Here is a 56,797-nt window from a genome sequence, read left to right as displayed (position 1 = left end):
TGGAAAAACAATAAAAACATTTAATTTGAAAGATACAAGTGTAGAAGAAAGTTGAAATGACTATCAACTTGTTCAAAAAATTCTAGAAAAGATCCAAAAATAAAAAATAATATCCGGCAAAACGGATATTTTCCTTTTTAATGCTACTAAGTGGGAAACGCAGGAAAATATGGAATTTTTCATATACTATAATGTATTAGCAATTATTAAAAATGCTTTTTTCTTTCTTGTTCTAAAATTATTATTTGATGAATATAAAAATGAAATCCCAACAGAAACAGGATTTCATTTTTAATTTATTTTTTTCTATTTGCTAAAGTTGCAATAATTCCAATTAAACTAATTAATCCAAGACTTAAGAATAAGTATCAAATTCAATTTAGATTTTCTTTAATTGCTAAATCTTGCATTGCTTTTTTGTTTAAAATGTCTTTGTCAATTACATCTAATTTTGCATTATTTTTAATAATATTTCTTCAAGTTTGAGCAACTTTTTCATAATTATTTTTATCATTAATTGCTTCTAATTGATTTAAGTTTTTAACTAAATTAATGTATCTGTAATCATTTAATTTATTTAAATTAAGTGCTAAATCAGCAAGTAATTCTAAATCATAATTAGTGATTGCATCTGTAATTTTAACTTTGATAGAACTATAAGTTACAAAATCAGATTTAACTTTATAAATTTGATTAATTAATTCATGTAATAAAGTATTTTCTTCAGTATTCACAAAGTTTTGTAAATCATTTTCCACTTCAGCTAAATGATTAATTAAATCTTCTTTTGCTTTTTGAGTATTAGTATTACTAATATCTTTACTATTTTGATATTGTTCTAATAATCATTGTAATTTTGAAGTTTTTTCAATTAATTTAACAATGTTTTGTATTGACTCAGTGTCTACAGCATATTCTTTTAATTCATCAAGAATTTCTTGAATTGCTTTTTTAGTTTGAGGTTTTAAGTCTTTATCGTATTTGTTAATTAGATCATGTAATTTAACTTGATTATCGGCAATAAGTTTATTTTTATTACCTTCTAATTTGCTTTCAATTTCACGTAATTTATTGATTAATTCAACAACTTCATTTTGATTTAAATTGCTTGAAGCATAATCATTTGGTTTTTGATTATTAAGCACTTGATTTGCATTTTCTAAGGCATTATCATAGTTATTTTTTTGTTCATCAGTTGCATTTTGATATGCAGTTGATTGATGAACTTCATCACTATGTTTAACTTCTTTTTGTAAGTCTGCCATTGCTTTATCAAGTTCTTTTGCTTTATTAACAACATTATCTTTATCTTCTGCACTTGAAGATTTAATTTCATTAATTAAACTATCTTTTTGACTTTGGTTAAGATGCTCTAAATTATTAATTTGTTCAATTGCGTCTTGTTTTGCTTGTTCTTTATCTGCAATTACTTTTGTAATTTTAGCAATCTGTTCATCTTCATTATTTAATTTATCAACTTTATTGATTTGTTCATTTAATGAGGTTTTTTCTTCAGTTGAAAGTAAATCTGAATTATTAACTTTTTCTTTTAATATATTTTCTTTACCATTCAAAATATCATAAGCATAATCTAATGATTGATCATTTTGATTATTAGCGGCTAAATTATCTAAATTATCATTATCTCTATCTAAACCAGTTTGAGTAGGAGAGTTTAATAATTCATTAGCGATTTTTAATTTATTTTGAATCAATTCTTGATTATCTGCATTTTGATATTTAGTATTGTTTGAATCATTAATTAATTCAGTGTATTTAGCAATTTTTTCTTTTAAGTTAGCCATTTTATCAGCGACTTCAAGAGCTGAAGTAAGGGCTGACTGTGCTTCTTTTAAGTTAGTTGCATTATTAATTTCATTTTTAAAGTATTCAAGTTGTTTTGGATTAAGAATTCGAGCAGTTTCATCATTATTAATTGATTTTTCTAACTCTTTAATCAATGAATCTTTTTGTGCTTTTAGAATAATTGCTTCAAAATCTGCTACATTTTCAACCACATTATCTGGGCTAAGATTTAAATTCGTATTTTTGATTTCATTAATATAAATTTGTTGTTCATTATCAAATAAATTAGGAATTGTTTGAATTTGATCAATATAAGGTTGTTTTTGATTATTTCTAACTTTTTCAACTGCCACAATTGCATTAACTTTTTCTTTAGAATCAGCATCAATAATTAAATCAATTGCTTTATCTTTTTCATCTTGATTTAAGTTTTCTAAATTATTAATTGCTCTTTTCGCTGCATCTTTTTCAATCTGCAATTCAATTCAATTTAAATCATTAATTAATCTAGTTACTTTATCTTTATTTGCATTGTAAGGGAAATTATCTGATTCATTAGCATCAGCTGGACGACCATTAATTACTTTATTAACAGCTGTTATAGTATTATCATAAGTATTTTTAATTGCATCATAGGCTTGTAAATATTTATCGCTCGCCTTAATTTCATCTTGATCGCTAGCAGCTTCTTTTAATTTGGCCATTTCATTATCTAATAATCTAGCTTCTTCATTAATTGTTTCTAAGTCCGCAGAATTAGCAGCTTTAATTTTGGCAATATAATCATCTTTTTGTTGTTGATTCAAGTTTTCAAAGCTATTAATTGCGTTTATATATCTTTGTTTTTCTTGTTCTTTATCTAAAATATCAGCTTTAATTTGGTCTAAAGTTTTTACTTTATTATCTTCAGTATAACTTAAGTCTTTTGGACTAACTTTATTTAATTCTTCTTTAAAACTGGTTTTTTGATCATTAGATAATAAGTCGCTTGCTTCAACTTGTTTAATTACTTTTTGGATTTCACCATCTAATGCTTCATATTTTTGATTAATTGAACCATCTGAATGGTCTTCTTTAGTGCCTAAAAATTCATCGATGTTGGTGCCTAAATCTGTTGCATTAGTTTTATCTAATAATTCTTCTGCTTTAGCAATTACGTCATCAAAAGCATCTTTGGTAGTTTTTGAAGCTTGAGTATATTTATCTTCAGCTTTTTTCTTCTTATATTCAGTTACTAAATCTGCTAATTCACCCATTTTATCATTTAAATCTGAGTATTTTTCTTTGATTTTTTGAGCTTCATTAATATCTGAACTGTTTGTAATTTCTTCAACCAATTTATCTTTTTGAGCTCGATTTAAATTTGTGAAATTGTTTAAAGCATCATTAATAATCACTTGTTTATCAGCTTTAGTTTTTACTTCAGTAATTTCATCATTATTAGTTGCATTATCAATTTCAGTTTTTAATTCTTCGGTTTGATCAGTGGTTAATTTGTTATCGGTCACTAATTGATCTATATAAGCTTTTGCTTTATTTTTAGCATCTTGTAAGTTAGTTAAGAATCCACCAATTGTTAAAGTTGGACTTACACTTGATCTTTGATCTGTTAATCCGTCTTTTAAAGAAGCTAAATGATAAGTTACTGTTAAGTTTCCAGTTTCATCATTTGCGCTAATATCATCAATTACAATTTGCGCTTTATTAACTTCATTATTTGCCACTGAGGTAACAAAGTAACTATTATTTAAGTTTTTAATTACTTCTGCTTTATTTGCAACTAAAGCACTGGCTTTAGTTGTACTTTGATCATTTTTATTGTAAGTAATTGATTTGGCAATATTTTGATTAGCAATTACTCGATCTAATCTTTGACTTTCAGTTTGTAATCCATTAATTGTGAAAGTAAGATTATCAATATGAATAGTGTCTAAATTTGGACGTTTTGAATAAATACTATAAGTACCTGAAATAACTCCAGTTTTATCATTTCTTGAAGTGATTTGAATATTAGTTGCTTGATCTAACTTATTATCAATTGCAGTAATATTTGTTTCTTGTAAATCACTTGGGCTAATTGAGTTTTTATTAGTAATTTGATTTTCTCAAACATAATTTAAAGCTTGCAATCTTTGTAATTCTGTTTTGAAACCTGTAAGTTGTTTTGCGTCCTCTTGCGCAGTAGCGTTTACAACTCTTTCAATGCTATTTCTTGTGGTAGAAACAAGTGTATATTGCACTTGAATTAAACCTTTTTCATCATCACGTTTAACAATTGTTAATGAATTTGGTTTTAATGCAACTTGTTCTCCTGATAAAGCACGACCATCTTTAAATTTAACTTCCACATTTTGGCTAAGCACTTCATCTTCATTTAATAATGGTAAGTAATTTGCTTTATTTGGATAGTCTAATTTAAGTAATGGTAATAATTTTTCAATTCTATTAACTTCTTCATCATCATTAGTTACATAGCCACTAAATTCTTGAGCTCTTGATTTTTCTGACTTAATTAATGGTTTTTCAGATGGTTTATTTTCTCAATTTTCAGACACTAAACCATTTTCACCAGTTAAGTTTCTAGTAGATTCTAATTGGTAGCCAACTAAAATTGTTCCGTGTTCATTATCTGCATTTTTAGTATCTAATTCAAGATAAACTTTAATATTTTGATTTTCACCTGCTGAAGTTAAAGTAGTTGTAAAATCAGAAGTTTCTAAATCAGAAGCTTTTTTAGCATTTGCGCCATCTTTTAAAGTATTTGCATTTTGACTAATAGTTACAGGTTGATTTTGAGTATTATTTACTAAATCATCCAATCTTTGTTTTTCAGTTTTAAAACCAGAAATAATTGCATATTTAGTTTCAGATTGTACTGTTTCAAAATCAGATTTTTTAGATTGTAATTTGTAACTTACTTTTAATTCACCAGTTATATCATTGTAGGCAACAATTTGTTGATCAACAAATTCATGATCACTATCTGGGTTAACTTTTCAATTTCAATTTTGTCCTGTTGCTTGAGTTAATGATGAAGCTAATTGTAAGTTTTTAGCTGCATAATCAATTGTATGACTAAATTGATCGTCAGTATTATTTACATCAATTGCGTTTAATCTTTCTTTTTCAGCTTCTACTAAAGTTTTGAAACCACCTAATTTACCGTTTTTAGTAGTTGTACTTGTAACAGTATTTAGATTTTGACCATTCACTAATCCTCTAGTTGAAACTAAACGATAAACATAATCAATAGCTGCATCAGCACTATTTGTATTTTTATTAACAATTTCAATTTGTGCACTAGTTAAATTGTTTGCGCTTAAAATTAATTGATCTAAAACATCAGTTGGTAAATGATTTTTATATTCACTTACATTAACATTTTGAATAGCTGCTTGTGCTTCAATTTTTGATAGTAAATCATTTAATCTTTGACTTTCAGTTTTAAAGCCTGTAATTGTAAATTCTTTCTCTTCAGATTCTAAATTGCTGTAAATACCTTTTTTGTTTGAAACAAAGACATATTTACCAGTAATTTGACCATTAATTTCATCTTTAGTACTAATTTGAATAATTTTGACTGTTGCTTGATTATCAGATTGGTCAATTTGACTTGTAACTGCATCTTTAACAGAATTAGAAGGTAATACATTAGTTTTATCTGTGTAATCAAATGTTGCACTTAAATCATTTAATCTTGCTCTTTCGGTGGCTTGATCTAAATTATTTTGCTCATTTTGTGTTCTAAAACCAGTTAAAGTCAATTCTTTATTTTTAGAAGTAATGGTTGAGTATTGATAGTCATTATATTTAAGATTATCTTCAGCTCAAATTAAATCACTTTTTAATTTATCACTTCTTAAAGTAATTTGACTTGTTGATGAACCAGTTTCATCATTTGGACTGAATGTAATTGCATTTAATGATGCTTGATCATTAGCACTATTAGCATAAGCATAATTATTTTGAGTAGTTGCAGTTGTACTTGAAGGTAAATAATTTACTCTAGTACTGTTATCATTGTTGAAAATCAATGAACTATTACTCAAGCTATCTACTATTTGATCTAATCTTTGTTGTTCATTTTTGAAGCCATTTAAAGTTACAGTTTTAGTTTCTGAAGTGAAATCAGTACCATTTTTAGTACTTTTTGCAACATATTCAAGAACTAATTCACCAGTAATATCATTATAAGCAATTACTTTTGCACTTTCTGCTGTAGTATCTGCACGATTACTTTGAATGCTAATTCCACTTGGATTAGTTTTGAATTCTGAAGCTAATTTAGTTCTATCATATGTGAAAGTAAAATCAGTATTTTCTAAAGCATTTAATTCTTGTTGCTCACGTTCATTAGCGGTTTGGAAACCAGCTAAAGTGTATTGTTTATTAGCTGTTTTAACCACTTGATTATTTAAGTTTGTTTTAGTAGATTCTAAATGTCAATTTAAAACAATTTCACCGGTTGCACTATTTGTGCTTGCAATTGAATCAATTACTAATTTAGCTTGATTTTGACTCAAAATATTAGTTTTTTGATTGTCAATTTCTTGAGCTAAATAACCAGATAATTGAGCTAAGGTTACTTCATCAACTGTGGTTAAGTTTTGTGCCTTATTACCAGCAAAATTAAAGACTTCTTCACTTGCAGTCACTAAATTTTTTAATCTTTGTATCTCAGTTAAAGTATTTAAAGTTGCATTTTTAAGACTTGATTTCACATCAGTTAAATTAGCCCGTTGTGAAGTTGCTAAATAAGTAATCTCCACTTCCCCGGTTACTTCATTAACTGCAATAATTTCAATATCTGAAACTAAAACAGTAGCATTATCAACAATTGCAAATTCAATATCTTTTGCTTTAATTTCTGAAGCTGTTTTAGTTGTTCTAATTGTTTCACTTAGAGTAGGATTATATGCTAAAAGATCTAATCTTTCTTTTTCAGTGAAGTATTGATCATTATTTGTTTTGCTAAATGTGTAAGATTTTTTAGCAGAAGTTAAAGTATTTAAATTAGTTTTAGTTGATTGCAATTGATATGAAATAGTTAATGAACCATCTTTATCATTTTGGCTTTCAATTACTAAATTAATCACTTCTGCTTCAGCATCTTGAGGTAAATTAATGCTAAATGCACTATTACTATTATTAGTAGTAATTTGGCTTGGTAATAATTTATTATTTAAATTACTATAAGTTAGATTAATTGCATCTAAACGATTAATTTCTTCTTGGCTAGTAGTTAAATAATTATTAAATGTTACTTTAGGTGCATTATCTGAAACTACATTTTGATCAACATTATCATAGCCAGAAACTAAATTAACTCTTGTAGTATTTAATTGATAACTTGCTTTAATTGTTCCAGTTTCGTCATCACGATCTTGATCATCAATTACTAAAACAATATTCACATTTTCATTATCTCATGCTTGTGGCTTAGTAATTGTAAAGTCACCATTGGTTAATTGTGAAGGTTTTTTAACTAAAGCATCTTGGTCATTTGTAATCACGCTTGCAGTTTGAACAGTTTGAATTAAATTATCTAATCTTTGTTTTTCAGTTAAGAAACCTGTTAATTCAACTACTTTTTTGTTGCTAATTACTTCTTTGCCTAAATTATTTTTAGTTGATTTTAATTTAAATTCAACTTTAATTTTGCCATTCACATCATCATAAGCAATAACTTTTCGTTCAATGAATTCATAATCAGCATCGTTTGGTTTATTTCAAGTTCAATTGGTAATTGCATCATCTTTTAATGATGAAGCTAAAGTTGTTGCTTTATCTGCATAATCAACGCTGTAGGTTTGTGTGCTATTTAATCTTTCACTTTCAACATCAGCATTAGTTTTAAAGCCGCCTAAAGTTCCAGAAGCACTCTCTGAATTTTGGCCTGATAAGTCTTGATTATTATTTAAAGTTTTAGTTGAAACTAAATTATAAGTATAAGAAATTCGGCCACTTACATCATCTGCTACTTTAGTAAAAATATTAATTGTTGCATTATCTAATGAATTATTTTTGTCTGTTATTACAAAATTATCAATTACATTTGAAGCTAAATTATCTTTATATGCATTAGTTGTTAAATTATTAATTTGAGCTTCTAATTGATCTTTATTTGTTCTTAATAATTCATCAAGACGCATTTTTTCAGTTTTAAAGCCAGTTAAAGTGGCAGTTTTTTCTGTTGATTCAACCCCGCTATAAATACCATCTTTTGCTGAAGCAAAAGCATATTTAAAGGTAATTGCGCCTGTAATTTCATCATAAGCACTAATATTTTTAATTACAATAGTTGCTTCTGGATTTTGACTGGTAAATGTAGAAGTAATTTGATTTTTGTTAGCTTCAGAAGGTAAAGTTGTAGCTTTATCAGTGTAATCAAAGCTTGCGCTTAAATTGTTTAATCTTTCTACTTCAGCTTGTTTATCAAGTTCATCTTGTTCTGTTTGTGTTCTGAAGCCAGTAATTTCTAAACTCTTTGTAATTGAAGTTTCTGGAGTAGTAATTGCTGGTAAATTACTATTTTCAGCATCATAAACTAATTCATTTTTAGCTTTTGTTGAAACTAATTTAGCTGTAAAAGTTACTTTTCCTAATTCATTATTAGGGCTAATAGCATCAACAATATTTAAAGTTGCTTTTTCAGTTCCACTCAAACTATAAGTGTAATCAGTTGTTGTAGTTGCATCAGAAGGTAAAGTAGTTGCTTTATCTTTGCCAACATTAATATTATTTTGACTTAAATTATTTAATAAATCATCTAATCTTTGGCTTTCAGTTTTATAGCCACTAATAGTTGCTACTTTTGTATTTGAAGTTAATAAAGTGCCATTTTTATTACTTTTAGTTACAAATTCAACTTTTAAAGTTCCATCAACGTCATTGTAAGCCACAACTCTTTGAATTTCAATTGTTTCAGTTTCACGGTTATTTGTATTTTTAGCACTAATTTGAATTTCACTAGCATGATCTTTAAAGTATGAAGCTAATTTAGTGTTATCGGCTGTAAAAGTATAATCACTTTCTGTATAAGCATTAATTGTTTTTTGTTCACGTTCAACATCACTTTGGAAATCATCTAAAGTGATAGTTTTAGTTTTAGAAATTGCATTTACACCATTTTTAGTTGAAACTAAATGATAAGTAATATCAATTGCTTTTGGATTATTTGGATTGTTGCTAAAACTATCAATCACAATTTTAGCTTGTGTTTCTTGTGCGATTTAAGTAACAAAATTATCTTTATTAATTTCAGATCTAATTACATTTTGGCTATCTGGATAAGTAATAGTTTTAGCCACTTGCTCATTATCAATTAATTGGTCTAATCTTTGATTTTCACTTAAAGTATTTACAGTCGCACTTTTATCTACAGTTAATGATTCTAAGTTTTCTTTAGTAGATCTAAGTTGATAACTTAAAGCAACTGCACCAGTTTCTTCATTTGTATTGGTAATACTTGAAACAGTTGCGTTAGCATCTGTAAGTGTTTTAAATTCAATATCACTTGTTAAAACTTGTGAAGCAGTTTTACTTTGATTTACACCATTTTTTAAACTTGGTTGTGAATCAAGAGCAGTTAATCTCGCTAATTCATCTTCTTTTCTTTGACTTCCATTCAATTGTACATTAGATAAATTAGTGGTTTTGGTATCTATATCAGATTTATTGAATAAATTAGTTTCATCTTGTGAAGTTTCCAAAGTGTTTAATAAATCTTTTGCAGCACTTAATGCATTATCATATGAATTTTGATTGCTATTAGTTTCATAAATATAATCTTCAGATTGTTTAACAGCATTCTCCTTAGCAATTTCAGCTCTTAATGCTTTCATTGAATTATTGAGCGCACTATTAACTTGATCTTGACTTTCGATTGCACTTACTGAATTAAGCGCATCGATTTTCTTAATTGCTAAATCTTTTTGATTTTGAGCTAATGAAGTGTAGTTAGTGTTAATGTTATTTTTGGCTTTGGTTTTAGCCGCTTCAACTCTTTCAACACCATCTAAGGCATTTACTGCATTATTAATAGCGGTAATTGCATTATTAACTTCTTCTAAAGATAAATTATTTCCTTGTTCATAATTATTTGCATTATCTCTTTGCGTAATTAAGTTATCCAAAGTACTTTGATTGCTTGCTTCAGTATAATCAATTCCTTGTTTAATTTCTGATAAATTGCTTGGAGTTTTTTTGTATGTTGCCATTGCTGTATCTAAATTGGTTGCATTAGTCACAACTTCATCTAAATTGTTTAAATCAGCAGCATCAATTTTAGCTAATCAAGTATCTTTTTGAGCTTTGTTTAAATTAGTTAAAGCTTGAATTTTCTTTTTAGCTTCTAACTTTTGTTGATTATTTTGGTCTAATTCTTTTAAAATCTCCACTAATTTTCAATCATAACTTTTACTTGGAGTATTGGTGTCAATTTGAGCATTATTAATTTTGGTTAATAAAGTATTTTTATCATCTTGACTTAAAGTTGAATTATTAACTTTATCTCTAGCATTTTCTTGCATTTTAGTAAATGCATTGTTTAAAATTTCAGCTTTTTTAGTTGATTGGGTAGTTAAGAAATCTTTTGGTAATTCATTAACTTTCTGAATAAAATCATCTTTTTGATTATCTTTTCATAAGTCAAAATTATTTAAATTACGTTTAAATTCTTTTCTATCTCCATCTAATGCATCTTTAGTTTGATTTAAGGAAGAAGTTAATGTACTAATTTGAGTTATTTTGTCATTAATTTGTTCTGTAATATCAGTGTCAGCAAAGTTTTGTTTTAAGCTGTCATTAATTTCATTTTTAGCGCTTATAATTGCTTGATCATATTTAGATTTTTCAGTTGCATCTTCATTAATATAACGACTATTAGTTGTTTTTTCAGCTTCTAAAGTACTAATTAAATTATTTAAATCAGTAAGTTTACTATTTAAGTTTTCCACATTAGCAACTAATTTTTTAGCTTCAGTTAAATTAGCTGTTTTAGCAACTTTATCTTTTAAAGTATTGCGTTGTTCTTGAGTTAAAGAAGTGAAAGTATTAATTTTATCTTTTAAAGTTTGTAATTGTTGTTCACCATCCAAATCATTAACTGCTTGTTTAAAGTTATTTAATTTAGTTTGCAATTCTTCTAAATTAATATTTGTTGCATTTTCATTAATTAAAGGACTAAAACTATCTAACGCATTATCTAAAGCTGTTTTTAAATTATCTTGAGCAAAAATGTATTTAGGTTGATTTTTATTGAAAGTTTGATTAAAGCCTTTTGCTTGTTTGTCTAAAGTATCATATGCTTTAGCATTAGTTACAACTTTTTCATTTTCACTGTCAGATTTATTGGTGCTTAATTGATCTTTAAAGGCTTGATTTTGTTGGTTGTTAATTGAAGTTAATTTATTAATTTGATTGCTTCAATTTTGTTTTTTAGCTTCTTTTAAGACAGAATTTTGTGTATTACTTTGATCTGTAGTTTCACCATTATTATTAATAATTGCATTATTAATAATTTGGTCTTTAAAGTTAGTTTTTTCTGTTTCTGATAAATCACTTAAGTCTTGAATTGCCTCAATATAAGGTTTTTTAGCTTTATTAGCATTTGTTGCTTGTTCAACAATTGCATTAATTAAGTTTTCTTTAGTATCACTATTATTTGGAACTTGCTTAATTTTATCAATTAAAGCTGTTTTTTCATTTGGATTTAAATATGGTAAGCCATTAATTTGGTTAATTGCATTATTTTGTAAACCGTCTAAAGCATCATATAAGTTATCTAATGAATTAGGTACATTTCTATTTGCAATATATTGATCTAATTTGCTTGTACCATCATCAGTTGTTGAAGTTAATAAAGTTTTAGCTGCTTCATAAGTGGTTTTAAAATTATTTTTTGCACTTTCTGTGGCATTGGTGTATTTTGCATCAGAAGTAGTAGTATTTGCATATTTAGTAACTAAACCTGATAACTGCTTCATCTTATTATTTAAATCACTGTATGAATTAAATTTAGTTTGCGCATCTTCTTTTGAAGTTGCACTATTAATTAAAGTTTTTAAATTCTCTTTTTGTTTTGGATTTAAATATGTGTAAGTTTGAGCAATTTGGTTTATTAATTCTTGTTTTTGAGTTTCTAATAATTTACCGTTTACATCATTAACATTATTTTGTTGGTCAATTAAATCCTTAAATTTAGTTTTTTCCTCATTACTTAAATGTTGTGAATTGTTAATGTATTCTTTAGCCTCGCGTTTTGCTTTATCTAAAGTAGTTAAGAATCCGTCAATTGTAATTGAACCAGTTCTTAAAGATTTTTGATCCTTTAAATTATCTCTAGTTGATTCTAATTTATAGTTAATTACTAATTGTCCTGTTGCATCATTAGGACTTAATTCAATATCAGTAAAACTTGCTTTTTGATTTTCATCTAAATTGTTGAAAATAACATTTTGAATACTTGATGGTAAAACATTTTCTTTATTTTGAATTTCTTGAATAGTTTTAGCAATATTGGAATCATTAATAATTGCATTTAATCTATCCGCTTCAGTCATTAAATTATTTAAATGATATGTTCTGTTGCTTGAAATATCATTTACTCTACTTGAAATAACTTTATATTTAAGAGTCAATTCACCAGTTTTATCATTTGCAACTATAGCTGCTCCATTTGCTTCATCAAGCGCTAAAGTAGCGTCTTGTAATTGTGGATTTACAGGTAAATAAGTTTGTCAATTGTTTTTATTAGCCAATAAATCTGAAGCCATTTTTAAGGTTTTTGAAGGCACAAAATTAACTGCTAAATTATTAATTCTAGTTTGTTCAGTTTCAAAACCACTTAAGGTATATTTATTAACAATTTTTTGTTCTTCTGCACTTAGAGTTTTTTTAGTTAATAAACTTGCTAAATCATAAGTATATGAAATATCATCTAAACCATCTTTAGTTGAATTTAAAGTTACTTTAACACTTCTAGTTCCGTTTCTATAGTTGTCACTAGTTAAATTTAATAATTCATATTGTGAACTTATTTTATAGTTATTGGCATTGGCAATTGAAAGATATTTAGTTTGTAATTCACTTGGATTAATAGTTGAATTTGCTTTATTTGGCTCACTATAATTAAGTGAAATTACATTTTTAAATAAGTCTTCTAATCTTTCTTGTTCTGTCAAGAAGCCTGAAGCTGTAAAGCTTGAACTTTTAGCTGAAACAACTTCATTTGCTTGAGCAGCTTCTTCTTGAATAGTAATTAAATCTTGTCTATCAGATTTTAAAGTATAGTCATAGGTAATTTGACCATTTCTATCATCTTTATTAGTGATATTTGGAATTTCTTTAAAGCTTGCTTTTTGCACGTTACTGTCTTTAAAGCTAATATTAAAGTCAGTGCCATAAGTTACTTCAGTTGGCACTTTTTTGTTAGTAATAGTTAAAATTGCATTGGCTTGAGTTAATAATAAATCTAATCTTTGTTTTTCAGTTTGGAAACCTTCAATTTCTGCATATTTAACATCTGAATAAATATTTGTTGAAGTTTTTGATTTTAGTCTATAAGAAACTTTTAATTTACCAGTGATATCATTGTAACCAACAATAGTTTTATCAACTATTTCAGCATTTTGACTACTTTGAATATCTCATTGTAGATTTTCGGCATTAGTTAATTTTGAAGCTTGATTTTGTTTTTGCTCTGCAGTTGCTTTAACTGTTACAGAATTAATTCCATCTAATCTTTCTTTTTCTGCTTGATCACCAGTTTTAAAGCCTCTAATTATTGCTTCTTTAGTATCAGAAGTTAAAGATTGATCATTTGCATCTTTTATAACATATTTAACTGTTGCGGTTCCATCAGCATCATTTTTAACAATTTGCTTAATTTCAATTTGATCAGTTGTAATTTTTGGACTACCTAAAGAATTATTATAAACAATGGTTTTATTTACATTGCTTTTAACAATTTGACTTGGAGTAATTTTTGATTTATTATCATAATCAAAGGTTGCATTATATTGATTTAATTTAGCTTTAGTTAGGATTTTATCAACAGCTGCTTGCTTAGTTTCACTTGTTTGTAAATCAGAAACACCATCAATTTCTGATTTATATTGTTGTTTTTGTGCATCTGTTAAATAGCTTAATCCTTGAATATCATTTTTTGCTTTAGTTTTAATTCCATCAAGTAAAGCAAAACTATTATTTAATGAACCACTTTGGTTAATACCACCAATTAAAGTATTTAATGAAGGATTAGTAGATCCATTATTTGTAGCTGAAGTAATTAAATCATCAGCTGAATTTAAAATAGTATCAAATTGACTTTGATTAGTTGCACTTGTGTAATCAACACTAGATTTTTTGCTTGTGTATTCATTAACTAAATCTTTCAATTTTTTCATTGAATTATTTAAGTCAACATTTTCTTTTTTGGCAAAAATAGTTTGTGCTTCTTGACTGCTTGTAGCATTTTGAATTTTTTCAAATAATTCCTGATTTTGTTTTGGATTGAAATGTTGATAAGTAGCAGTTAATTTGAAAATTTCGTTATCTTTTGCTTCTTGTTTGTTTAATTCATCAAGATTTGTAGCATTATTGACTGCATCTATTAAGGTTTGTTTTTGACTATCAGTAATTTTATTTTGATCTTTAGCTTGATTAATTTTTTCAATTAACTCTGCCTTTTTATCATTAATTGCTTTTTGTGCACTAGTTAAAAATCCATTAATTGTTGCTGATTTAGAATCTGATTTAATTTTTTCATCTGCTGGTAAATAACTAAATTTTGAATCAGTTGAAACTAATTGATAGTTAAAACCAACAGTTCCATCAGTGTCATTTTTGTTAATATCATTCTTGATAACATCAACATTGTTTTGAGATAAATTATTGGTTATTGAAGATTCTGTAATTTTTGAAGGTAATGTTGTTTTTTTGCTTGGATAATCAAAAGTTAAATTAATTGCATTTAATCTTTGTTTTTCTGTAGTAATTTCATCGCCATCAAGATTATCATAAGCGCTTGTAGCAGCAGATTTTAATTGATTGTATTGACTAATATAATTTTCAATAAAGTTTGTGTAATCTGTAGGTGCTGTTGTTGGTTGTTCTAATTTGTTTTTATTGGTATTTAATTTAGCATTAAGATTAGTTAAAGCAGAATCAAAAGCAGATTTTCTTCCTTTTGATCCATTAGTATAGTCAGTGGTTGAATTTGCAGAATTATAAGTAGTAATTAGAGATAAATCATTTGCACCGAAATTATCATTTAAAGTTTTAGATTTTTCATAAATTTCTTGTCTTTTACTTGCATCTGCTGCTTTAATTTGATTAATTACAAGATTTTGTAAATCAGTAGTGAAATACTCTAATTGTTTTACTTTATTAATTAAGATATCACCATCTAAAGCATTATAAGCATTAGTTAAATTTTCTTGTAATTTAGCAATTTGTGTTGGATTTATATTTGATCCTTTATTATTTAATAATGAATCAGCAGCTGTTTTATAAACATCAAAATTACGTTTTTTATCTGGAGAAGCAAAATTATATTTATCTGTATTAGTTTTTAAATTAGTTACATAAGTTTTTAAATTTTGTGTTGCATCATTTACACTGTTAATAGATTCTTTATATTCATTAACTGCGTTTTCATCAGCAAAATTTTTAGAAAGAATGTCCTTTTTAAATGCTTCTTTTTGTTTTTGAGTTAAAACATTATTTTCATTATTATTTAATGTTGGAGAATTTAAATAATCAATCAATTGTTTATGATAATTATTTTGTTTTTCTAACTCATCCACAATAGTTTTTAAATTTTTGTCATTACCAAAATATACTCAATCATCTTGAGCATTATCAGTTTGATTTCTATAGAGTTCAGCATTATCAATATTACTTGAAGCAGCATTTTTTAATGCTTGTGAAACATATGAAAAACTTTTTATTTTTTCTTTTGCTTTAGTTTTAGCTTGTCCAAATGCTTCATTAATTAAAGATGTTAATTGATTATTAATAGTAGTTCTATTATCACTTAATTGATAGCTGGCTTCATTATAAGTAAAGTTTTTATCATTTGGAATTTTTTGAAGGAATGAATTTTTTGCACTTTCATCTAAATAATTAAATGAATTAATGTCTGAAGTAAATTGTGTTTTATTTCCATTTAATTCTAGAATTTTATCAATTCAATTGTTTTTTAAATTACTTGCATTTTGTGTTTTAAAAGTATCCAAATTGCCTTGTGAATAAAAAGCATAAGATGAATCATTTGATACATTATTGTTGTTCTGCAATTTTGTAACAAAATTGTTATATCAAACATTATCAATGGTTGGTTTACTACTTGTTTTACCATACACCAATTTATCATTTTTAATATTTTCAATAATTGGTTGAATCTTTTGAATTTCATCATATAAAGTAGATAAAGCTTTTATTTTGTTTAAAATTGTGTTTTTATTACTTTGATATTGTGTATTATTAGCCGGAACAAAAGTGGTTATATCATAAGGAGTATTATATCTTGAAAGCACAGAATTAATTGCATCAATTATAAATTTAGTACCTTGTATGTAATTATAATTACTTCAATTCTTATTAGTAATACTTTGACTATTTAAAGTATTAATGAATTCATTTTCTAAATTATTTTTACCTGTTTGTTTTATTTTAGTAATAACATCATTTACATCTGATATATATTTTGTAACTTCATCCGCAGTTTGTAAAGCAACTTTTGAATCAATGTTTCTGTCTACTGCTTCACGATTTAAGTTTAATTCTGATTGTAAATCATATTTTTTTGCTGCAGAAGTGTTGCTGCTTCATCCTTCAATTTCTAATAATTTTAAAGCTTGTCCTTTAGCTTCTCTTTGATCTGCAAAAGCAAAAAGAACTTTATTGCTAATTTCACTATTTCAATCCGTTTTATCTGTTGTGCTTACAACTAAATTTCTTAATTCAGCTCTTTTTGCTTCTGCTTGCCCTTGTAAATTATTTAAATTAGAAATTTGCTCCTTGAAATATTCAAATCATTTAGGATCATTGAAAGAATATGTGGTTTTATTAAAGTTTTCATTTTGCTCAATTTGTGATAATAAATAATTAATTTGTTTAATAGTTAATCATTTATTTTTCTTTCTATCATTTGCAAATCTTTTTAGTTTTTCATAATCTGTTAAATCATAGCTAATTTCATTAAAATTAAGGTATCCATCATCATCTGTTGTATTAAAAGAAAAAATATTTGGATTTTGAGTTGAATAAGAATTTTCAGAAACAATTTTTCATTTTTTATAATCTTCAGAATTTACAAAACTAGTTTTAAGTCTTAAATTATTTATATTTGAATATTGAGTCAAGGAATCAACATTATTTTTGGTTTTATACTCTGAAAGAATTTTATCTTGATTTATTGCTTCATTATACTTTGATTTATTCACTGAATGAATTAGTCTTTCAGTTCCATTATTATCTTGAATTAAAGATAAAGTGGTATTAGGTAATTTATCATTATCTAAAAGGTATTCGCTTTTAACCAATTTTTCAGTGGTATTGAATTTAATATTTTGATATGCTTGACGATCTGCCATTTTCATAAATGAACCAAATTGTCTATCAGCTCAACCACTTGATTCGTATTTAAATTGTCCAAATCCAATATATGTTTTTTTAGCGGAAGCATCTCTTGAAAGAGGATTAGAATTATTTCCACTACGTACTTCATTCTTATCAATTGTGTTTGGATTTCTTTTTACTGTAAATTCTAATTGTAATGATGGTGTAAAACCAGCAGTAGATTCATACTCTGATTTTATTTCCAAAATCAATAATGAACCTGCATTATTATTAAGAGAATTATAGATATAGTTATTATTATCTTTATATTGTTTTTGATATAAACCTAATTTATATTCATCTCCATTATATGCAACTGGCGCATATTTTCAATCACCTGACAATGATGGCTCATCATGAATAATCATGTTAGCAATGGTTCTTTTTCTGAAATAATCGTTATTAACCCCACCTCATAATTTTCCATATTGATCAGTAATATTTTGATTTATTTCTTTTGGAAAGGTTTTATAAAAAGAACCATAATGCATTGAATTTAATCAAGTTTTACCTGTTGTATATCTTTTTTTGTCAGAAACATAATATCTTGTGAATTGTGCATATTCATTATTTGGATTAGAACTATAGAATTTAAAGCCTGAACGATTATCGCCTTGTCTAAATACACCTGTATAGTCATATGATTTAGAAATTCAAGGATTTATTCGATATTTATTTTCTTCTTTTCCGTATCATGTGGCGCTGCCTCTATCGTCCCTAATGTCATTCACATCATATTTTTCATCAATTGAAATATTATAAGTTTTAACATTTTGTGGATTTGCAATTGCTTCTTGAAATTGTCCATTTGAATTTCTTGTGGAAAGAATAGCTTTAATATTTCCAGTTAGAATTAAATCTTCAGAAATTCAAAGTCCTACAAAAAACTTTCTATCATCAGATCTTAATTTGTCAACATTAAAACCAATTCTGAAAGATTTTGTATCATTTACAGAATCTCACCCATCGCCGTTAAAAAATGAAGAATCTTGATTATTGTTTCTTTGTCAGTTATATCTTGTATCAATTAAGTTGCTACTTAAAACTAAAGAAGGATTCAATAAATCTCATGCAGGATTATAACTATTTTCACCATATCTATCTCTTTTTGCCTTATTTGCATTATAGTCGTACAATCTATATCAATTATTTCTATTATTGATATAGTATGCAGATTTATCATAGCCAGATTCATTTTTACTGTAATTTGGATTTGTACCAACATAAATAGGCGCTTTTTTCTGTCCTGCAGCTCATCCTTCAAAAAACACACCTTCAACGGTATTGAAATTAGTATAAATACCATCATCTTGCACTTTGTTATATTGGCTATAACTTAGATATTTACTATCTACTACCTCTGAAGTTCCTGTTGTATTAGTTTGAGAAATAGGCAAAAAGACAAGAGGTAAAGATCCACTTGTTGCACTAATTCCCAACACAATTTTTTTAATCTTTTTTGCATTTTTCATAACACACCACCTATATATATATATATATATACTATTGCATAGTGTCAAAATTTTACTATATAAATGAAATTTAAAAATTTTATAAATAAATTAAAAAATACAAAAATATGGAATTTTTGCGTTGTTTTTTCACTTTTTAATTGTTTAATTAAGAATTCTAAATTTACCTAAATTTAAATGTTATCTATTTATTTTTAAAAAAGATAAAAAGTTATATATATATATATATATATATAAACTTATGTAAGAGTGATTTTATATGTGTTTTGAAATCATTAATAGTAACTCGCATTGGATTGAGTTATTTTTATGTTTATCTTAATGTGTTTATATTTATTTAAAAAAATAATAGGAGACTTCATTTATGAAGAAAAAAAATATATTTAGGCTTTTAGGCGCTACTCTTTCTTCATCCGTATTTTTAATTCCTTTTTCTGGGTTAGTTCCTATCTATATGGGTAAAGATACTACTGATACTAAATATGACAGTTTCTTTTATGAAGATACTGACATTTATTCTAATTCAAGATATAGTCCATATGGTTCATGAGATGGTAGTGTAGATTATAGATTTGAAGGTTATATTGGAACTCAAAATTTTGTCACTGTCGGTGATCCAACCATCACAAACAATAGAGATCCTCGTTTTTTAGACACAAAATATATTGATAGATTTAGCAAAGAAGCTAATTGAGTTGATCCTAAATCATTAGATGGTAAAAAGAGAAAATGAAAATTAATTTATCATAAACAACAACCATCTAGTTTTAGAGAAAACAGATATTTAGGTGGTTTCTATTTTTCTGAAGATATGATTTTAGCAAATGATTCAGTTGTCAAATTTTCATTTTATCCAGCTGATATTAATCAAATTGATTATGCAAATGTTTCTACAAAAGAAATTCCTGTTTCTTGAACCAAATTACCTACAAATAAGGATAATTACACTTTTATTAACCCTCTTTATTCTCAAAACCCTTATTTTGAAGATAAATGACAAAATATTGTTAACTGAGTAAATCCTGAAAATACAAGCACCACTGGTGCAGCTGGTTATAACAATAATAGTGAAATTAGATTAAGAGGATTATGAACCAATTCCGCTTATCCTTGAACTGCAGAAGAATTAGCAGTTGCCGAAAGAAATGGTTTAACTCGTGATAATCGTGAAGTAATTGCTAATAGATTAATTAACGATCCAGTTACATCACTTGGAAGGGGAAAGCCAGGTTTTTATCACAAATCTACTAAAAAAATTAATGACTTTGATGGTGGAAAGGTTGCAGCCAGATTAAAACAAGATGGTTTATATGATGAAGAATTATTAAATAATAAAGGTGCTGGTTTTTGAAATTTATTAAACCAAAATGCTGGATATATGTTCACTTTCTTCATTGATGCACCGAATGCTAGAAATAGAGGATGATTAAACAACGTCGTAGTTGTTGAATTTGAAACAGTTGATAATCCTAATTTTCAATGAAATGGCAAAACTTCTGTGCCAACCTTTTTAGGTGGGGCTTATACTCTTTTTGATGTTGGATTTAACTCTGGTTTTGAAGGTGAATCTGGATTTATCATAAGAAGTAAAAGAGCTAATTCAACTCAATACAAATTTAGAATTAAAGAAATTCTTAATTCTCAAGAATCAAATCTTTATTTACCAAAATCATTTAGACGTAGAGAAGATGATGAAATTGATAATAAATTGTACGAAGTAGGTGTTTATTACACTAATCAAGCTGGTACAGAACTTAAATTATTTGATTTAGATAGAAATCAATATAACAAAGCTAATAATCTAAAAGAATACTATAGCGAATACAATTTAAATTTAGCTCTTAACGATATTGATTTAAGCTCTTTGAAATTAAAAGCAACTATTAAAAATACTGAATTTAACAATCAATGACAAATTGCAGAGGCTAAACTTTCTTCTACAACAAAAGATTCTCAAGGTTTTTATGTTTTTAATGATTTGGTATACACTCCGCTTGTGACTGATAGGTTAAGAATCGAGCAAATGCTAGAATCTGAATTTCCTAATTTATCAGGTTGAGTTAATGATTTAGTTCATAAATTCATTGATAACGAATTTAAAGATAGAGGTGAAAATCGAAATAGTTCAGATGTTTGATTCGATGATCATAATTTAAATAGTAATAGAAAATATGTAAATACATATATGAATTTATTAAGAAGAATGATTCCTATGATTCAATTTGCATCTGATATTGATGAAATTTATTATTCTGATAGTAACAAGTCATTGTCAGTTGAGCCAAATAAATTAATTTCTCAACTTAATTTTGCTTATTCTTCTACCCAAGATTTAAAAAATATGATTGTGCAGATGCACGAATATTTAAATACTGGAAAAGAAAAATTAAAAAATAATGAAGATCTTCCATCAGGACAACGAACAGCTACTGAATGAGGTATTGAATTAAATCAAATTTTAGGCCCTAATCACCAAACCTATGATGAAGAAGTAGCAAAATTAGATGGATACAAAGTTGCTAATGACAATACAATTAGTGGTAAGATTAATGATCTCGCAACTAGTGAGTTTAGTAAAAATTATCCTGAAGCATACCAAAGTTTGACCCAAGCTGAAAAAGATAATTTAGTTAAATTATTTAAAGACAAAGCAATTGATATTATCAATAATCAGTTTAAATTGACTGCAACTAATGGTGGTATTGATAACTTAATTGAAACCAATTCAAGTACCAATTTAGAAACATTGAAGCAATTCCAAGCAGAAGTTGCTGATGCAATTTTGAAGCGTAAATATTTAAATGATTATGTAACTTGAATTAACAATAATTTAAAAAATGCCGATGGAAGTTGAAAAGAAACTGTTTTTGAAAATACTCTAAGTTCTCATGCAGATGGCGAAAAATACAATAAATTTATTGATGCTTTTGACAATGCAGAATATCAAAAAATCTTTGTAAATGATCCAAGTAAAGGCTTTTTAACTGATTATGCTAAGTTTAACAACTTGAAAACTAAATTAGATAATGGACTTAATTTATTAACTGAAAGTTTAAATGCTTTAAATGGTAATAAAAATCAAGCTCAAAAAGCAGTTGATTCATTTATTTATGTTGAAAGTGATGAAACTGAAAGACAAGACTTTGCTACTTTATTAGCAAAATTAAAAAATAACTATGAAAGTAATGATGGAACAGTTAAAGATGCTGTTTGAAGTGCAAATAATAGTGAATTAGCAGAACAAATTAATAAAATTTTTGCTAAAGCTAAAAGTAATTTAATTACAAAATTAAATGATTTAACTAATTTAACTGAAACTGATAAGGAAGAATTTTCAAGATTAATCAATGAAGCAGAACTTAATCCAATAAGTGAAGAATTTACTCAATTTGGTAATGATGCTAATTTAAAACCAATTTATGATAGAGCAGTCATAGTTGATCACATTCGCTCATTAACTAGTTTAACTGCTAAGCAAAAACAAGCTTTAATTGATCAAATAAATATTACAGATAGTAATGATAGTAATTATGTAAATCCTGAAAATTATGAAACATTCAAAACAAATGCAAGTAATTTAAATACCCAAATGAAAGCATTAAAAGATTACTATAATAAATTACCTAATTCACTTAAGCCAAATCAAAATGGTGAAATTACTGATGAGCTTTATGTTTATGAAAAAACTAAAAGTGAAAAAGACAATTACAAAAAATTTATTGATCAAACTAAAGCAGTAATTGATGATTCTGCTACTACTCCAATTACTAATAGCGCAGAAATTCAAACTTTATTAAGAAATCTTGAAGATGCTAAATCAAAATTAGATGGATCTAGTTCATATTTACCAAGACAAAATGAATTAAAATACATGACAGTTGAATTGAAGCAACAATTGTTAAAAGAAATTGACGCTATGACTGGCGACGATAGTGCTAAAGAAAGTCAATTTGCCAAAGTTAAAGCCTTAGACCTAGCGATTGGTAAGGAATTAAATAATATAAGCGATTGAAAAACCAATTATGTAGTTGATAGTAATTTAGGTTATAAAAATGCTATTGATTCACTTAAAACTGCTGCTGATAACTTAAATGCTAAATTAATTGCTGCTTACAACTTGAATTTACAAGATGGTAATGAAAATAAAGATAAATTTAATAAAGTGGAACAAAGCGATCCAAATAATTATCAAGGACTTTACACCAAAGCATTAACTAATTTCAAAGATTTAAAAGATCAATTAAGTAAACTTAAAACTAAACTTGATGAAAGCACTCGTTTATATAGTTTAACTATTAATCATACTAACAACGAACCAACATTGTTTGCAACTAATGTGGCTAAAAATTATGCAACTGATCAAAGTCCTTTTAGTGTCGCAATTAATGATAACGATTCACAAGCAACTATAGAAAATATTAAAGTAGTTGCTGCTAATGATGTAGATGGTAAACTTGAAATTACTTATGAAATAGTTTCAACTAAAGCTAATTTAACTGATGTTAAAACTAAAGTGCAAACTTACGCTTTTAAAGCAGATACTAAAGATAATTATCAAACTGAAAAACAAAGATTAAATACTATTGCTAATAGTATTAATAAAGATTCAAGTAAAATTAATCTTAATTTTACAGCTGCAAATGAATTAGCCAATTCAACAACTGCTACAACTAAAACTAATTATTCATATCCAAATGCAACAAATGACAAATTAACTTTTGATATTAAAAATATTAATCCCGAAGCTGATTATGGTAGAAGCACTTTAAACTTCACTTTAACTTCTACTAAAACTAAAGAAGATTTATTCTGAAGAAGTGATAATAATTTAACAAATATTACTTATACTGCTCCACAATCTGATGCTAATAGTGTAATGATTACTGGATTTAAAAATGGTGAAAAAACTAGATTAGATAGCTTAAATGGTTATAGAATTGACAGAAGTAATAAATCTGACATTTTAGCTTCTCAAGTGGATTTAAATGATTTAAATAGCGATAAATGAACTTGAAGTCCTGAAACAGATGGTCAATATACCTTTGTTGAAAAAAGAATTGTTGCTTATAACGATATTACTGGACAAATTAAATTAGGTTTTAAATTACAATCAGCTAAAGAAAATCTTCAAACTGTGAAATCAGAAGAAAAATATGTAACTATTTCTGGTTTTAAAACTGAAGTAGACAGAATAAATGAATTAGTTGATAGTGCTGATCCTAATTCTGTTATTAGTCAAAAATCAGGAACAACAAACAAAAAAACTTCTGAATTAACATTAGCTGATTTTGATACTAATTATCCAGATTCTCTTACTAATCAAAATGTTGAAATTAATATTGGTCCATTAATTTATGATTTTGAGGATACAGGAGAAGCATACCTAGCTTATCAATTAATTTCAACTAGAAAAGATTTAGTTTCAAAAAACTGAGAACCTGCTGTTGCTAAGGTAGATCCTATTAAATCTAAAATATCTGATTGAGCAGAGTTTGAGGGTTATTTAACTCCTCGTTCTGAAGAAGCTAATCGTTTAGACGCATTAAAAGTTTCATATCAAAATAAAAATGCACAACTTATGCCTTCTGAAATTTCGGCTACTAACATTGATAGTGCTTTAGCTGTAATTTTACCTGATAATAGTGAGGCTAAACTAGTTGATTTAACTATTACTAATCAAGATGATCGCAGTGGTAATCTAACTATTTCATATAAATTAAGATCAACTAAAGATAATTTTAGAGATGTAGAAACCGCAGATAAAACTTATACTTTCAAATTAGCAACTAAGGATAAATATAAAACTGAGCAAGAAAGAATTGATGCTCTTAGTTATCAACCTACTTTAAAAGAAAGTGCTAAATTAAATAAAACTGCTTCTGAAATAGAACCAAGCGATATTATTTTTGCTACAAGCGAAACAGATGAAGCTTATGAAGTTAAAATTGTTTCAAATTCTATTAATGATAAAACTGGAGCATTTACCGTTGAATACAAGATTAAATCAAAAAGAACTGGTTTAGATGATATTGTTTCTACTCAAGTAAGAACTGCGGCTTTTAATACTTTAACTGAAAGTGAAAGATTAAACAAAGTAATCAATGATAATACAATCACTAAGGAAATTACTTATACAGGCAAAAAAGCCCAAAATAAAGTTTTAGCTTCAGAAGTAACTAAAGAAATGTTGAGTCCAAATCAAACATCATTAAGTGATTCAAAAGCTAAAATCACAATTACTGATGTAAAACCAGATCCAAAAAATGATCAACAAGTAATTGTTACTTATAATTTAACTTCTACTAAAGATAATTTAAAAGATGTTACTTCAAGTATCACTAAAGAAATTACTATTGCTGGTTTCCAAAGCCCAATTGAAAGAGAAAAAGAAATCATTGATGCCTATACCAATGATGAATTTGTTGGTTTAGGTGATGCAAGTCAATTAGCTTCTACTTTCAATAATGCTACTAAATATAATGATATTAACTTAACTTTCAAAACTCCAGATAATCATACTAACGAAAGAATTAGCATCACAAATGTAAGTGGTTATAATGATGTAATTGGAGCTTTAAAAGTTGAATTTAAAGTTATTAGTAACAAAAATGGTCAAGATGTCGTTTCAGAAACAAAAGAAATTATTATTAATAATTATTTAAGTGAAAAAGGTAGATTAAATAACTTACGTCAAGAAATGTATAATCAAAATATTAATGTTGATTATCCACAAAAATCATTATTGATGCCTTCAAAAGCAACTACTGATAATAATTTAAGCAATTTCTACTATACTCAAAGTACCCAAAATAAAGCTGAATTAATTAATATTTCTAAAGTAAGTGTTGATGATAATGCAGGAATTGCTAATATTGCAGCTGAACTTAGATCAACCAAAACTCAAGATCAATTAATTTCTAATTGAGCAGTTGATCCTAATACTCCTTTTGTAAAACCTGTTTCAGATAATAATGATTTAGGTTCTATTAGTGTATCTGGTTTTAGAACTAAAGCAGAACAAGATAAAATTGATCAAGAAGCAGAAAAAGCACGTTTAAACAATTTAACTGTTGTATTAGATTATGAAAACAAAACTACCACTTTACCTTCAAATGCAGTTATTGACAAAGTAATTGCAACTATTCAAGAATCTAATCCAGAAGCCGAAGTTGTAATTGATAGTATTGATGCAAGACATGAAATTGATGGTTATATTGGAATTACATACCATTTAGTTTCTCAAAAAAGCGATGAAGTTTATAAAAATGTAGTTTCAGATAATAAATACGCACAAATTAAAGGCTTTAAAACTGAGCAAATGCGTCTTGATGAAATTATAAAAAACTTAGCAATTGAAGCTGGAATTAAAAATCTTGCAAGCGACCAATATAATAAATGAACTGCATCAAAATTATTAAAAGATTTAATTTTAAATAAATTAGAAACTAATAAAGATACAAGCTATAACTTAAAAGTAGTAGATAAATCAGCTAATGATAATACAGGTAAAATTAGTTATACTTGACAAATTATTTCTAATAGAGGTGTGGTTCATTCACAAAACTTAAATACTGTAACTTCAAGCAGTGAACATAATCAATCAGGTACTTTAAGCGGCTTTAAAACATTAGCGCAAATTGAAAAAGAAAGATTAGATTCTCTTGATTTTAGTGACAAAGTTGAAAATGGTGTTCTTTATCGTATTGATTATCCAAATAAAGCAAATGAACAAGCTTCAAGTTTAAAAGACGCAACCACTAATTGAACTTGAAATACATTTGATAGAGATAATTATGAATTTACTAATCAACAAATTGTTGGTTACAATGATTTAACTGGCGAAATTCGTTTAAGCTTCCAAATCAGATCAACTAAACCAGACTTTAAGTCTGTAGTTTCTGATACTAAAGAAATTATTATTAGTGGTTTTGAAACAGAATTACAAAGATTAAATAAATTAGTTGATACTAATCCATATAACATTTCATTAAATGACACTGTTAATAAAGCAAATGAAAAAGCTTCAACTTTAACTAAAGATGATTTTAGTGCTGCAATTAAAGAAAATGGCGATAACACAAGCAATCATATTTCTGACTTACTTCTAACAGATGCTAATGATAATACAGGTAAAATTGGAGTTAAATACAAATTAATTTCAAATAGAAAAGTAAATACTGATCAAACTGATTTGAAAAAATTAGTAAGTAATTGAAAAGAAACTTTCGATGAACAACAAGTAATTTCTAAAGAATCAACTCCTGTTAATTTTGCTGGCTTCTTAACTAATACTGAAGAAGAGAAAAGAAGAATTGAAGATTTCTTACCACAAATTGCGCTTGATTTTGCAAACCGCAATCAATATTTACCACTTTATAATAAAGATGATGTAATTGATTCAAAAGTAATTGTTAAATTAAACAGCAATGAAAATTTAGAACAACATAATATTAAAGTTAAAGAAAATTCATTAACTATTACTGAGCGTGATGATCGTGAAGGTTATATTAAAGTTACTTATACTTTACAATCAACCCAACCAGGTTTAGAAGGTGCTGAAATTGTTATTAATCAAACTAGAAGTGATAATGCAACTAAATTAAGTGGCTTTAAAACTGAATTACAAAGATTGCAAGGTCTTACTTTTGATTTTGCTAATAGTATTACTAATAAAGATCAAATTCAAGCCTCAGATCCAAATATTACTATCAGTAATATGACTCAAAATGATGCTAAAACTGCCAATATTACAATTAATAATAAAACTCGTAATGATCGAACTGGTTCATTAAATGGAACTTATAGTATTTATTCAACAAGAGAAGGATTAAATGACATTCATGTTGATGACAAGACTTTTACTATTAATGGTTTCTTAACAGAACAAGCTAGAATTAATAATTTATTGGCAAATGATACAATTGAAGCTCATGCAAGTTATAAATTAAACAATCAAAATGAGATTTTACCTTCTGAATTATTAGCTAATAAAGAAGAAGTATTAAATAATTTAGGTACATATTTTGATACTAATTTAGATAATGAAGCTTTACATCAAGCAAACTTAAAAATTATTGATTTAGTTGCTAATGATACAGATGGTTCAATTACCTTCTCATACAAAATTGCTTCAACTAAAGAAAACTTAACAGATATTGTTTCTGAAAAATCCAAAACTATTACTTTAAGTGGATTTTTAACTGAATTAGATAAGTATAAAAAAGAAGCAAAAGTAATAATTGATGGTCTTGACGATTTAAATGATAATGAAAAATCTCAAGTTAAAGACAATATCGATAAAAGCACTACCAAAGAAGAAGTTGATGAGTTTGTTAAAAAAGCTAAAGTTACTGATTTAATTAATCAAATTGATAAAACCTATCCATATTTAAATCCAAAACAAAAAGCAGATTTAAAAGATAGTTTAATTAAGGCACCAGATTATAATCAAGCTCTGAAAAACTTCGAAGCCTATAGTCCAATTAATGACAAAATGAAGAAATTGCATGATTTAATTAATCACTACGATGAATTAATTGCCGATCAATCTAACATTAAATATCATAAAGCGGATAATAAAACTGATTTTGATGAAATCTTGCATAAAGCCAAAGAATTAAGTCAATCTACAACTGATAATGGACAAGATAGCAATAATCAATTTAATTTAGATAATTTAATTGATAAGCAAACTAACAGAAATTCTTTAGATGCTGCTTACCAAAGATTAAATGGTAAAGAAATTGCTTTAATTGAAACAATTAAAGCAAATGATTATTTATCAAATAATGAGAAAAATCAATTAATTGCCCAAGTTAATGAAGTTGCCAAAAATAATACAACTAATAATAGTAGCCAAGAACAAAAAGCTTTAGATGAAATTCAAGGTCAGATTGATGAAATTCAAAAACAAAAACAAGCATTAATTGATTATGTTAATCAAGATGCAATTAATAATCAAAGTAATTTAATTAATCAAAGTCAAAAAGATCACTTAATTAATCAAATCAAAACTAGCGATTTAGATGAAGCAAAAACTAATAAAGACACTGCTGCTAAATTAAATGATTTAATCAATCAAATTAAAGAATTAACAGATAAATATCCTGATGTGATTGATACTTATGAATATCAACATGCAGATCAAGATAAAAAAGATGCTTATGATGAAGCGGTTGATAATGGTAAGAAATTAATTAATAATGAAGTCCCTAAAGGCTATGACAGTCCAAATACTTCAGTTACTGAAACTCAAGAAATTTTAGATAAAATTAAGCAAACTTTCAAAGCAATGGATGATAATGCTAAGAAAATTAATGATTTATATGACAAGTTAAATGAAAAAATTATTGAGTATCAAAAAGATACTAATAATAAAGAATTACCAAAAGAAATTCAAGACATTTTAGATGAATTAGTTAATTATGGTGAAGATATTAATGATATTAATAAATTAATTGAATTAATTGAACAAGGTAAATTGCTTAAATGATTGCATGAGCAATGAAATACTTCAGATGTTAAAAATCCTAATACTGAAAAAGCAATTGAAGACTTGAATACCAATATTAATTCAGTAGTTCAATTAATTAATTTAATTGAATCAAGCAATTTAAATAGTAAATTAAATACAAGCAAAACTTTTGTGCTAAATTACAATCAATATAATTTAAATTTTGCGCAAGCTGAAATAAGTTATTTTGATGCTCTGAAAAATGTTGATAAAACTAAATTTATTGAGACAACTAATAAGTTAAATCAGTTAAATCAAATTAACTTTGTTAAATTTGCTAATAGTATCTTAAATACTTCATATTTTGATACTTACAAACCAGAAGATAATTTAAGTAAAAAACTTGTTAAAGAATTATTGAAACTTAATTATGATTCACTAAATAAAATTGAAAAATCATTATTCGAAACATTATTAAAAGATAATGCAGGCGTTAAAGAAAACCTAAGTTGACTTTGATATTTAATTTTAGGTTTAAGTACCACTCTTGCAGCTACAATGATTGGTGTTTTAGTCAAAAGAAGTAAAAAATAATTCTTAATTTAAAATCAAAAAATATGGAATTTGTATTCCATATTTTTATTTATTTTTTCGAAAATAAAAAATGATAAAAATGTTAAAAGTGCAAAATTTACATTTTTTTAAGCTAAATAATCATTTTTTATTTATTTGTTCTTTATTTTTTCTTTTGCATTTAAAATAATTAAATGACAATTAAACATAAATTTAAAAACGCAGCAAATACTTATAATTTTTTTAAATTAAAACCTAAAAAAATTAAACAAAAAGAAGCTGAAAAAGTTGATTGAAAGAAAAAATTTATACCGAAATTTACTATTTTTGATATTTCAATTTCTGGCATCTTATTAGCCATGCATATCATTGTAATGATTTTTGCAAAATGAACTATTTTAAGAGTTGTACCTATTGAATTAGAATTTATTTTTTATGTTTTATATGGTTTAATTCTTGGGCCATTTAAGGGTATGTTTCTTGCAATTATTGGTGATACTTTAACTTTATTATTAACTGGTTCAATAGGAACTTGATTTTGATTATATGCAATCATTCCTCCATTAATTGCATTTTTTAGTGGTTATTTTATTATTTGATTTAATAAATCACTAAATTTTCGTAGATATGCGATTTTGCCTATTTTATTGGTCTCATATGCAATAATTTTGACTGTTTTTTTCTTGAGAGTAAATCCAGATTTAACAGTTAATGTATCTAAAACTAAACAAATTCCCGCTTTATTAATGTTAATGTTTTTAGGAATTTATGGTTTATTTTTATTAATTTCTCTTGCATTAATGTTTTACTTTGCAAGAACTAAAAAATCAAATAAAATGATAAATTATTTATTAGTTTTTAGCTTAATAGCTATTGTAATTATTATTTTTAGATGAATTTTAGGCCCGGTTGCTTATATTGAATGATTTAATTACATTCGAAAATCAAAACCAAATGCTAAATTAAAAACTTATGGGGTTGATTATTTAATTGTAATGTATCCAATTATTTTAAAAACAGCAATTACTTTGCCTATATATGTGGCAGTTCTTGCTCCAATATTTAGAGTTTTATTAATTTTAAAAGAAAAATTTAACTCTAAAAATATGGCAAAAATGAAATATTAAAAGAAAAGCACAAAAAGAAATTGGATTAATTCTATTTTGTGCTTTTTTTCTTTTAAATATGATTTAAATATGAAATTAAAATTAATGTTATTAAAAAAAGAAAAAGAAAATCATCAACATGATTTAGACACTTTCTTAAGAGAATATATTGAAAAATATAAAAGCGAATTACTTCAATTTGGAAGTAATAAAAATCTTTATTTTTTCTCTAAATTTAATAATAACAGGATTCCTGTTAAATTTAGTAAAATATGATAAATTAATTTAAAAGGAGGCTGTCAAATGAAATATACTATAAAATCTTTTAGTGATCTTGATGTAAGCCCAAAAACTCTTGCTAAAGATAATAAGAAACTATGAGAATATATGAAAGAGCGTGGAGATTATGAAAAATTTCAAAAAATTTTTGATAATCTTGCTAAAGTTTAATCATCTTTTGTTCAAAAAATAATTAAAAAATCTCAATCTTAGGATTGAGATTTTTATTAATGTTTTTTTATTCGAAGTTTAAATCTAAACCAATTCTTGCTAAGGTTTCTTTTAATAATAAAGATTTTAATTTATCAACGGATATGAGACAAACTAAAGTTAAGGAAGAAATTAAAGAATGAATACAAAAAATTCATTATTTAGTAAAATATCATAAATTATTTAATATTTTTAAAGGGAAAGAATAATATGAAATACACTATTAGACCTATTTCTGAATTAGATACAGATCCAAAAGTTCTTGAAGAAAAAAGAAAAGCTTTGTGAAAATATATCGATGATCCTAAAAATAATAAAGTATTTAAAAGAATTTTTGATAATCTGGCTAAAGTTTAATCGTCTTTTGTTCAAAAAATAATTACAAAAAATCTCAATCCTAAGATTGAGATTTTTATTAATACTTTTTTATTCGAAGTCTAAATCTAAACCAATTCTTGCTAAAGTTTCTTTGTGTACTTTTGCTAATTTAGATGTTGATTCTTCAAATTCTTTTCATTCTTCAGCTGATAAGTGCATTTTGCTTGGTAAGTAATCATAACCATTTTTACCAACTATTACAGGGATTGAAGAATAGATACCTGCATTTTTGTAACCTTTAGGTAATTTAACACCTAATGGCATAACAATGCGTTTGTCATTAATGATAGCATCTGTAATTTCGAAAATTGAAGTTCCAATACCGAATTGAGTATTTCCTTTTCTTCCGTAAATATAGAATGCTTCTTTTTTACTGTCTTCAGCAATTTCTTTTAATTCTGATCTCTTGAATTTTCTTGCTTTGATTAAATCTTCGATGGTTGATTCACCAATTTTAACAGTTGATCAAGCTGCCATACATGAAGCACCGTGTTCTGCTAACATATTTCCATATACAGAATCGGCTGAAATATTTAATCTTTGAGCAATTAATTTTCTAAATCTTGCTGAGTCTAAGAATGTACCTGTTGAAATAACTTTTTTATATGGCATACCTGTTCCATAGTGAATAGCTGCTGCCATAACATCACATGGGTTAGCTGCCACAAGTACAATACCTTTAAAGTTTGCAGCTTTTAATTCTTCTGCAAAGGTTTTCATTAAGTTAGCATTAGCACCTGCTAAAGCTAAACGATCGTGCATTTCATCTTTTGATGCAGGAATTGAAGCTGTAATAACTACAACGTCTGCTCCTGTTGAATCTGCTAAAGTACCTGCTCTAAATTTTGAGTTGTTTCTTGGCATTAATGCTACCATGTCTTCAAAGTCGTGAGCATGTGCTTCAGCAATTTCCATTCTTTTATCAACAAGAATTCACTCTGCTTGTAAGCCACGAGCAACCGCTATGTTTACATAGGTAAATCCAACATTACCCATACCAACTACAACGATTTTTTTCATAGTTTTATCCTTTCTAAATTTATAAATTTTAATTTTGATAAATATTTTAATTTACTTATTTAGCAATTGCTAAGAAAGTAACGTGTGAAATAACTAATCAAAGTGGCATTGCTACAAGCGCCAATAATGTACTTAATGATGATACTTGAGCTGTAAATGCTGTATGTGGGTGGTTGTAAGCAACACAGTAAACCATACATACTGTAGCAGGTGGAGTTGCTGCAAGTAATACAAGCAATGTTCCTGCTGAAGCTGAAATTGCTCCAGTTGAAACTAATATCATTGTAAGAAGGAAAATTACAAGTGGTAATACAAATAATTTTCTTACTGTTGTAATTCAAACTGTAACGTCTTTGAATGCTTCTTTAAGTTTTGAAGCTGCTAATGATCCACCAATTACGATTCATGCAAGAGGTGAAATTACACCAACTGCTTTGGCAACAGTTCCGCTAAGTGCTGATAAATTACCTTTTGCGCTTGCTCAGAAGTTGTATAGTCATTTTTGTGCATTAGCATTAGTTGCTAAATGTTTTTGAACTACTGGATTAATTGCAAATTGAATTAAGAATAAGAACAATGAAATGAATAAGATAATCATCATTGGGCTAAATACTGATTTAGCTACAGATTTAACACTAATTTTTTGTTCTTTATCTGTTGAGTACATTAATTTACAGTGTGAGAATGTTCCAATCATATATGGAATACATCAAATTTGTAATAAAGCTGGAGCAAAGTCATTAAAAATAATTCCTGTAGTTGCTGCAACTAATGGATATGCAAAGAATTGCAATGATCCATACATAATCATCATTTGTGATGTAATTAATTTTTGTTTATAAATATCTAAATAATATTCTCTGTGAGCTGCTTTAGTATATTCAATTTGACCTGCAGCTAATTTTTGTTCATATAAAGCATTTGCTTTAGCTGTAATGTTTTTTGAAACTAATTGTGGTCAATATTTTACTACTAATCAGCTAATAACACCCATTACTAAGTAGTAAACTACACTAGCACCTATTACTCATCCAAGATCTTTTAAGTGTTCTGTTTTAGCTGGTTCCATGAATGCTCAAAGACAAAGGAATGGTAAAATGAAAACAATAATGAATTTAGAAATTCTACCGTTTGTTTCTTTTGTAAAGTAACCTTTTCTTGTAGCGAAGAAACCAATAGCAACAAATGAAATGGTTGCAATAACAGCACCTCATAAGCCTTGGGCAGTCAATATAGTTTTTATTGTTGATCCTATTGACATATTTCTCCCTTATAAAGTTAGTTAAATGATGTCGATTTTTCCAATAAAAATAACATCATTTAAATTATAATTAATAATTTTGCTTTTAATTACTAAAAGTCTTTTAAATGTAAAAAAAATTTTTACATATTAAAAAATGAAGCATTTCTGCTTCATTCTAAATTAATTAGTTTGATTAAACTACTACTTGCTGAAGTGCTTGAATAATAAATTCTTTGGCTTGTGTGAAATTATTAGCATCAATATTAACTCTGACAATTGATGTGTAAGTTAAATAAGAAATTAAAATTCATAATGGCATAGCGATAATAGCTAGTAAAGTTGATAATGATGATACTTCAGCTGTATAGCCTGTGTATGGATGTTTTTAATTAGTTGCAAACAATACACAAGTAGTTGCAGGAGGAGTAGCCGCTAATAAAACAAGCATTACTCCAGTTTGTCTTGAAATTAGACCAACATTCTCTGCACTTTTGACTAAATAATATTTATCATTGTGTTCAAATGCATAAGCTGCATTTTGTGCTACTTCTTGACTAACAACATCATAATTAACAACATTAAGTTTATTAGTAAATGGAATTACTAAAATTAAAGTCACCACAAAAATAAATGCAGGTAAAACCATTAATTTTCTTGCAGTAGTAATTCAAACCATTTTATCTTTAACAGCTTCTTTAAGATTTGAAGCAGCTAATGAACCTCCAATTACAATTCAAGCTAATGGTGAAACAATTGAAGTTCCTGTTTGAATTGTTTTATTAATAAATGGAAAGTTTGAGCCAAAATTACCTCAGAAATTATTAATATATTTGTTAGTTGAATTTTGGAAAAATGGAATGAATTGAATTGATCATAAAATTAATGAAATGTATAAACAAATCATCATTGGAGAAAGTAATGATTTTGCAATTGGAGCTAGATGTTTACGATTAAATTTTTCTCCTGAATACATAATTGGCACAATTGAAAAAGCACCAATCATAAATGGAATACATCATGTTTGAGCAAGTGCTAAAGTAAAACTATCAAAAATTGGTGTAGTTGATAGCGACTTAATCAATGGGTAAGCAAAAAATTGTAATGAACCGTAAACAATCATCATTTGAGTAGTAGTTAATTTTGCTCGATAATTATTAACAATATACTGACTAGCATATTCTTTAGTAATTGGATTCTCGCTATTTAAATTTTTTTCATGGAATAATTCTTCAGCTTTACGATTAATATAATTTGGAATTAATTTTGGAAAGTAATTAGTAATTACTCAAGACATAATTGAAAAAATTACGTAAAAAGCAACTGATAATCCTAAAACAATTCCTATTTCAATCGCTTTAGATGCATCGGCTTTTTGCATAAAAGCAGAAATACATAAAAATGGAAGAATGAAATTAATTGTAAATTTTGATAATCTACCATTTGTTTCTTTTGAAAGAATATTTTTTTTGGTTGCTAAATAACCAATTAAAACAAAGGAAATGGTAGCTATAATTGCACCTCACATTGCCTGAGTGCTTAAAATTTCTGTTAATAAATCCATATAAGTCCTTTTTTGATATGTGGTATTTATAAAATAAATACCATTTATCATTGTAATTAAAAAATTTATAAATGCAAAGATTAAATGAAAAAGCGATTGAAAAATCGCCTTTTAAATTAAGAATCAAAGTGTTAAACCAATTAAAAATACACTTGCAAATGTAATCGAAATTGGGTAAAATCTTGTTTTAATTTTTTGAGTTTCTAAACTATTGTCATTCCGTATCAAACTCTCGATTTTGCGTTTTTGTTTATGGGTATCAATTCTTTTTTCACCAATGAAAACAATAATTAAGAAAATCAAGCCAATTATTGTTGGAATAACGACAGTAGCAATTGTTGAAATTGCCGTTAAAATTGACGAACTTTCTGCAGCTTTATTTAATCCAATTTCTGGATTAGCTTTAAATACTGATTTGAAAATATATTGACTAATGAAATCATTAGTCCCTATTCCTCCAGGAGTCGGAGAAATGGAATTAGCTGACTTAATTAATAGTGTTGAAATCAAGATATTGAAATATCATCCACCTTGTAAATTAGATTGAACAATATTAGCACTTTTAGCCACAAAAGTAATTGGAGCTAAAACTCAAACTATTCCCTTATAAAATAGAATTTCCATAAATGAAAAGACATTTTTAAAACACGTTTTTAACCCTTGTCTAATTTGATAAAACTCATAAATATATTTTGCTTTTTTTGCTTCAGGGTTATAGATAAAAACAAATGGCAGTCATTCTAAAAATCAAGTAATTCCATTTAAAAAAGCATTTTGAATTTTTTTAGACATTGTTAAAACTAAAAAGAAAGTCGCAGCTATTGTATCTATTGTAAGACCTAAAATAAGCATAATTATAAAAACAATTGTTTTGCGATTAGTAAAGTCTGTCAAAATTTCTTGATAATAATAAATTCCTATCGGCACAAAAAAGACAACTAAAATTATGTTGACAATTTGTCACATAAATGTATTTACAATGATTGCAGAAATTAACTTACTTCTATTAATTCCTTGCCTTCTTAAAAATCAATAAGTAGCAATATCTCCGCCAATTGCCTTTGGTGTGATATTTTGTGCGACAACCCCAACAATATTGGCGAGAATAATATGCCCAAAATTAACTTTTTCTTTTTGAATTTGTAATAATCTTTTCAAAATTAAAGAGTTAAAGAAAATCGTAATTAAAAATGAAGCAACTAATAAAATAAATGATCATTTGGCTGCAGTGTTATAAGTTATAGTTTTTCATATTAAATTGAAAATTTGTCCAATATTAGGATTAGAAACTCCTTCAGTTTTAACATTATAAACAGAGTAAAATAAGAAAACAAAAATACCTATAAATAAGCCAATAAAAGTTAAATACTTAAAAATATTTCAGAAACTAAATTTTTTATTTTTATAATCTTCTTTTAATTCTAAAATAGCATTAATTACATTATTTTCATTGATTATTAACTGATTTAAATCATCAACAGGACCAACTGTTTCACACATAATTTCAATTTGTGAAAGAGTTTTTGAATATTTTAATAAGACTTTAATGTTTTGTTCTAAATTCAGTTGAATAACTATTTCTTGAGAATTTAATTTATCTGAAACAAAGTGCTGAATTCTTTGAATTTTATATTTCCCTAATGTATTTTGGCTACTAATTCTTTGCAAAAATTTGAAAGCATTTTCATCATTAAAATCATAAGTTTTGAGTGTATAAAAATATTTAGAATATTTTTTATTAATTTTATTTAAAGCTTCAAATAAAGTTAATTGATTTTGTTTATAAAAATCATACATTTTTAATAATTCAATTAAAAAATTTAAGGCATCAAAATCGTGTTTGTCTCCATTTAAAGTGGTAAAACGATTTTTTTCATCATATGTAAAAATTGCCCGTTTATTTTCAGCTATTTCCTTTTTTATAACTTCGTCATAGTCTAAAAAATTTAAAACTTTAATTTGATTAGCTAAAGCAATTTCTTCTGTTAGAGAACCACATAAAATACTTTTAGCTACAAAAATTTTGTTTTTATTTATTTTGTTCAATTGTCCTGATTCAAGTAAATAATTTAAATATAAAGCAGCTATTTCATCAGTCTTAAAAAATTTATAAATACTTTTATTTTTCGCTGCGACATTAATGCCTTGTCCATAAGTATCAATTAAAAAATTTAAATCGTAATGTTTAAACATCGATTTTAATTGTTGTTTTTTAAAAAATTTACTTTCTGCTGCATTATTAATTGTTTTATTTTTGTAATTAATTAATTCATAATTTAAATTACTTTCATTTAATAAATTTTGATAAAAATTTAAATTATTCAAATTAGCAAAATTAATGGAAATTTTTGTTTTTGCAATATTTAAATTTTTAAATTTAGTAATCATTTTAGTTTTATAGTCATTATCAACATTACTAATAGTTAATTTAGCTTCATTTTTTGGAATTTGGTTAGCAAAATTATTAATGTTTTTAACAGCTGCAAATAGTTTCATTAATCAAACTCTTTTAATATCTAAATCATTAACGTCTAAAAAATGAATTTGACTAAACTGAGTATCCAGTTCGGAAATATTAAAAATAATTTTAAAATCTCATTTAGAATTGCAAATAAAATTAAGATTAAATGGTAAGTTATTTTTAGAAAGAATTTCAACATTAAAATTATTTTCACTCAATACCCGCGCAGCAATATTGGCATAAACTTTGTTGATATTTACATTATCTGTACCAATAAAAATAGTCACATTTTCTAATTGTTGTTCTTTAATCAAAGAAGCAAAATTTTTTGCAATTGCCACAACATTCATTTCGCTAATGAATTGATTTTCTTGCAAATTAGAGATATGCAATTTGCCATTGACTAAATTAACTTGATCATTAGTTAAAATGGTTTCATTCAAACGCCCTTTATTTTTTTTGGAAAAAAAATTGTTTATAAAAAAATTATTATTGCTACGATTTTCTTTTTTTTCAAGTAATTTTTCTATTTGCATATTTGTCCTATTTTAATGTTTATAATATTAAATTATATTAAATTATATGTTTAAGGAAATCTTATGAAAATTTTAGGAATTGAAACTAGTCATGATGATACATCAATTGCAGTCTTGGAAAATAATCAAGTTTTATTTATGAAAACAATTAGTCAAATTGATTTATTTAAAATTTTTGGCGGAACAATTCCTGAATTATCTTCAAGAGAGCATGTTAAAAATATTAATTTAATTCAACTTGATTTAATGTCTGAAATTGATTTAAGCACAATTGATTATATTGCTTATACTGAAAAACCTGGTTTGATTGGAACTTTACAAATTGGCTATTTATTTGCTAATGCTTTAAGCATTGTTTTGGATAAGCCACTTATTCCAATTAATCATTTAGAGGGGCATTTTTATTCAGCGGCTATTGAATCTGAAATTAAATATCCAGCTTTGTCTTTATTAGTTTCTGGAGGGCATACACAATTAATGTATGTGAAAAATCCGTTCGACATTGAAATAATTGGCCAAACTTTAGACGATGCAGTTGGTGAAGCTTTTGACAAAGTAAGTACAAGATTGAATTTAGGTTTTCCAGGTGGGCCTATTATTGATAAATTAAAACAAAATTATAATGGTGATTATTACAAATTAACTATTCCACACACTGAAAATGAACTTGATTTTTCTTTTAGTGGGTTAAAATCTCAAGTTATTAACTTATATCGCAATTCAATTGATCGAAAAGATAAGTTAGATGAAATTAAATTAGCGTGTTCATTTCAGGAATTAGCAGTTAATTATTTAATTGATAAAGTTAAATTGGCAATACAAAAATATGATTTTGAAACCTTAGTTTTAGCAGGTGGTGTGAGTGCTAATAGTCAATTAAGAAGTGAATTTTTGAAATTAAGCCCTAAAGCTTTAATCCCAAATTTAAAATATGCCACAGATAATGGAGCAATGATTGCGATGTGTGCATATGCACAAATTACATATAAAAAATAAATGATTTCCATATATTTTTTATATTTATATTTATATATTTAAATATTTAAAATAAAATAAAGAAACAAGTATTGATTTATGTAGAAAGGCAATTAAAAATGGCAATCAGAAATAACGCAGAAGTTAGATATGAAATTAAAAAACACTACGGAACAATTTCAACCAATGATCAAGCATCTTATAAAAAAGAATTGAATTTAGTTTCTTGAAATGGTGGACAAGAAAAATTCGACATTAGAGACTGAAATAGTGATCACTCAAGAATGACAAAAGGGATTACTTTAACTAGAGAAGAAGCACAAGAATTACTTAATTTATTAGATGCAGCACTTAATGATGAAGAATAATAAAAGCAGCAATGCTTTTTTATTTTAATGAGAGAAAATATGCAAAAAGCAACCATTCAGGATAAAGACAAAATTTTAAATTTTTTAGCCAAATCTCCGCTTTATAATTTATTTTTAATTGGCGATGTTGAAGAATTTGGTGTTGAAAATGACTTTATTAAAAGTTATATAAAATACAATAACCAAAATGAAATTTTGTTTTTTATCTTAATTTTTCAAACTACTTTACTTTTTTATGACCCTCTTAATCAAATTCAAACTAATGAATTAAGTGAATTAATTTCAAAGCATAAAATTACTAATATTTTTATTAGTGACGAGATGTTTCAAAATAAAAAAGATTTTTTTGAACAACTTAAAGACTTTAAAATTAATTACCAAATTATTGCTAAAGCAAATAAAAAATTTAATGGACCAATTAATTTAGCTCAAAAAGCCACTAATTTAGAGCAAATTAAAAAAATTGTTGAATCAAGATTTCAAATCGATGAGTTTAAAGATTTTCGTAATGAAAATTTTGCAACTGAATTAAATTATTATGAACGATCTTTTTTAAAAAATATTTCAAATAATTATTTTATTGAAATTAATAATCAAGTTGTCGCACATGCATCTGTAGCTGCTAAAACCAATCAAGCAGAAATGATTGGTGGTGTTTATTGTTTAAAAGAATTTCGTAATAATGGATATGCTACCCAAGTAACAATTGCATTATTAAATGAAATTATTGATAGAAATAAAACTGCAATTTTATTTTTCCACAACCCAAAAGCTGGACTTATCTATAACAAAATTGGTTTTGAAAATTTTGGCAAAGTTTATACATTGTCTAAAGTCGACAATAAGGAGTAAATATGTTTAATTTTTTAGAAAATCGCATTCAAAAATCTATTGCAAAAATGAACAAAAAAACTATGATTAATGAAGCCGATATTTTGGAAGTTACTAGAGATATCAAAATGGCTTTATTAGAGGCCGACGTTAATTTAAAAGTTGTCAAAGATTTTATTGCTAATGTTAAAGAGAAGGCGCTTGAATCAAGATTAACTTCATCATTAAATGCCTCTCAACAAATGATTAAGATTGTTCATGCTGAATTAGTTGATGTTTTAGGTAAAACTGTTCAACCGATTGAAATTAATAAAAGACCTTACGTTATTATGTTTACTGGCTTACAAGGTTCTGGTAAAACTACTGCAGTGGCTAAGTTAGCTTACTATCTAAGAAAGAAAAAAATGGTAGAAAAACCATTAGTAGTTGCTGCCGATATTTATCGTCCAGCAGCTGTTCAACAATTAGTAACTTTGGCTAAAAGCATTAATATTGATTATTTTGAAATGGGAATTAATCATAGTGCACAGGAAATTGTTAAAAATGCTTTAAATTATGCTCACGAAAATAAAAATGATTTGATTTTAATTGATACAGCTGGGCGTTTAGCTATTGATGAAAAATTAATGGATGAATTATTCGATTTAAAAGTAATTGCTAATCCAAACGAGATTTTCTTTGTTGCTGATGCTTTAAGTGGACAAGATATTTTAAATGTTGCGCAAAGTTTTAATGAAAAATTAAAATTAACTGGTGCAATTATTACTAAATTAGACTCTGACGCAAGAGGTGGAGCTGCTCTAAGTATTGCAAAAGTTGTTAATATCCCTATTCGTTTCATAGGAACTGGTGAAAAAGTATCTAATTTAGATTTATTTTATCCAGATAGAATGGCCGATAGAATTTTAGGAATGGGTGATGTTTTAAGTTTAATTGAAAAAGCTGAAGAAGTTTACGATCCTAATTTAGCCAATAACACTATTGCTAATATTTTAAAAGGTAATTTTACACTTGATGACTTAATGAATAATTTAGCTCAAATTAAAAAAATGGGTAAAATGACTAAATTAATTAAAATGATTCCCGGTTTAGCTAAAAAAATAGATGAGAATAAAATCGAAGAAGCTGAAGCTAAATTTGCTTCTTATGAAATTTTAATTAATTCAATGACTAAAAAAGAAAAGCAAAATCCTAAATTATTAAAACAAGCTTCTAGAAAACAAAGAATTTTAGCTGGTTCGGGACGTAGCGCTTTTGAATATAATCGCTTATTAAATGATTTTGAATTAATGACAAAACAAATGTCAGAAATGACTAAAAAAATTAAAAGTGGCAATTTAAGTGATTTAACCAAATTAGGATTTGGAGGTTTTTAAGTTGCTTGCTTTTTTTAACCCTTATGGAAACGAAATTCCTTGAAGAGGAATTAGCCAATATTTGTTCTATATTGTAATTTTATTCTGTTTCATTTTAATGATTAGTTTTTGATTATTCCATCGTTTAATAGGACCTTGATATCAAAAGTTGCTCATTAAACATAATAAATCTATCAAAGCATTTTGATCGACAGTTGGAGGAATTACCTTAATTTTTGTAATTTTTCGTTCAATTGTTTTAGTTTTATCAGATTTTCCTAATTTATGAGAAGCTATTCCTTTGCATTTTTGTCGTTTAATGTTAATTTGAATTGCACTTACTTTAATTTTTAACAAATTTAATTGATTAAAATATTTTGCCGCTTTTTCTATTTTAGGTGGTTTAGTTGCTTTAGCTATGCCAGATTTTTTAAAAAATCCTTTAACAAAAGAAGTCAGAGTTGGTTTAGATAGTTTTTATTACTGAGATTTTCTTTTAGCACATTTTTATGTTGTTGTAATGCCTGTTTTATTATTAACTTTATATCCACAAAAATTAACTTTCAAAGAATCAATTAAAACTTTTATTATCTTTTTTACTTTATCGGTTTTAATGCTGATAATCAACTGAATTACTAATGATTTAACCCCAAATAATAAATGAAGTAGTAATTATTTCTTTTTAGAACAAATACCTCTTAAAGTTAATATTAAATTTGCTGGAAGTGTAAATAATAAATGAGTTTTTAGAGCATATCATTTAATTTTATTTGCTATTGTTGGAATTATTTATATTGCTTTATATTCAATGATTTGAAATATTTTAGACAAAGTTTATATTAATAAAGTCAATAATCAATGGATTTTTAAAATTCAAAAATCTGTTGCTTGATCTAATTTTAAACAGTCAATTGTGACTTATTTTTCAAGACAAAAAAAGAGTTAAAAATTATTTTTTAACTCTTTTTTTCATTAATTTAACAATAAAGAAAGTTGCTATACCAAAAGTGATAATGGCAGTTGAAACACCTAAAATACTTCATAAAATAACACTTATTTCATTGGTTTTAGATTTTTCAGATTCAATTGAAACATCTTCTAATTCTTTTTCACTATTAGAATTATTGTTTTCTATAATTGAACCTTCATTAGTACTTGGATTTGAATTAGTTCTCTCTTCTGTTTCAACTGGATTATTTGGTTGTGATTCAGATGTTGAAGAATCATTAATTCGATTCTCTTCGGTTTCAGGGTTTGAATTGCTTTGATCACTTGTTGGATTTTCATTTACTGTATCTTTGTTTTCATTTGTAGAATCTTCTACTGTAGGTTTGTTATTATCTTGAGTTGCTGGTGAACTATTGCCTTCAACATCAGATATATCAGATTCTTTTGAAATCGGATTATTTTCTTCTGAACTTGAATCTGTTCCAGATTCATCAGTTTTTGGAGAACTTGTTTCTTCTTCTCTTGAAATCTCACTATCTGGTGAATCTTCTATATTAGTGTCTGTGTCTGTATCTGTTTCTACTTCACCTTCAGAGCTTTCTGATTCACTTTCGCTGTCATCGTCTCTTGGCGGATTACTCTCTTCTGAATTCGAATCTGTTCCAGATTCATCAGTTTTTGGAGAGTTTGTTTCTTCTTCTCTTGAAATCTCACTATCTGATGACTCTTCTATATTAGTGCCTGTATCTGTTTCTACTTCGCCTTCAGAGTTTTCTGATTCACTTTCGCTGTCATCACTTCTCGGTGGATTATTTTCCATATCTGATTCACTAGGATTATTATTTGTATTAGTTTCAGAACTTTCCTCTAATTCTTTATTTTCTTCATCAACTACTGCGCTTTTATTTAATTCACTAATTGGCATTTCAAGAGTATGAGCTTTAATTCCAAACACAACATAACTGTTTTTGCTATTTACTCATTGATTATTATTTTTATAAAAGCTCAAAATTTCTCTAGTTTCTCAACTTGCCACCAAATCAACATTTTTTTCAGTGTTGTTAGTGACATCAACTATGATTGAAAAATATTGTCCTTTGTTTAAAATAATTTCCTCGTTTAAATCAATTGTATAAAATCCTTTATCACCAGAATTTGGAATTTGCACTTTTTGAGTTAATTTTAATTCGCCATCTTCAGGATTAGACATTGAAGAATTTTTAACATAAATTTTGATTTCAGCAGTAATATTTGAGCCCTTAAGTGCAAAATTAATTGACTTTAATTTTTCTACAATTTCATCATTTGCTTTTTTAACTGGGTAAATATTTGCCATTGTTCTTTCATTAGTATCACTGGTTGCAAATAAAGAAAATGAATTTTTTGTATCATAATAGTAAGTATTTTGATATGTATCATTATTTTCTACTTCAACTGCCATTACTTCATGAATTAAATCTAATGAATCGTATGAAAGCATAAAGTAGCCCTTGCCATGCATTCTAGTTCCTCAACTATTTTTAATAATAAAGGCTCCTGTTTGTTTCGGTGTTTCAGGTCCAAAATTAGATTTATAATAAGTATCGTCTCAACCTACAATAGCTGAAGCATGATTTTTGATTTTTCTTTCTTCAAGTGGTTTAGTTTCAATAATTGAATTTGGTTCGTTGTATCAAACGGTTTTAGAACCAAAATTCATTCCGTTAAAAGCATAAGCAACTCCCACAGAACCATATTTGGCAATCGCTAATTTAATATCTTCAACAGTATGATTAATTTTTACAGCGTTTTTAATTTTGGCAATTGTAGGATTATCAAAATTAGGAAACTCAGTTTGATTAGTTTGAGCAATTGGGGATGTATTTCTCATTAAACCATTAAATGCGTGAGATAAATAATTTCCTTCACCTAAAATTCCTTTTCATGCTTTAGCATCGAGATTTAAATTTAACTTATCTGCATTGTGATTTCAACTATTACTTATGTAATCAATTGCATGTTCATCAATATCTAAAGAATTTTTAGTGTAATTACCTATATTATTTTTTAAAATACTAGTTTCTAAAATCGAAGCAATTGTATAGGCTCAGCAAAGACCTTCATGTCCTTGATTTTTAACATCAGTAACTAAATTGTAATCTCTTGCATCAAAAATTTTCATTTTTGCAATTTCTTCTACACTGTTAGTTTTAAAAAATTCTAATTTTGGTGCGTCAGAATTAGCTGATGTGGTTGTGCTTATCACGCTAAAAGGTATTAATAAACTTGGGCTAACTAATAAACTAGTTAATATTTTTTTATTTTTCAATCTCATATATTTATTTTAAATAAATATTAATATTTTTATAAAGTATTTTAACGAAAGTCAAATTGTCGAAATAAATATTGCTTTTTTATAGGTTTTTATAGTTAATTTAAGATATTCAAAAAAATATTTTGCTAATTTTTTTAGTTATATAATAACAATATGTTATTTTTATAACAAATTTTGTGTTTTTGTATAAAAACTCATGGATTATGGAATATCAATTTGCAAACAAAGTCGTAAAAATTTATTTAATATGAACTTTAATTTGAGCTGTTATTTTTGGCAGTTTTTATTTTTTATTAGATGAAAGTTTAGTATTAGGATTTTTAATTGGAGCAGCTTTAGCATATGTAATTTTTAATTTAAAACAAATGACTTTAAATTGAGTTTTAAATCAAAAAAAATTTAGATTTAAATTAAGTAGTCGTTTTCTTTTAATTTTTTTTATTAATATGTTAATAATTGCAACAATTTTATATTTATTACTTTGAATTAATTTAAATTCTTTAAATAATCCATACAAAGAAACAATTTATCGTTTGACTTTATATCCAAGCAATATTTTTACTTTTACTTTTGGATTACTAAGTTGAAATTTGGCGATTTTGATTGCTTCTTTTATAAAAAAAACAAAAGAAAGGAGTTTTAATGACACAGTTAATAGAACATATTAACGAATGAAATCAACCTCAACTCTTTTCCCTTTGTGTAACGGTTTTAATTTGTTTTATTATTGGTATCACTGTATTTATAATGTGTAAAAAAAGCGATCCAACTAAAGCACCAAATGGTTTTTTAATTGCAATGGAAGGATATTTAAACTTTTTCGAAACTACTTTTGATGAAGCTACTGAAGGAAAAATTAGTAAAACTAGAATTTATCTATTTGTTTTAGGAACTTTTTTATTAATTGGTAATTTGGTTGGCATAATTGGTTTAGAGCCAATTGCCACTTCTTACTCAATTCCATTCACTTTAGCCTTAATCACTTGATTAGGAATTTATGTGGTTGGTTTTATTTATCAAAAATTTAGTTTCTTTAAAAAATATTTAAATCCACTTGAATTTTTAAGCCAATTTGTGCCTTTGATTTCTTTAAGTTTCCGGATTTTTGGAAATATTATTGCAGGTAGTACTATTGTCTTTTTAGTTTACTATCTTTTCGGGCGCGCTTGATTAGTGTTTCCATTAGAAAACAATATGCCTTGATTTTTCTTTTTTGGGCCTGTGGCTAATTCAGTTTTACATTTATATTTTGATATCTTTGGTGCCTTTATTCAAGCTTTAGTCTTTACTTCTTTAACTTTAATTTATTGAGTTAATGAGGCTGAAACTAAAGCGAAAAAAGAGAAAAAAATTAAAACAAAAAATACCAAACAAGTGATTTATTAACAACAAGGAGAAAATTATTATGACAGATAAAGGATTAGTAGCAATTGGAGTAGGGATTGCAATGCTTGGAACTTTCGGTTCAGGTTTAGGCCAAGGAATTGCAGCTGGTAAAGCTGCTGAAGCTGTTGGAAGAAATCCTGAAGCTGCTTCTAAAATTCGTACCATGATGATTATTGGGCAAGCTGTTGCTGAATCTGCTGCTATTTACTCTCTTTTAATTGCTTTCATTTTACTTTTTGCTTTCAACAAATAAAATGAATATATTATCTAACTTAGAAATTTTATATAACACAAGTGAAAAACAAACCAGTTCAAATTCTGATGCACTTGGTTCTTCACTTTATGAAAAATTCATGAAGCTTTTTCCTTCATGACCAATTGTAGTTGCCACTTTAATCGCTATTTCTTTAGCGGGTGTGATTCTTTACTTTTTATTTTATAAAAAGTTAAAAGCATCAATTCAAGCAAGAAAAGACTATATTCAAAACAATATTAATAATTCTCAAAAACTAGTTAAAGATGCCCAAGCTCAATTAGATATGGCTAATCAAAAATTGATTTCAGCACAAACTGAGTCAAGAGCAATTATTAAAAAAGCTAAAGAAAAAGCGGGAAATATTTTAGTTGAATATACAGATAAAGCAAAAAGTGATGCTAATAGATTGTTGGAAGAAGCTAAATTTGATATTTCAGTTCAACAAAAGAAATTATTAGAAGAGTCTAAAAATGAAATCGCAAAAGCTGCTACAGCCCTTTCTAAAAAAATCTTAAATGATAAAGCTAGAATTTCAGACGAAGAAACAATTATCAAAGAATTTTTAGAATCGAAGTAATTTTATGTACAAACAAACTAATGTAGATGCTTATGCGATAGCATTATTTGAATTAGCAAAAGAACAAAATATTATTAAAAATATTCATGATATCTTAGTTGTTCTTATGCAAAATATTAAAAATGATGATTCTTTCATAACTTATTTAACAAGTTATGAAAGTTCTAAAGAAGACAAATATAAATATTTAGATCAAATATTCAATGAATTTGGTTTTAATAATTTATTAACCAATTTTTTTAAAGTGATTGTGGAAAATAATTCTGCTCGCAGTATTAAAACAATTATTGGTGCATTTTTAAAATTATCTAATGAACATTTAAAAATTAGATATGGCAAAATCACCACGGCTTTTGAATTATCAGAAGCAAAATTAAATGAAATTAAAAATAAATTGGAAGAAAAATATCAATTCAATATCGTGTTAGAACACGAAATTGATCCAAGTTTAATTGCAGGATTTAGAATTAAAATTGACAGTTTAATAATCGAAAACAGTTTTAATTTGACATTAGATAAAATTCAAAATTCAATTATGAAAAAGGAGGTTTAGATGAAACATTCAATTGATGAAATTTCAGCGATTATCAAAGATCGAATTAAAAATTTCGACTCATCTAGAATCGACTATTCAGAAATCGGACACATTATTACTATTGGTGATGGAATTGCTTTAGTAAATGGTTTAGATAAAGCTAAAAATGGTGAAATTATTATTTTTAAAAATAACATTTATGGTTTAGTTTTAAATCTTGAAGAAGAAGTAGTTGGAGTTACTATTTTCGGTAATGCAAACGAATTATCTGAAGGTGATGAATGTCATCGGAGTGGAGAAGTTATTTCAATTGGAGTTGGAGATGCTCTTTTAGGAAGAGTAGTTAATGCTTTAGGTGAACCTATTGATGGAAAAGGTAAAATTAATTACACTAACAAAAGAGAAATTTTCAAAATAGCACCTGGGGTTATGTCAAGAAAAGAAGTTAACCAACCTCTTGAAACAGGAATCATTGCAATTGATTCAATGATTCCAATCGGTAAGGGACAACGGGAATTAATCATTGGCGATAGACAAACCGGAAAAACAGCAATTGCTATAGATACAATCATTAACCAAAAAGGTAAAAATGTGAAATGTATTTATGTTGCTATCGGCCAAAAAAATTCAACTGTAGCACAAATTGTTAAAAAATTAGAAGACACAGGAGCAATGGCTTATACAACTGTCGTGGTTTCTGGAGCATCAGAATTAGCCCCTCAACAATATATTGCACCATATTCAGGTGTTACTATTGCTGAAGAATGAATGGCTAATGGACAAGATGTTTTAATTGTTTATGACGATTTATCAAAACATGCTGTGGCTTATAGAACCTTATCATTATTATTAAGAAGACCTCCGGGTCGTGAAGCTTATCCAGGTGATGTTTTCTATTTGCACTCACAATTATTAGAAAGAGCTGCAAGAGTGAATCAAGAATTTGGAGGAGGTTCAATTACTGCCTTACCAATTATTGAAACTCAACAAGGTGATATTTCTGCTTATATTCCAACTAATGTGATTTCTATTACTGATGGTCAAATTTTCACCAAAGAAAGTTTATTTAATTCAGGACAAAGACCAGCAGTTGATGTAGGGTTTTCAGTTAGTCGGGTAGGTTCAGCGGCTCAAATTAAAGCGATGAAACAAGTTGCTTCATCATTAAAATTAGAATTAGCACAATATAATGAAATGTTAGCTTTTGCGCAATTTGGTTCTGATTTGGATGAATCAACTAAAAATATTTTGAACCACGGTGCTAAAGTTTATGAAATTTTGAAACAAGAGCAATATTCTCCAATTGATCAAATAACTCAAGTCGCAATTTTATTAGGAGTTAAAGAAAAAATTATTAATCCATTACCAGTTGATAAAGTTAAAACTTACCGTACTGATGTAATTGACTTCATCACTCGTACAGAAGATGGGATTTTAATCGCTAATAAAATTAAAAATAATAATTATGCTTTAAATGATGAAATTAAAACTGAATTAGTCAAACATTTAATTCATATTGTGACTGAAATTGTTAATTCAATTCCAAATTACAATCCAAATGATTATTTACCAATTCCAAATTTAGGCTAAAATGGCCGGTTTAAATGTAATTAAAAAAAGAATTAATACTGTTCAGTCAATTCGAAAAATTACTCATGCAATGGAACTTGTGGCAGCTTCTAAGCTTAAAAGAGCAAAAAATGAATATGATACTGTTAAAGCTTATGAAGAGTCAATTGTTAATACTTTTAATTTAATCATCAATCACTTAACTCATTCAGAAGCAGTTAAACTTTTTCCAGTTATTAATGCTAAAGCAAGATTATTTATCGTTTTAACTGGTGATTTTGGTTTAGCTGGTAGCTATAATGCTAATGTCATTAAATTAGCCAAAAAAACTATTAAAAAAGACGATTTAATTATTTTAATTGGTTCAAAAGGCATTCATGCTTTAGAAAGTCTTTATCCAAATCAAATTCTTGCAACTTTAAATAGTGAACAAAATGAAGATCATTATCAAATGATGCAAGATGTGATGAAAGTAGTTTATGAACATTATTCATTGAAAGAAGTTAATAGTGTCAATATTATTTACAATAAATATATTAACAACTTAGTTCAAGAAGAAATTTCAGAACAAATTATGCCAATTACAATTGGAAAATTAGGTTTAGTTTGTGAAAATGGCAGTTGTGACAAAAGTTTAACTTCAACTATTGAATTTGAACCTTCGCCAAGACAAGTTTTATCAACTGCCATTCCTCTTTATTTAACTTCTCAATTGTATAAAGCTTATTCATCAGCTAAATTAAGTGAATTAGCTTCACGGCGTTCGGCAATGGAAACAGCTACTGATAATGCAGATAATTTAACTACCGACTTAAATATCAAATACAATCGTCGCCGTCAAAGCAATATAACTCAAGAATTAAATGAAATTGTTGCAGGAGCTGATGCTGTTTAAAAATGAAAATTAATAAATATCAAGAAATAATTAATGAAAAAGAATTAAATGGTTTATTTAATGAACCAATTGATACTTTTGGTTTTAAAGAAAAAAATATTAGAAAAGTTAATGAAAATCACAAATTTTGAAAGAATAAATGATATTCTAAAATTTATTCTTTCTTTATGCGTGCAATTTTAAAATTTGCCTCTTTCTTTATTAAAATTTGATTTTTAAATCAAATCAAAGGTAAAAATAATTATAAAAAATTAAAAAATCAAAATTTTATTGCTGTAAGCAATCATTGCTTATATCTTGATAATCTTCTCATTAGAGACAATATAAATAAACATAAATTTTTTATTTTAGCCAAAGAAGATAATAATGTTAAAGGCACAAGAGGTAGAATGCTCCAACACGGAGGGATGTTCCCTATTCCTTCAAATCCAAGAGCATTAATCAAAATGAAACAAGAATTAAAAGTTTTATTAGAAAGTAAAAAAAGAAATTTTATTTTAATTTTTGCTGAAAAAGAAATGTGACATAAGTACATTAAACCTCGTCCAACTGTAAATGGGGCTTACAATTTTGCTTATGATTTTAACAAGCCTATTTTGCCTGTCTTTTTGGAAATTAAAAAATATAAAAATAGTGATCGAGTTAAAAGAGTTGTTACTCATTTTCTTGAACCAATTTATCCAAATAATAATTTGGATAAATCAGAAAATATTGAAATGATGAAAAATAATTTAGAAAAACAATGAATAGACAAATATTATGAAATTTTCAAAATCTCTAAAAATCAGAATTTATATAAAATAAATTCTCAGGGTTTTGAAAGATTGAACGAACATCCTGAATTTCAAAAACAATGCAATGAGATACAAGTAAATTAAGTTTTACGTTTTTCTGGGTTTTTTTAGGCATTACTTTATTTTTATTTTTAATTGCTATTCTTTTTCACTATTTTAAATTTCAATATTTCTTTTATGCTTTTTTTAACCGTAAAAAAGCACAAAATATTTTTCCTAAAGCAGAAAAACAGCATTATTTTACTTATTTAATTCCAGCTAGAGATGAGTCAAAAGTAATTGAAAATTTGCTTAAATCTATAAAAAATCAAGCTTATGATTCAAACAAAATTAATGTAGTTATTGGTGTAGAAGATTTAAATGATCCAACTGTTAAAATTGCCAAAGAATACAATTTTAATATTTATTTGAGGCAAAATTTTGAAATTAAAGGTAAAGGTCAATTAGTTAATGAAATGATCAATTTTGCTAACCAAAATAATTTATTAACTGATGCTTTTATCATAATGGACGCTGATAATTTATTAGATGAAAATTTTACAGATGCAATGAATAATGCTTACAATCAAGGTTATGAAGTTGCAGTCGGTTATCGCAATAACAAAAATTGAAATTCTTCCTGGGTTTCAGCTTGTTCAGGGTTAACTTTTTCAAGATTTTCACATTTAGAAAATTTAAAAAGAACAAAAAATGGTACTACCATTCAATTATCAGGAACAGGTTTTTATATTTCAAAAAAACAAATTGAAAAATTTGGCGGATGAAACTTTTTTACATTGACAGAAGATTTAGAATTAACCATTAATATGGCTCTTGATAATACTAAATGTGCTTATGTTTCTGATGCAATATTTTATGATGAACAGCCTATTAAATTAAATGACGCCAATAAACAAAGACTCAGATGAATCAAAGGGCATAATCAACTATTTCGAAAATATCGCAAATCTTTAAATGAAGCTCTTTTCAAAAAGAGTCAAAGTAATAAAGTTGGCTGTTTTGAATTAAAATTTCAAGCCGTTTCCTTTGCATCATTTATTCTTTCAATCATTTTTATTATTGCAACTATTAGTCTTGGAATTTGAACCTTCTATATTTCTCATTTAAATCAAAAAATTTTAATTACCATTATTAGTAATTTAATTGCAATTTTACTAGGATTAATTATTTACTACTTTAGTATTGTAATTTATACCGCTTTGAGTATTTATGCCGATCCAAGAGTTGCAATGACAACAAAAATGAAATGAAAAGCTTGCTTTATGCAACCAATTTATCTTTTTTGATATATTCCTTTATTTATTAAAGCTTTATGCAAAAAAGAAGTACAATGAACTAAAATAGATCATTCAATAAATATTGACTTGAATGATTTACAAAACAAATAATAGAAAGGAGATTACTATGAATAGTGTTTCCAAAGAAGCAAAAAATTATGGTTATATTGTGCAAATTATGGGTCCTGTTGTGGATGTTAGATTTGAAAAAGGCAATTTACCATTAATTAATAATGCTTTAGAAGTTGAATATGATAATCAAATTTTTACTTTAGAAGTTGCTCAACATATTGGCGATGATACAGTACGTTCAATCGCAATGGTTTCAACAAGTGGACTTTCAAGAGGCTTAAAAGTACTTAATACCGGTAAACCAATTAGTGTACCTGTTGGAAATAATGTTTTAGGTAGAATGTTTGATGTTTTAGGTAATCCAATTGACTTAATGCCTGCACCTGAAGCTCCCAAAATGCCAATTCATGCGCCTGCACCTTCTTATGAAGAACAAAAAACTGTTTCACAAATTTTAGAAACTGGAATTAAAGTTGTTGACTTATTAATTCCATATGCAAAAGGTGGAAAAATTGGGCTTTTTGGTGGTGCTGGAGTTGGTAAAACTGTTTTGGTGCAAGAATTAATTAACAACATTGCGACACAACATGGGGGACTTTCAGTTTTTGCTGGTGTTGGTGAGAGAACTAGAGAAGGTAATGATTTATACTATGAAATGAAAGCTGCAGGAGTTTTAGATAAAACTGCTTTAGTCTTCGGTCAAATGAATGAGCCTCCTGGCGCTAGAATGAGAGTTGCTTTAACTGGTTTAACAATGGCAGAATACTTTAGAGATCAACAAAATCAAGATGTCTTACTTTTTATTGATAATATCTTTAGATTTACTCAAGCTGGTTCTGAAGTTAGTGCGCTGTTAGGTAGAATGCCTTCAGCTGTTGGTTATCAACCAACTTTAGCAACTGAAATGGGACAATTACAAGAAAGAATTACTTCTACACATCATGGTTCAATTACTTCAGTTCAAGCAGTTTACGTGCCAGCTGATGACTTAACAGACCCTGCACCTGCAACAACTTTCAACCACCTTGATGCCAAAACCGTGCTTGATAGAAATATAGCAGCTTTAGGAATTTATCCAGCTGTTGATCCACTTGAGTCTTCTTCTAGATTGCTTGATCCTTTAATTGTGGGACAAGAGCATTATGATGTTGCTTATGAAGTTGTAAGTATCTTACAAAGATTCAAAGAATTACAAGATATTATTGCTATTCTTGGAATGGGTGAATTGAATGACGAAGATAAGCAAATTGTCGCTAGAGCAAGAAGAATTAGAAACTTTTTATCTCAACCTTTTACAGTTGCTGAAAAATTTTCAGGTAAAAAAGGTCAATATGTAAAACTTGCTGATACCATTAGAAGTTTTAGAGCAATTTTAGATGGTAATTATGATGATTATCCAGAAGAGTTATTCCTTTATGTTGGTTCAATTGACGATGTAGAAAAACGTTATCAAGAATATAAAGCAAGTCAAAATAATAATTAATTATGGCAAAAACTACAAGATTAAAAATTACTACTCCAAATGAGATTTTTTTTGATGGAGATATAATTGCACTTAATTTAAAAACTAAAGAAGGGGCTTTAACTATTCTTCCCGAACATTCCGCAATTGTAAGTAATATTGATGTTTGCAAAATGACAATTTCTTTAGAAAATCATCAAGAAAAAATTTGTTCAATTGGTTCTGGCTTAATTTCAGCTGATAAATCTGAAATTAATATTATCACTGATGATATTATTGCAGGAGATAAAATTGACATCAAGAGAGCTGAAACTGATAAAGAAAAAGCTTTAGCAGCTCTTAAAAAATACAAAAACACAAAAGATGAAGCTTTATTTGAATTAAAATTACGTAAAGCAATTAATAGAATTGAAATTTATAACAATAATAAATAGAAAAGATGTGAAATATCACATCTTTTTTTAATATCTTGAATATAATAAAACTATTGTGTAGAAAGTTTATATGAATAAAAAAATATTAATATTTAGTGCATTAAATACACCCTTATTACCTTTAATTTCACTTAGTTGTGTCAAAAACAATGAAGAAAATCAGAATTATATTAATAAAATGATTGAATTAGCTAATAATCAAAATTTAAATTTAGATCAATTTTGATATTTAATTAATCAAGATTTAACAAAAGATAAACCTATTTTCAAAAAAATACAAAAAGAAAATGATCAATATTATTTAGTGACTAATTTAAATAAATATCAATTAAATTTAAATAATTTCAATTATCAATATGGAAATTTTGATAATGATAAAAATACTTATATTTGAAAAGAAAATGTTAATGAAAACACAGATCTTGAGGTTTTATTTTTAAACTTATTCAATCCACAATCTGAAAGTTTTGCAACCTATATCAAAAAACTTTGAAGCAAGGATTTTTTTAATAAAAACCAGTATAAATCTATTTTTGATAATTTACCTAACTTACAATGAATCGCTTTTAAAGCTTTAAAAAGTAATTTATTATCGAATCCTTATAAAATTAATTCACAAAATGCAAGAAAAATTGGATTTTACAATTCTGATTTTCAAAAATCTATTTTTGAAAAAGAGTTGTTAATGCACTTAAAAGCCTTTAAAATAGTTAAAAACAATCAAGTATTATCTCAAATTGAAATTACAAACTGAAGTTTAGATGAAAATAACAATTTATCTTTTAATATTGATTTTTTAGATGAAAAAAATCAATCTATGTTATCAGAAGCACAAAAAAAATTAAAAATCTATTTAGATGATGCTTTTATTGCAGAAAATTATTATAAATATCGTGATTTAGCAACTAATGAATTTTTATCTTTAGATAAAAATTTAGCGAATAAAAATATTCCTTTTTTTACAGAATTTACTAATCAACCTAAATTAAGTTTGAAAAATAATATTTTTAATTTTTTAGATTTTGATTCAATTATGCACCCCTTAAAAGGTTATGAATATTTCAATTTAAATGGATTTAAGTTTTTAATTGAAAATTATCCAGAATTATTTTATTTATCAAATGTATCCGAAGATTTTGATTATAAATTTCATAATTTTGAAATTTCTAATTTACTAAATGATAGTTATTCAATTGGCAAATTAAATATTGAAATCACTAATAAAAATGATGGAAATAAACAAATTTTACCTTGGTTTACAATTAATTTCAATTTACATCACCATATTTTTGAAGGTTTTTTTATTAGCAATGAACTAGGATTAATTAATGATAAACCAAGAAATAGTGAAAACTATTTTTCATATTATTCATATCCAAAAAATCAAGATAATTCAGGTTTGGATGCAAATGGCAACATTATTAAACCCCAATTTATAGATGCAAATGATTTTATGAATGAAAATTTAATTGATATTGTTAATTTTTTGATTAATCAAAATATTAACAATTTAAATTTATGAAAAAATAAAGTTATGACTGATTTAAGTGTTGAATTTGTAATTAATTACAAAGAGGAATTAACCAAAAAATTAGAATTGCTATTAAATCAATTTATTTTACTTTATTTTATCGGTGATAATCAAAACAAAACTTTAATTAAAAAAGTCAATGTATTTATTGATCCTTTAAATGATTATAGTTTTGAAAAATATGGTTTAGGTAATTTACCAATCAGTTTTAGTTTTATTGATGAAAATGGTAATGAGCTCTTAAATTTGCAAAATAGACAGCAAATTTTTCTTCTTTCCGGTTTTGTTGGCTCAAATAATGAAGTTAGATTACAAAAGGAATTAGAGTTAAAAAGAACAAATAATCCAAATTGAAAAATTGAACCGCTTAAAGATTTAACCATCCCTTATTTATCTAAATTTAATGTAAATTAAAATGAACAATCTGTTTATTTTTTTCAAAGTTTTAGATTTAAAAAAACAAATATACCTTATTTATAGGCATATTTGTTTTTTT

Annotated in this window: 32 protein-coding genes; 24 read left to right on the top strand and 8 right to left on the bottom strand. The window is 26.3% G+C overall.

The window, feature by feature from the left end:
• Window positions 1-169 precede the first annotated feature (169 nt).
• Window positions 170-295, top strand: coding sequence for a hypothetical protein (locus Q346_RS04250; protein WP_280513013.1), 126 nt, complete (start codon window positions 170-172; stop codon window positions 293-295).
• A 1-nt stretch (window position 296) separates the two neighbouring features.
• Here the strand turns inward: Q346_RS04250 and Q346_RS0102520 are convergent, their stop codons facing one another.
• Both Q346_RS0102520 and Q346_RS0102515 read right to left on the bottom strand, forming a co-directional pair.
• The gene (locus Q346_RS0102520; RefSeq protein WP_027332932.1) at window positions 297-9,011 is read right to left on the bottom strand and encodes a lipoprotein 17-related variable surface protein; all 8,715 of its coding nucleotides are present in this window, start codon (window positions 9,009-9,011) and stop codon (window positions 297-299) included.
• 27 nt (window positions 9,012-9,038) lie between these two features.
• Complete coding sequence (locus tag Q346_RS0102515) at window positions 9,039-18,902, bottom strand: lipoprotein 17-related variable surface protein (protein ID WP_027332931.1); 9,864 nt, start codon at window positions 18,900-18,902, stop codon at window positions 9,039-9,041.
• A 364-nt stretch (window positions 18,903-19,266) separates the two neighbouring features.
• On the opposite strand from Q346_RS0102515, the gene Q346_RS0102510 reads away from it, so the two are divergent.
• The 6 genes from Q346_RS0102510 (at window position 19,267) to Q346_RS04150 (ending at window position 31,880) form a co-directional block, all read left to right on the top strand.
• Window positions 19,267-29,949, top strand: a complete 10,683-nt coding sequence (locus Q346_RS0102510) for a GA module-containing protein (protein ID WP_027332930.1) — start codon at window positions 19,267-19,269, stop codon at window positions 29,947-29,949.
• Between the two features lie 173 nt (window positions 29,950-30,122).
• A complete protein-coding gene (locus Q346_RS0102505; protein ID WP_027332929.1) occupies window positions 30,123-31,055 on the top strand; it encodes a cytochrome ubiquinol oxidase subunit I in 933 nt (310 codons plus the stop codon).
• A gap of 69 nt (window positions 31,056-31,124) precedes the next feature.
• Window positions 31,125-31,313, top strand: coding sequence for a hypothetical protein (locus Q346_RS0102500; protein ID WP_027332928.1), 189 nt, complete (start codon window positions 31,125-31,127; stop codon window positions 31,311-31,313).
• A gap of 24 nt (window positions 31,314-31,337) precedes the next feature.
• On the top strand, window positions 31,338-31,484 hold the full coding sequence (locus tag Q346_RS04155) for a hypothetical protein (protein WP_155946930.1): 147 nt from the start codon (window positions 31,338-31,340) through the stop codon (window positions 31,482-31,484).
• Between the two features lie 59 nt (window positions 31,485-31,543).
• The gene (locus Q346_RS0102490; protein ID WP_027332927.1) at window positions 31,544-31,732 is read left to right on the top strand and encodes a hypothetical protein; all 189 of its coding nucleotides are present in this window, start codon (window positions 31,544-31,546) and stop codon (window positions 31,730-31,732) included.
• 1 nt (window position 31,733) lies between these two features.
• Window positions 31,734-31,880, top strand: coding sequence for a hypothetical protein (locus Q346_RS04150; protein ID WP_155946929.1), 147 nt, complete (start codon window positions 31,734-31,736; stop codon window positions 31,878-31,880).
• 69 nt (window positions 31,881-31,949) lie between these two features.
• Here the strand turns inward: Q346_RS04150 and Q346_RS0102480 are convergent, their stop codons facing one another.
• The 5 genes from Q346_RS0102480 to Q346_RS0102465 form a co-directional block, all read right to left on the bottom strand.
• Window positions 31,950-32,921 carry a lactate/malate family dehydrogenase gene (locus Q346_RS0102480; RefSeq protein ID WP_027332926.1) on the bottom strand — a complete coding sequence of 324 codons (972 nt, stop codon included), beginning with the start codon at window positions 32,919-32,921 and terminating at the stop codon, window positions 31,950-31,952.
• A gap of 55 nt (window positions 32,922-32,976) precedes the next feature.
• On the bottom strand, window positions 32,977-34,182 hold the full coding sequence (locus Q346_RS0102475; RefSeq protein WP_051521799.1) for an AEC family transporter: 1,206 nt from the start codon (window positions 34,180-34,182) through the stop codon (window positions 32,977-32,979).
• A 175-nt stretch (window positions 34,183-34,357) separates the two neighbouring features.
• Window positions 34,358-34,483 carry a hypothetical protein gene (locus Q346_RS04245; RefSeq protein WP_280513012.1) on the bottom strand — a complete coding sequence of 42 codons (126 nt, stop codon included), beginning with the start codon at window positions 34,481-34,483 and terminating at the stop codon, window positions 34,358-34,360.
• A 66-nt stretch (window positions 34,484-34,549) separates the two neighbouring features.
• Window positions 34,550-35,725: an AEC family transporter gene (locus tag Q346_RS03855; RefSeq protein WP_051521798.1), complete on the bottom strand. Its 1,176-nt coding sequence runs from the start codon at window positions 35,723-35,725 to the stop codon at window positions 34,550-34,552.
• Between the two features lie 111 nt (window positions 35,726-35,836).
• Entirely contained in the window at window positions 35,837-38,722 is a 2,886-nt protein-coding gene (locus Q346_RS0102465; RefSeq protein WP_027332924.1) for a lysylphosphatidylglycerol synthase transmembrane domain-containing protein, read from the bottom strand.
• A 63-nt stretch (window positions 38,723-38,785) separates the two neighbouring features.
• Here Q346_RS0102465 and tsaD point away from each other — a divergent pair, with 63 nt between their 5' ends.
• The 5 genes from tsaD (at window position 38,786) to Q346_RS0102440 (ending at window position 43,197) form a co-directional block, all read left to right on the top strand.
• Entirely contained in the window at window positions 38,786-39,718 is a 933-nt protein-coding gene (gene tsaD / locus Q346_RS0102460) for a tRNA (adenosine(37)-N6)-threonylcarbamoyltransferase complex transferase subunit TsaD (protein ID WP_027332923.1), read from the top strand.
• A 98-nt stretch (window positions 39,719-39,816) separates the two neighbouring features.
• A complete protein-coding gene (locus tag Q346_RS0102455; RefSeq protein ID WP_027332922.1) occupies window positions 39,817-40,065 on the top strand; it encodes a YdbC family protein in 249 nt (82 codons plus the stop codon).
• A gap of 39 nt (window positions 40,066-40,104) precedes the next feature.
• A complete protein-coding gene (locus Q346_RS0102450; RefSeq protein ID WP_027332921.1) occupies window positions 40,105-40,917 on the top strand; it encodes a GNAT family N-acetyltransferase in 813 nt (270 codons plus the stop codon).
• A 2-nt stretch (window positions 40,918-40,919) separates the two neighbouring features.
• The gene (gene ffh / locus Q346_RS0102445; RefSeq protein ID WP_027332920.1) at window positions 40,920-42,272 is read left to right on the top strand and encodes a signal recognition particle protein; all 1,353 of its coding nucleotides are present in this window, start codon (window positions 40,920-40,922) and stop codon (window positions 42,270-42,272) included.
• A 1-nt stretch (window position 42,273) separates the two neighbouring features.
• The gene (locus tag Q346_RS0102440) at window positions 42,274-43,197 is read left to right on the top strand and encodes a YwaF family protein (RefSeq protein ID WP_027332919.1); all 924 of its coding nucleotides are present in this window, start codon (window positions 42,274-42,276) and stop codon (window positions 43,195-43,197) included.
• A 3-nt stretch (window positions 43,198-43,200) separates the two neighbouring features.
• Here Q346_RS0102440 and Q346_RS03850 read toward each other — a convergent pair whose 3' ends face one another.
• Window positions 43,201-45,513 (bottom strand): C1 family peptidase, encoded by a 2,313-nt coding sequence (locus Q346_RS03850; protein ID WP_244874346.1) that lies wholly within the window; start codon window positions 45,511-45,513, stop codon window positions 43,201-43,203.
• 203 nt (window positions 45,514-45,716) lie between these two features.
• Here Q346_RS03850 and Q346_RS0102430 point away from each other — a divergent pair, with 203 nt between their 5' ends.
• The 12 genes from Q346_RS0102430 to Q346_RS0102375 all read left to right on the top strand — a co-directional run bounded on the left by Q346_RS0102430 (window position 45,717) and on the right by Q346_RS0102375 (window position 56,715).
• A complete protein-coding gene (locus Q346_RS0102430; RefSeq protein ID WP_027332918.1) occupies window positions 45,717-46,181 on the top strand; it encodes a hypothetical protein in 465 nt (154 codons plus the stop codon).
• Window positions 46,156-46,899 (top strand): F0F1 ATP synthase subunit A, encoded by a 744-nt coding sequence (locus Q346_RS0102425; RefSeq protein ID WP_027332917.1) that lies wholly within the window; start codon window positions 46,156-46,158, stop codon window positions 46,897-46,899. The genes Q346_RS0102430 and Q346_RS0102425 overlap by 26 nt, the downstream gene beginning before the upstream one ends.
• Window positions 46,900-46,918: 19 nt before the next feature.
• Complete coding sequence (gene atpE, locus Q346_RS0102420; protein ID WP_027332916.1) at window positions 46,919-47,152, top strand: ATP synthase F0 subunit C; 234 nt, start codon at window positions 46,919-46,921, stop codon at window positions 47,150-47,152.
• A 1-nt stretch (window position 47,153) separates the two neighbouring features.
• Window positions 47,154-47,732, top strand: coding sequence for an ATP synthase F0 subunit B (locus tag Q346_RS03845; RefSeq protein WP_051521797.1), 579 nt, complete (start codon window positions 47,154-47,156; stop codon window positions 47,730-47,732).
• 4 nt (window positions 47,733-47,736) lie between these two features.
• Window positions 47,737-48,285: a F0F1 ATP synthase subunit delta gene (locus Q346_RS0102410; protein WP_027332915.1), complete on the top strand. Its 549-nt coding sequence runs from the start codon at window positions 47,737-47,739 to the stop codon at window positions 48,283-48,285.
• Window positions 48,286-49,857 carry a F0F1 ATP synthase subunit alpha gene (gene atpA / locus Q346_RS0102405; RefSeq protein WP_027332914.1) on the top strand — a complete coding sequence of 524 codons (1,572 nt, stop codon included), beginning with the start codon at window positions 48,286-48,288 and terminating at the stop codon, window positions 49,855-49,857.
• Between the two features lies 1 nt (window position 49,858).
• On the top strand, window positions 49,859-50,731 hold the full coding sequence (gene atpG, locus Q346_RS0102400) for an ATP synthase F1 subunit gamma (RefSeq protein ID WP_027332913.1): 873 nt from the start codon (window positions 49,859-49,861) through the stop codon (window positions 50,729-50,731).
• A gap of 2 nt (window positions 50,732-50,733) precedes the next feature.
• On the top strand, window positions 50,734-51,609 hold the full coding sequence (locus Q346_RS0102395) for a 1-acyl-sn-glycerol-3-phosphate acyltransferase (protein ID WP_027332912.1): 876 nt from the start codon (window positions 50,734-50,736) through the stop codon (window positions 51,607-51,609).
• Window positions 51,585-52,913 (top strand): glycosyltransferase family 2 protein, encoded by a 1,329-nt coding sequence (locus Q346_RS0102390; RefSeq protein WP_027332911.1) that lies wholly within the window; start codon window positions 51,585-51,587, stop codon window positions 52,911-52,913. Before Q346_RS0102395 ends, Q346_RS0102390 begins: the two co-directional genes overlap by 25 nt.
• Before the next feature lie 16 nt (window positions 52,914-52,929).
• Window positions 52,930-54,357, top strand: coding sequence for a F0F1 ATP synthase subunit beta (gene atpD, locus Q346_RS0102385; RefSeq protein ID WP_027332910.1), 1,428 nt, complete (start codon window positions 52,930-52,932; stop codon window positions 54,355-54,357).
• Window positions 54,358-54,359: 2 nt separating this feature from the next.
• Window positions 54,360-54,770 carry an ATP synthase F1 subunit epsilon gene (gene atpC, locus Q346_RS0102380; RefSeq protein ID WP_027332909.1) on the top strand — a complete coding sequence of 137 codons (411 nt, stop codon included), beginning with the start codon at window positions 54,360-54,362 and terminating at the stop codon, window positions 54,768-54,770.
• Between the two features lie 70 nt (window positions 54,771-54,840).
• Window positions 54,841-56,715 carry an MAG3240 family lipoprotein gene (locus Q346_RS0102375; RefSeq protein WP_027332908.1) on the top strand — a complete coding sequence of 625 codons (1,875 nt, stop codon included), beginning with the start codon at window positions 54,841-54,843 and terminating at the stop codon, window positions 56,713-56,715.
• Window positions 56,716-56,797 lie beyond the last annotated feature (82 nt).

The sequence above is a fragment of the Mycoplasmopsis gallinarum DSM 19816 genome (assembly GCF_000621085.1).
GTDB lineage: Bacteria > Bacillota_I > Bacilli_A > Mycoplasmatales > Metamycoplasmataceae > Mycoplasmopsis > Mycoplasmopsis gallinarum.
This window is presented reverse-complemented; position numbering and strand designations above follow the sequence as displayed.